The 53303-nt window shown below is 65.0% G+C and carries 50 protein-coding genes, 3 tRNA genes and 1 pseudogene; 47 read left to right on the forward strand and 7 right to left on the reverse strand.

Features of this window, described 5'->3' with window-relative positions; translation table 11 throughout:
* Positions 1-17: 17 nt before the first annotated feature.
* Complete coding sequence (gene ygfZ, locus ACTJJK_RS07625; protein ID WP_031371461.1) at positions 18-890, reverse strand: CAF17-like 4Fe-4S cluster assembly/insertion protein YgfZ; 873 nt, start codon at positions 888-890, stop codon at positions 18-20.
* A 30-nt stretch (positions 891-920) separates the two neighbouring features.
* Between ygfZ and ACTJJK_RS07630 the strand changes: the two genes are divergently transcribed.
* The 31 genes and pseudogenes from ACTJJK_RS07630 (at position 921) to ACTJJK_RS07780 (ending at position 31355) form a co-directional block, all read left to right on the forward strand.
* A complete protein-coding gene (locus ACTJJK_RS07630; protein ID WP_081930722.1) occupies positions 921-1109 on the forward strand; it encodes a DUF1674 domain-containing protein in 189 nt (62 codons plus the stop codon).
* A 96-nt stretch (positions 1110-1205) separates the two neighbouring features.
* Positions 1206-1601: a succinate dehydrogenase, cytochrome b556 subunit gene (gene sdhC / locus ACTJJK_RS07635; protein WP_031371460.1), complete on the forward strand. Its 396-nt coding sequence runs from the start codon at positions 1206-1208 to the stop codon at positions 1599-1601.
* Positions 1598-1993 carry a succinate dehydrogenase, hydrophobic membrane anchor protein gene (gene sdhD, locus ACTJJK_RS07640; protein WP_031371459.1) on the forward strand — a complete coding sequence of 132 codons (396 nt, stop codon included), beginning with the start codon at positions 1598-1600 and terminating at the stop codon, positions 1991-1993. The genes sdhC and sdhD overlap by 4 nt, the downstream gene beginning before the upstream one ends.
* 42 nt (positions 1994-2035) lie before the next feature.
* Positions 2036-3790 (forward strand): succinate dehydrogenase flavoprotein subunit, encoded by a 1755-nt coding sequence (gene sdhA, locus ACTJJK_RS07645; RefSeq protein ID WP_051884726.1) that lies wholly within the window; start codon positions 2036-2038, stop codon positions 3788-3790.
* An 81-nt stretch (positions 3791-3871) separates the two neighbouring features.
* Positions 3872-4654 carry a succinate dehydrogenase iron-sulfur subunit gene (locus ACTJJK_RS07650; RefSeq protein ID WP_031371457.1) on the forward strand — a complete coding sequence of 261 codons (783 nt, stop codon included), beginning with the start codon at positions 3872-3874 and terminating at the stop codon, positions 4652-4654.
* Between the two features lie 106 nt (positions 4655-4760).
* Complete coding sequence (locus ACTJJK_RS07655) at positions 4761-5183, forward strand: MAPEG family protein (RefSeq protein WP_440729913.1); 423 nt, start codon at positions 4761-4763, stop codon at positions 5181-5183.
* Positions 5180-5863 carry a hypothetical protein gene (locus ACTJJK_RS07660; protein ID WP_440729914.1) on the forward strand — a complete coding sequence of 228 codons (684 nt, stop codon included), beginning with the start codon at positions 5180-5182 and terminating at the stop codon, positions 5861-5863. The genes ACTJJK_RS07655 and ACTJJK_RS07660 overlap by 4 nt, the downstream gene beginning before the upstream one ends.
* A 25-nt stretch (positions 5864-5888) precedes the next feature.
* Complete coding sequence (locus ACTJJK_RS07665; protein WP_031371454.1) at positions 5889-6164, forward strand: FAD assembly factor SdhE; 276 nt, start codon at positions 5889-5891, stop codon at positions 6162-6164.
* Positions 6115-6561 carry a hypothetical protein gene (locus tag ACTJJK_RS07670; protein WP_031371453.1) on the forward strand — a complete coding sequence of 149 codons (447 nt, stop codon included), beginning with the start codon at positions 6115-6117 and terminating at the stop codon, positions 6559-6561. Before ACTJJK_RS07665 ends, ACTJJK_RS07670 begins: the two co-directional genes overlap by 50 nt.
* A gap of 165 nt (positions 6562-6726) precedes the next feature.
* Positions 6727-7971 (forward strand): lipoprotein-releasing ABC transporter permease subunit, encoded by a 1245-nt coding sequence (locus ACTJJK_RS07675; protein WP_031371452.1) that lies wholly within the window; start codon positions 6727-6729, stop codon positions 7969-7971.
* Positions 7964-8710 (forward strand): lipoprotein-releasing ABC transporter ATP-binding protein LolD, encoded by a 747-nt coding sequence (gene lolD / locus ACTJJK_RS07680; RefSeq protein WP_223619494.1) that lies wholly within the window; start codon positions 7964-7966, stop codon positions 8708-8710. Before ACTJJK_RS07675 ends, lolD begins: the two co-directional genes overlap by 8 nt.
* Before the next feature lie 2 nt (positions 8711-8712).
* The gene (locus ACTJJK_RS07685) at positions 8713-11097 is read left to right on the forward strand and encodes a DNA internalization-related competence protein ComEC/Rec2 (protein WP_440729915.1); all 2385 of its coding nucleotides are present in this window, start codon (positions 8713-8715) and stop codon (positions 11095-11097) included.
* Positions 11098-11124: 27 nt separating this feature from the next.
* Positions 11125-11790 carry a MotA/TolQ/ExbB proton channel family protein gene (locus ACTJJK_RS07690; RefSeq protein ID WP_036148319.1) on the forward strand — a complete coding sequence of 222 codons (666 nt, stop codon included), beginning with the start codon at positions 11125-11127 and terminating at the stop codon, positions 11788-11790.
* 11 nt (positions 11791-11801) lie between these two features.
* Positions 11802-12251 (forward strand): ExbD/TolR family protein, encoded by a 450-nt coding sequence (locus ACTJJK_RS07695; protein ID WP_031371449.1) that lies wholly within the window; start codon positions 11802-11804, stop codon positions 12249-12251.
* On the forward strand, positions 12248-13996 hold the full coding sequence (gene msbA, locus ACTJJK_RS07700) for a lipid A export permease/ATP-binding protein MsbA (protein ID WP_031371448.1): 1749 nt from the start codon (positions 12248-12250) through the stop codon (positions 13994-13996). Before ACTJJK_RS07695 ends, msbA begins: the two co-directional genes overlap by 4 nt.
* The gene (gene lpxK, locus ACTJJK_RS07705; RefSeq protein ID WP_440729916.1) at positions 13993-15036 is read left to right on the forward strand and encodes a tetraacyldisaccharide 4'-kinase; all 1044 of its coding nucleotides are present in this window, start codon (positions 13993-13995) and stop codon (positions 15034-15036) included. Before msbA ends, lpxK begins: the two co-directional genes overlap by 4 nt.
* Before the next feature lie 253 nt (positions 15037-15289).
* On the forward strand, positions 15290-16072 hold the full coding sequence (kdsB, locus tag ACTJJK_RS07710; RefSeq protein ID WP_440729917.1) for a 3-deoxy-manno-octulosonate cytidylyltransferase: 783 nt from the start codon (positions 15290-15292) through the stop codon (positions 16070-16072).
* A gap of 2 nt (positions 16073-16074) precedes the next feature.
* The gene (locus tag ACTJJK_RS07715) at positions 16075-16551 is read left to right on the forward strand and encodes a low molecular weight protein-tyrosine-phosphatase (RefSeq protein WP_440729918.1); all 477 of its coding nucleotides are present in this window, start codon (positions 16075-16077) and stop codon (positions 16549-16551) included.
* A 398-nt stretch (positions 16552-16949) separates the two neighbouring features.
* A pseudogene (gene uvrC / locus ACTJJK_RS07720) lies at positions 16950-18791 on the forward strand (excinuclease ABC subunit UvrC); the annotation flags it as partial.
* Positions 18792-18892: 101 nt separating this feature from the next.
* Positions 18893-19468, forward strand: coding sequence for a CDP-diacylglycerol--glycerol-3-phosphate 3-phosphatidyltransferase (gene pgsA / locus ACTJJK_RS07725; protein ID WP_031371443.1), 576 nt, complete (start codon positions 18893-18895; stop codon positions 19466-19468).
* A gap of 126 nt (positions 19469-19594) precedes the next feature.
* Positions 19595-19670: transfer RNA gene (locus tag ACTJJK_RS07730), tRNA-Gly, on the forward strand.
* Positions 19671-19803: 133 nt separating this feature from the next.
* Positions 19804-19877 (forward strand) — tRNA-Cys (locus tag ACTJJK_RS07735).
* Between the two features lie 466 nt (positions 19878-20343).
* A tRNA-Leu gene (locus ACTJJK_RS07740) sits at positions 20344-20430 on the forward strand.
* A gap of 182 nt (positions 20431-20612) precedes the next feature.
* The gene (locus tag ACTJJK_RS07745; protein WP_440729919.1) at positions 20613-21839 is read left to right on the forward strand and encodes a tyrosine-type recombinase/integrase; all 1227 of its coding nucleotides are present in this window, start codon (positions 20613-20615) and stop codon (positions 21837-21839) included.
* 334 nt (positions 21840-22173) lie between these two features.
* A complete protein-coding gene (locus ACTJJK_RS07750; protein ID WP_440729920.1) occupies positions 22174-22758 on the forward strand; it encodes a hypothetical protein in 585 nt (194 codons plus the stop codon).
* 320 nt (positions 22759-23078) lie between these two features.
* Complete coding sequence (locus ACTJJK_RS07755; RefSeq protein WP_440729921.1) at positions 23079-23678, forward strand: HNH endonuclease signature motif containing protein; 600 nt, start codon at positions 23079-23081, stop codon at positions 23676-23678.
* A gap of 1164 nt (positions 23679-24842) precedes the next feature.
* The gene (locus ACTJJK_RS07760) at positions 24843-25457 is read left to right on the forward strand and encodes a hypothetical protein (protein ID WP_440729922.1); all 615 of its coding nucleotides are present in this window, start codon (positions 24843-24845) and stop codon (positions 25455-25457) included.
* 402 nt (positions 25458-25859) lie between these two features.
* Positions 25860-26627: a hypothetical protein gene (locus tag ACTJJK_RS07765; RefSeq protein ID WP_440729923.1), complete on the forward strand. Its 768-nt coding sequence runs from the start codon at positions 25860-25862 to the stop codon at positions 26625-26627.
* Positions 26627-27484: a hypothetical protein gene (locus ACTJJK_RS07770; protein ID WP_440729924.1), complete on the forward strand. Its 858-nt coding sequence runs from the start codon at positions 26627-26629 to the stop codon at positions 27482-27484. Before ACTJJK_RS07765 ends, ACTJJK_RS07770 begins: the two co-directional genes overlap by 1 nt.
* 11 nt (positions 27485-27495) lie before the next feature.
* Positions 27496-29034, forward strand: a complete 1539-nt coding sequence (locus tag ACTJJK_RS07775; RefSeq protein ID WP_440729925.1) for a hypothetical protein — start codon at positions 27496-27498, stop codon at positions 29032-29034.
* Positions 29034-31355, forward strand: coding sequence for a hypothetical protein (locus ACTJJK_RS07780; RefSeq protein WP_440729926.1), 2322 nt, complete (start codon positions 29034-29036; stop codon positions 31353-31355). The genes ACTJJK_RS07775 and ACTJJK_RS07780 overlap by 1 nt, the downstream gene beginning before the upstream one ends.
* Positions 31356-32063: 708 nt before the next feature.
* Here ACTJJK_RS07780 and ACTJJK_RS07785 read toward each other — a convergent pair.
* Complete coding sequence (locus ACTJJK_RS07785; protein WP_440729927.1) at positions 32064-32804, reverse strand: hypothetical protein; 741 nt, start codon at positions 32802-32804, stop codon at positions 32064-32066.
* A 633-nt stretch (positions 32805-33437) separates the two neighbouring features.
* Between ACTJJK_RS07785 and ACTJJK_RS07790 the strand changes: the two genes are divergently transcribed.
* From ACTJJK_RS07790 to ACTJJK_RS07800, 3 genes are all read left to right on the forward strand, one after another.
* Positions 33438-33830 (forward strand): hypothetical protein, encoded by a 393-nt coding sequence (locus tag ACTJJK_RS07790; RefSeq protein WP_440729928.1) that lies wholly within the window; start codon positions 33438-33440, stop codon positions 33828-33830.
* Positions 33827-34078, forward strand: a complete 252-nt coding sequence (locus tag ACTJJK_RS07795; protein ID WP_440729929.1) for a hypothetical protein — start codon at positions 33827-33829, stop codon at positions 34076-34078. Before ACTJJK_RS07790 ends, ACTJJK_RS07795 begins: the two co-directional genes overlap by 4 nt.
* Positions 34079-34409: 331 nt before the next feature.
* Entirely contained in the window at positions 34410-34874 is a 465-nt protein-coding gene (locus ACTJJK_RS07800) for a hypothetical protein (RefSeq protein ID WP_440729930.1), read from the forward strand.
* A gap of 157 nt (positions 34875-35031) precedes the next feature.
* Here the strand turns inward: ACTJJK_RS07800 and ACTJJK_RS07805 are convergent, their stop codons facing one another.
* The 3 genes from ACTJJK_RS07805 to ACTJJK_RS07815 form a co-directional block, all read right to left on the reverse strand.
* A complete protein-coding gene (locus tag ACTJJK_RS07805; RefSeq protein WP_440729931.1) occupies positions 35032-35994 on the reverse strand; it encodes an SOS response-associated peptidase family protein in 963 nt (320 codons plus the stop codon).
* Positions 35995-36551: 557 nt separating this feature from the next.
* Entirely contained in the window at positions 36552-37097 is a 546-nt protein-coding gene (locus tag ACTJJK_RS07810) for a GNAT family N-acetyltransferase (RefSeq protein ID WP_440729932.1), read from the reverse strand.
* Positions 37098-37102: 5 nt separating this feature from the next.
* Positions 37103-37669, reverse strand: a complete 567-nt coding sequence (locus tag ACTJJK_RS07815) for a helix-turn-helix domain-containing protein (RefSeq protein WP_031371441.1) — start codon at positions 37667-37669, stop codon at positions 37103-37105.
* Between the two features lie 647 nt (positions 37670-38316).
* Between ACTJJK_RS07815 and ACTJJK_RS07820 the strand changes: the two genes are divergently transcribed.
* The 3 genes from ACTJJK_RS07820 to ACTJJK_RS07830 all read left to right on the forward strand — a co-directional run bounded on the left by ACTJJK_RS07820 (position 38317) and on the right by ACTJJK_RS07830 (position 40531).
* Positions 38317-38586 carry a hypothetical protein gene (locus ACTJJK_RS07820; RefSeq protein ID WP_031371440.1) on the forward strand — a complete coding sequence of 90 codons (270 nt, stop codon included), beginning with the start codon at positions 38317-38319 and terminating at the stop codon, positions 38584-38586.
* A gap of 7 nt (positions 38587-38593) precedes the next feature.
* Positions 38594-38971 carry a hypothetical protein gene (locus tag ACTJJK_RS07825; protein ID WP_152566162.1) on the forward strand — a complete coding sequence of 126 codons (378 nt, stop codon included), beginning with the start codon at positions 38594-38596 and terminating at the stop codon, positions 38969-38971.
* 195 nt (positions 38972-39166) lie between these two features.
* Entirely contained in the window at positions 39167-40531 is a 1365-nt protein-coding gene (locus ACTJJK_RS07830; protein WP_223619500.1) for a S8 family peptidase, read from the forward strand.
* A gap of 90 nt (positions 40532-40621) precedes the next feature.
* On the opposite strand, the gene ACTJJK_RS07835 is transcribed toward ACTJJK_RS07830, so the two are convergent.
* Positions 40622-41713, reverse strand: a complete 1092-nt coding sequence (locus tag ACTJJK_RS07835; RefSeq protein ID WP_031371437.1) for a M35 family metallo-endopeptidase — start codon at positions 41711-41713, stop codon at positions 40622-40624.
* Between the two features lie 137 nt (positions 41714-41850).
* On the opposite strand from ACTJJK_RS07835, the gene ACTJJK_RS07840 reads away from it, so the two are divergent.
* The 6 genes from ACTJJK_RS07840 to ACTJJK_RS07865 all read left to right on the forward strand — a co-directional run bounded on the left by ACTJJK_RS07840 (position 41851) and on the right by ACTJJK_RS07865 (position 47549).
* A complete protein-coding gene (locus tag ACTJJK_RS07840) occupies positions 41851-42615 on the forward strand; it encodes a hypothetical protein (RefSeq protein ID WP_440729933.1) in 765 nt (254 codons plus the stop codon).
* Positions 42616-43177: 562 nt separating this feature from the next.
* Positions 43178-43999: a right-handed parallel beta-helix repeat-containing protein gene (locus tag ACTJJK_RS07845; protein WP_031371435.1), complete on the forward strand. Its 822-nt coding sequence runs from the start codon at positions 43178-43180 to the stop codon at positions 43997-43999.
* Positions 44000-44218: 219 nt separating this feature from the next.
* Positions 44219-45202 carry an NAD-dependent epimerase/dehydratase family protein gene (locus ACTJJK_RS07850; RefSeq protein ID WP_031371434.1) on the forward strand — a complete coding sequence of 328 codons (984 nt, stop codon included), beginning with the start codon at positions 44219-44221 and terminating at the stop codon, positions 45200-45202.
* Between the two features lie 549 nt (positions 45203-45751).
* A complete protein-coding gene (locus ACTJJK_RS07855) occupies positions 45752-46318 on the forward strand; it encodes a 2-amino-4-hydroxy-6-hydroxymethyldihydropteridine diphosphokinase (protein ID WP_031371433.1) in 567 nt (188 codons plus the stop codon).
* Positions 46318-47019, forward strand: a complete 702-nt coding sequence (locus ACTJJK_RS07860) for an SDR family oxidoreductase (protein ID WP_031371432.1) — start codon at positions 46318-46320, stop codon at positions 47017-47019. Before ACTJJK_RS07855 ends, ACTJJK_RS07860 begins: the two co-directional genes overlap by 1 nt.
* 140 nt (positions 47020-47159) lie before the next feature.
* Entirely contained in the window at positions 47160-47549 is a 390-nt protein-coding gene (locus ACTJJK_RS07865; protein WP_031371431.1) for a nuclear transport factor 2 family protein, read from the forward strand.
* Between the two features lie 107 nt (positions 47550-47656).
* Here the strand turns inward: ACTJJK_RS07865 and ACTJJK_RS07870 are convergent, their stop codons facing one another.
* Positions 47657-48004: a hypothetical protein gene (locus ACTJJK_RS07870; protein ID WP_031371430.1), complete on the reverse strand. Its 348-nt coding sequence runs from the start codon at positions 48002-48004 to the stop codon at positions 47657-47659.
* Positions 48005-48309: 305 nt separating this feature from the next.
* On the opposite strand from ACTJJK_RS07870, the gene ACTJJK_RS07875 reads away from it, so the two are divergent.
* The 4 genes from ACTJJK_RS07875 to ACTJJK_RS07890 all read left to right on the forward strand — a co-directional run bounded on the left by ACTJJK_RS07875 (position 48310) and on the right by ACTJJK_RS07890 (position 52905).
* Positions 48310-49377 (forward strand): diguanylate cyclase, encoded by a 1068-nt coding sequence (locus ACTJJK_RS07875; RefSeq protein ID WP_152566161.1) that lies wholly within the window; start codon positions 48310-48312, stop codon positions 49375-49377.
* Position 49378: 1 nt separating this feature from the next.
* Positions 49379-49693 (forward strand): hypothetical protein, encoded by a 315-nt coding sequence (locus ACTJJK_RS07880; RefSeq protein ID WP_223619508.1) that lies wholly within the window; start codon positions 49379-49381, stop codon positions 49691-49693.
* Between the two features lie 152 nt (positions 49694-49845).
* Complete coding sequence (locus ACTJJK_RS07885) at positions 49846-51135, forward strand: nucleotide sugar dehydrogenase (protein ID WP_440729934.1); 1290 nt, start codon at positions 49846-49848, stop codon at positions 51133-51135.
* 147 nt (positions 51136-51282) lie between these two features.
* Positions 51283-52905, forward strand: coding sequence for an FMN-binding glutamate synthase family protein (locus ACTJJK_RS07890; RefSeq protein ID WP_440729935.1), 1623 nt, complete (start codon positions 51283-51285; stop codon positions 52903-52905).
* Positions 52906-53303 lie beyond the last annotated feature (398 nt).

Raw genomic sequence — 53303 nt, forward strand, 5'->3', positions numbered from 1 at the left:
CTCCTGGAAGCGCAACCTCAGCGCGCGAAACCTTCCAGCAGCGGCACTTCCTCGACCGCTTGGCCGCCGATGCTCAGCGCCTGTTCGGGGCGCTCCAGCGGCAGCACCGCCAGGGCGAGATGGGTCCCACCATCGCTCGCCGCGGCGACCACGGTGCCCAGTGCTGCGCTTTCGCCACGCACTTCCGTTCCGGCCTCGATCGGTGCGGCAGCGGCGAACGCCACCACGCCGCGCTTGGCCTTGCCGAGGAAATGGGTGCGGGCGACGATCTCCTGGCCCGGATAGCAGCCTTTCTTGACGCTGAAAGCGCGCAGGCGCTCCAGCGACAGCTGTTGCGGGGTCCATTGTTCGGCCTGCGACGCCGGCAGCCGCGGCAGGCCGTGGCGCAGATCGGCCAGCGCCCACTGCGCGATCGCTGCCGGGTCCTCCGGCGCACTCGCGTCCGCGACGATGCGCAGGCTGCGCGCACCGCCGTCGCCGCTGAAGTCCAGCTCCAGGCCTGTCTCTTCGTCGCCGCCGAGGGCGCCGCCGCGCGCCTGCGCCGGCTCGGCCCAGCGCCCTTCGGCGCTCAGGTCCTCGCGCAGGGCGATGACCACCTTGCTGCGGAAGACGAAGCGTTTCAACGCCTCGGCGATGGCCGCGGCGTCGGCGTCGGGGACCAGCAGCCAGACGCGTTGGTCGGACAGGCGGAGCAGGGCGAATAGCGCAATCAGGCGCCCTTTGGGCGTCAGCCAGCCGCTCCAGTGCCAATGTCGATCGGCGAGCGTCTTCACGTCGTTCATGAACTGAGACTGCGCAAAGGCTGCTGCGTCGCGGCCTTCGAGGGTTATGAGGCGTTGGCCGGGCAGGGCAAACGCCTGTCCGTGCAAGGGGTGCGGGTTGTCAGGCATGGGGGCCGGGAATTAATATTTAACGCTGTGATGATAGGCGAAACCACCCCGGAAGCACCTTCGGACCTTGCGTCCGAGACCCCGGCGACTCCCGTACCCGAGACGGGAGGCGATTCGTCTTCCGCCAAGGACGCTCGCAAAGAGCACGGTGGTCGCGAGGGTCCCGAACCGACCCGTTACGGCGACTGGGAAAAGAACGGCCGCTGCATCGATTTCTGATCCGACGTCCGACCGCTAGCCCCTCACGCCCCCCACACAGCGCTCCCACGCTCCCCCCGCCACGCGGCGCCGCCGCCCAGCTGAGATTGCCATCGCATGGCGAACCGCGAACGACCCCTGTCACCGCATCTGCAGGTTTACCGCTGGCAGATACAGATGGTGACCTCGATCCTGCACCGGGCCACCGGTGTCATCCTTTCCGTCGGCGCTTTGCTGATCGCCTGGGCGCTGGTATCGCTCGCGGCCGGTCCCGAAGCCTGGGCCCAGTTCACCGCCTGCGCCCGCTCGCCGCTCGGTTTCCTGATCCTGTTCGGCTGGACCTGGGCCTTCGCCTACCACCTGATCAACGGCATCCGCCATCTGGTCCAGGACGCGGGCTACGCCTACAAGGTCGATACCTTCGTGCGCAACGGCTGGATCAGCGTCATCGGCAGCCTGGTGCTGACCGCCCTGATCTGGATCGTCGCCATGATGTCGCGAGGTGGCGCATGAGCGCGAACAACAAGCATCTGCGCAACCCGCTCAAGACCGCGCGCGGCCTGGGCTCGGCGAAGGACGGCACCCACCACTTCGTGGTCCAGCGCGTCACCGCGGTCGCCCTGATCGTCCTGACCCTGTACGTGCTGGGCCTGATCGTGTCGTGGATCGGCGGCGATTACGCCTCGGTGCGCGCCTCGGTCGCCCATCCCTGCAACGCCGTGCTGCTGAGCGCGTTCGTCGTGGCGATGTTCTGGCACGCCAAGCTCGGCCTGCAGGTCGTCATCGAGGACTACGTCCACACCCCGGGGCTGGCGATCGCCTCGCAGCTCGCGGTCGTTTTCGTTTGCGTACTCGCGGCTCTCGCCAGCGTGCTCGCCATCATCCGCATCGCGTTGGGAGCCTGAGTCGTGGCCTCTGCCTACAAGATTCAAGAACACAAGTTCGACATGGTCGTGGTCGGCGCCGGCGGCGCCGGTCTGCGCGCCACCTTCGGTCTCGCCCAGAAGGGCCTGAAGACCGCCTGCATCACCAAGGTGTTCCCGACCCGCTCGCATACCGTCGCCGCCCAGGGCGGCATCTCGGCCGCGCTCGGCAACATGGGCGAGGACGATTGGCGCTACCACTTCTTCGACACCGTCAAGGGTTCGGACTGGCTGGGCGACCAGGACGCGATCGAGTACATGTGCAAGGAGGCCATCCCGGCCATCATCGAGCTCGAGCACCAGGGCGTGCCGTTCTCGCGCACCGACGAAGGCAAGATCTACCAGCGCCCGTTCGGCGGCATGACCACCAAGTACGGCGAAGGCCCGCCGGCGCAGCGCACCTGCGCCGCTGCCGACCGCACCGGCCACGCCATCCTGCACACCTTGTACCAGCAGTCGCTGGCGCACGACGCGCAGTTCTTCATCGAATACTTCGCCCTCGACCTGATCATGGACGAGACCGGCGCCTGCCGCGGCGTGCTCGCGCTCGACATGGCCGAAGGCACGCTGCATCTGTTCCGCGCCCAGGGCACGGTGCTGGCCACCGGCGGCTACGGCCGCGCCTATTTCTCGGCGACCTCGGCCCACACCTGCACCGGCGACGGCGGCGGCATGGCCCTGCGCGCCGGCCTCGGCCTGCAGGACATGGAATTCGTCCAGTTCCATCCGACCGGCATCTACGGCGCCGGCTGCCTGATCACCGAGGGCGTGCGAGGCGAGGGCGGCATCCTGCGCAACGCCAACGGCGAGCGCTTCATGGAGCGCTACGCGCCGAGCGTGAAGGACCTGGCGCCGCGCGACATGGTCAGCCGTTCGATGACCATCGAGATCCGCGAAGGCCGCGGCGTCGGCGAGCACAAGGATCACATCCTGCTCGACCTGACCCACCTCGGCCCCGAAGTCATCCACGAAAAACTCCCCGGCATCGCCGAATCGGCGCGCATCTTCGCCAACGTCGACGTCGAGAAGGAGCCGATCCCGGTCATCCCGACCGTGCACTACAACATGGGCGGCATCCCGACCAACTACCACGGCGAAGTCGTGCAGTTGAAGAACGGCGACCCCGATGCGGTCGTGCCGGGCCTGTATGCGATCGGCGAAGCGGCCTGCGTGTCGGTGCACGGCGCCAACCGCCTGGGCTCGAACTCGCTGCTCGACCTGGTGGTGTTCGGCCGCGCGGTGGCCAACCGCTGCGCCGAGACGGTCACGCCCGGCGGCGCCCACGCGCGCCTGGCCGGCGACGCCTGCGACGAAGCGCTGGCGCGCCTGGACAAGCTGCGCAACGCCACCGGCAGCACGCCGACCGCGGTCATCCGCGACAAGATGCAGCGCACCATGCAGGCCGACGCGGCGGTGTTCCGCACCGGCGAGACCCTCGCCGACGGCGTGCGCAAGATGCGCGAGATCCACGCTTCGTTCGCCGACGTCAAGGTCAGCGACCGTTCGCTGATCTGGAACTCGGACCTGATCGAGACCTACGAGCTGTCGAACCTGCTCGGCCAGGCCTTGGCCACCATCGTCTCGGCCGAGAACCGCACCGAGTCGCGCGGCGCCCACGCCCGCGAGGACTTCGCCACGCGCAACGATGAGCAGTGGCAGAAGCACACGCTGTGCTGGGTCGACGAGAAGGGTACGACGAGCATCGACTACCGTCCGGTGCACAACTACACCTTGACCGACGACGTCGCCTACGTCCCGCCCAAGGAACGCAAGTACTGATCGGCGCTACGGCGCGCAGTTCCGCTGCGCGCCATTCACGCAACCCACCGCAGTACTGCCGCAAGCCGAGAGATCGCCAGCATGGCCGAATTCGCTCTACCCAAGAACTCCCAGATCCAGAAGGGCCGTCACTGGCCGACGCAGGGCGCCAAGCAGCCGCGTACCTTCAAGGTCTATCGCTGGAACCCCGACGACGGCCTCAACCCGCGCGTGGACACTTATGAAGTGGACCTCGCGACCTGCGGCCCGATGGTTCTCGACGCGCTGATCAAGATCAAGAACGAGATCGACCCGACCCTGACCTTCCGCCGCTCCTGTCGCGAAGGCATCTGCGGTTCGTGCGCGATGAACATCGACGGCACCAACACCCTGGCCTGCACCCGCGCGATCACCGATTGCGACAAGCCCGAGGTGCCGATCTACCCGCTGCCGCACATGTCGGTGGTCAAGGACCTGGTGCCGGACCTGACCCACTTCTACGCCCAGTACGCCTCGATCCGCCCGTGGCTGCGCACCCAGAGCGCGACGCCGTCGGACCGCGAGCGTCTGCAGTCGCCGGAAGACCGCAAGAAGCTCGACGGCCTGTACGAGTGCATCCTGTGCGCGTGCTGCTCGACCAGCTGCCCGAGCTACTGGTGGAACGGCGACCGCTACCTCGGCCCGGCGATCCTGCTGCAGGCCTATCGCTGGATCATCGATTCGCGCGACGAGGACACCGGTGCGCGCCTGGACGATCTGGAAGATCCGTTCAAGCTCTATCGCTGCCATACCATCATGAACTGCGCCCGCACCTGTCCGAAGGGGCTGAACCCGGCGCAGGCGATCGGCGAGATCAAGAAGCTGATGCTGGCGCGCCGCGTCTAAGGCGAACGCGGCACCGCCCGGTTCCAACCCACGACGGCGCCTCGGGCGCCGTCGTGCCGTCCAGCCAGTCGCAGGCGGCGTATCCGCGCCGCGCCAGGGGTGAGCGATGCAGTCGAAGGCGATTTTCCTGCCCGCGGTGGCGATGGTCGCGTTGACCTGCGCGGTGTGGCTGCGCATGTACGCGGTGCGGATCGGACAGATGCGCCGCGAGCGCATCCACCCACAAGCGGTCGCGACCTCGGCGCAGGCCGTCGCCCGGCTCACCGACAGCGCCGCGGCCGACAATTTCCGCAATCTGTTCGAACTGCCGGTACTGTTCTATCTGGCGGTGGTCGTGGCTGCACTGGCCGGATTGGCCGATGGCGCGACTCTCGTCTTGGCCTGGTTGTTCGTCGCGCTGCGCATCGCCCACAGCGCGATCCACTGCAGCTATAACCGGGTCATGCACCGTTTTTTCGTCTACGCCGCCGGCGCGCTCGTGCTGTGGGCGTTGTGGCTCCATCTCGCAATCGGACTGCTGAGCTCATGAATAGTTTCTCCCGCGTCACCGCTTCGCGTTTCGCCCGTCGCACCTTGGCCGCGTTGATCGCCGCTGCGTTCTGCGTCGCACCAGCTTTCGCCGATACGGCCAAGGCCGCCGATGCTGCGCAGGGCGGCGCCCGTGTCGCCGATGCCCGCCAGTTGCTGGAGACGATGCGTTACGCCGAGATCCTCAAGCAGGGTTTGAGCCTGGTGTTCAGCCAGGCCATACCCGGCAGCGAGGCGCTTTCCGACGAGCACAACGGGGTCATGAAGCGCTTGTTCGACAGCATGCCGGCCGGGCCTTTCCTCGACGGCGCCTCCAAGCGTCTGGCGCAGAGCGCGACTCAGGCCGAAATCGACGAGGCCCTGGCGTACTTCCGCGGCGCGGCCGGACAGACCGAACTGGCTTGCGTGCGCGACACGCTTGGCACGCCGACCACGCTCGACTGCATCCGCGAGCGCGGCGGCGAAGCGCACTTGCAGGCGCATAGCGCCTTCGCCGAAAGCTCGATCGAGAACAAGCTCGGCGAGATCATGGCCGGCGACAGCGGCGATGCCGATTTCGCCGCCTCGGCCAAGCTCGCGCTTGAGCAGGATCCGACGCTGGCGAAGGACTTCGACGCCTATTGCGGAAGTCATCCGGGCGGCCTGTGCGATGTGCTGAAGCCGACCCAGGCGGCGCCCTGAGCGTTCGATGCGAGGAAGCGACGAGATGAGCGAAGCCGAAATCAGCCGCGAGGAGCGCGACGAGATCGAATTGCGTCGCTTGCGCTGGCGTTGCCGGCGCGGCATGCGCGAACTGGACCAGTTGTTCGGGCGTTATCTCGACCGTGTCTGGAAGCAGGCTTCCGACGCCGAGCGCGGGGTTTTCCTACGTTTGCTGGAAACCGAGGACGATAAGCTCTGGCACTGGTTCATGGGCCACGAGGCCGCCAGCGATGCCGAACTCGACCGTCTCGTCCAATCGATCCGGGCCTTGCCGCCTTGAGTGGCGGCCGTCGCGTCTGCTCGCGGCGGCGCTGATCGTTCTGGGGCTGGCGGCGGCGTTGTCGCTGTGGTTCAGCGAATGCCCGCGTGCCGTGGCCGGGCCGCTGGCGGTGCTGGCCCTGGCCTGGGCGCTGTATTCGGCGCGGCGCGAACTGCGCCGGCCGCCACAGCGTCTGGTCATCGCCGGCGAGCGCGCCAGCCTCGACGAATTGCCGATCACCGAGCTGCGCCTGCAGTGGCGCGGCTGGCTGGCCCGGCTCGATTTCACCGGCCCGGACGGGCAGGGGCGGCGCCTGCTGTGGTGGCCGGACCGCCTGGACGCCCGCGGCCGCCGTGAACTCAGGCTGGCCGTGGCGGTCTCAGCCCCTGCGCGCGATCCGCGTTCGATGGCACCATGAGGCCCGGATTTGAACGCGGCGATCAGGGAGCCGGGATTCGGGATGGGCAAGGCGGCCAGCGCCGAACCACCGAGCACCGCGCCTGTCCAAGCCGCCAGCACTAGAGAGACAGAGTTCACGATGAAAGCAATGTCCAGTCCCCAGCTTCCGGTCTCGGCCGCATAGATGTTCAAACCCATCTCCGTCGCCATCGGCCTGCGCTACCTGCGCGCCAAACGCCGCAACGGCTTCATCTCCTTCATCTCCCTGGCCTCGATCGGGGGCATCGCCCTCGGCGTGACTGCGCTGATCACCACTCTGGCGGTGATGAGCGGCTTCCAGCGCGAGATCCGCGACCGCATGCTGCAGATGGCCGCCCACGCCACTATCAGCGCCTACGGCGAACCGGTGACCGAATGGCGGCTCGCGATCGACAAGGCCGCCGCCGACCCGCGCGTCGCCGGCGCCGCGCCCTACATCGAAAAGGAAGCGCTGTTGTCGTCGACGCGGCAACAGCCGGCGATCATCCGCGGCGTCGACCCGGCTGAGGAGAGCAAGGTCTCGGTGCTCGCCGACAAGATGGTCGAAGGCAAACTCGGCTCGTTGACCCCGGGCAGCTTCAACATCGTCCTGGGCAAGGAACTGGCCCTGTGGATGGGCGCCCAGGTCGGCGACAGCGTGGTGGTGATGACCGCAGACGGCCGCAGCACGCCGATGGGGGCGATGCCGCAGCTCAAGCGCTTCACCGTCAGCGGCATCTTCGAAGCCGGCTACAGCGAATACGATAAGGGCCTGGCGGTGGTCAACATGAGCGACATCCAACGGGTGCTGCGCATGGGCGACGGCGTCACCGGCGTGCGCTTGAGGCTGCACGACATGGACAAGGCCTGGGACGTCGCCCGCGATCTCTCGGTGGCCCTCGGCGGCCCCTACCGGATCACCGATTGGAGCAGTGACAACGCCAACATGTTCCGCGCCCTGAAGATGGAAAAGGTCGTGATGGCGGTCCTGCTGTCGCTGATCATCGCCATGGGTGCGTTCAACCTGGTGTCTTCGCAGGTCATGCTGGTCACCGACAAGCAGGCCGATATCGCGATCCAGCGCACCCTCGGGCTGACCCCGATGAGCGTGATGCGGATCTTCGTCGTCCAGGGCACCCTGATCGGCATCGTCGGCACGGTGCTCGGCGTGGTCGGCGGTATCGTCTTAACCTTGAACCTCGAACACATCCTCAAGGCCATCGAGACCGTGCTCGGTGTGCAGTTGATGCCGGAAGACGTCTACTACATCACCGGCCTGCCGACCGACCTGCAGACCAGCGACGTCACCATCATCGCCTGCGTGGCGCTGGCGATGGCCTTCCTGGCCACGATCTATCCCGCCTGGCGCGCCGCGCGCACGGCGCCGGCGGAGGCGCTGCGCTATGAATAACCCTCAAAATGCCGACGTCCGCCGGACCGTCGCCGACGACATCGTGCTGCGTTGCGACGGCCTGGCGATGACTTATTCCGAAGGCAAGCTGCACACGCCGGTGTTCCAGGGGTTGGAACTGGCCGTGCGCAAGGGCGAGACCGTTGCGATTCTCGGTGCGTCCGGCGCCGGCAAGAGCACCTTGCTGCATCTGCTCGGCGGCCTCGACACGCCGACCGCGGGCGAGGTCTACGTCGCCGGCGAGCGCATGAGCGCGCTGTCCGATCGCGCGCGCGGCCTGCTGCGCAATCAGGCCTTGGGTTTCGTCTATCAGTTCCATCACCTGTTGCCCGAGTTCACCGCGCTCGAAAACGTGATGCTGCCGGTGCTGCTCGACGGCCGCAGCCGTTCGGCCACGACCAAGCAGGCGTCGGAGCGGGCCAGGGCATTGCTGGAATCGGTCGGCCTGGGCCATCGTCTCGATCACAAGCCCGGCGAACTGTCCGGCGGCGAGCGCCAGCGCGCCGCGGTCGCGCGCGCCCTGGTCAATCGCCCGGCCTGCGTGCTCGGCGACGAGCCGACCGGCAACCTCGACGAAAAAACCGCCGCGGTGGTGTTCGAGCTGATGCTCGCGCTCAATCGCGACCAGGGCACCAGCCTGGTGTTGGTGACCCACGACCGCCGCCTCGCGCGGCGCCTGGACCGCGTGCTGGAATTGCACGAAGGCAAACTGCGGCAACTGGACGCCGCCGAGGTGTAGACATGCACGACGCGGCAAGGACGCCGCCCTTCGGAAAACTCGTCGCCTGCGCATTGCTGACCAGCATCGGTGCCGGACTGGCCTTGCCGCATGCGTGCCCGTGGGGAGTTTCGTTACCCGCCCTGATCGCCGCCACCGTTGCGTGGTGGCGTTTGCCGCGCTGGCGCTGGCTCGCCGCGGCGGTGTTGGGGTTCGCGCTCGCCAGTCTGCATGCGGCCTATGCGCTGAGCCTGCAGTTGCCGCCGGACTGGGAGAAGCGCGAGATCGTCGTCAGCGGGCGCATCGTCGATCTTCCGCAGCACGAACCGCGCCGCAGCCGTTTTCTGTTTCGTATCGACGAGGACGCGCAACAGCCCGAGCCCTTGCGCGGCCGCTTGTTGCGATTGGCCTGGTACGACGATGAACTCGAACCGCGTCGCGTGCTGCGGGCCGGCCAGCGTTGGCGGTTCCAGGCGCGGGTGCGGGCGCCGCGCGGCCTGCGCAATCCGGGCGGTCCCGACGCCGAAAAATACGCCTTGATGCAGCGTTTGGCCGCGACCGGCTACCTGCGCGAGCCGGAGCGCGCACGGCTGTTGGCCAAGGCGAGCGGGCTCGATGCCTGGCGCGAATCGATCTCCGACCGCATCGCCGCGACGGTGCGGTCGCCGTCTTCGCGCTTCGTGCGTGCGCTCGCGCTCGGCGACACCCGCGGCTTGGACGAGCGCGACTGGAGCGTGCTGCGCGCCGACGGCCTGACTCATCTGATCGCGATCTCCGGCTTCCATGTCGGCTTGGTCGCGGGCTTCTTCGCCTTGTTCGCGGGCCGGTTATGGCGGGTATTCCCCGCGCTGGGGCGGCGCTGCCCCGGGGTGGTCGCGGCGGCGGTCGCAGCGATGCTCGGCGGTTTGGCCTATGCGGCCGCGGTCGGCTTCGCCCTGCCGACCGTGCGCACCTGGCTGATGATCGCGCTGGTCGCGGCGCTGCGCATGTCGCGCCGGCCTTTTCACGCCTTCGACGCCTTGGCGATGGCGGCGATCGCGATGGCCTTGGCCGATCCTTTGGCCTTGCTCGGTGCAGGGTTCTGGCTGAGCTTTCTCGGCGTCGCCTGGCTGCTGTGGTGCTTGCCGGATTCGATGGCGGCGACCGGCTGGCGCGATCGCTTGCGCGGGTTCCTGAGCGCGCAGGGCGTGGCGAGCCTGGGTTTGCTGCCGGTGTGCGTGCTGTTGTTCGGCCAGGCCTCCCTGGCCGGGCCGTTCGCCAATCTGATTGCGGTGCCGTGGTGGAGCCTGGTGGTGGTGCCCCTGGCCTTGCTCGGCACCGGCCTGGAGGCGCTCCACGCCGGCGCCGGCGAGTTCGCCTGGCGCGGCGCCGCGGCCTGCTTCGACGCGAGCTGGCCCGGGTTCGAGTCCCTGGCCGACAGCGGTCTGGCCTTGTGGTGGCTGCCGGAGCCGGCCTGGTTCGCCTTGCCGCTGGCGATGCTGGGCGCGTTCTGGCTGCTGCTGCCGCGCGGCGTGCCCGGTAAGGCGCTGGCGCTGCTGTTGTGGCTGCCTTTGCTGTGGCCGGATCGGCATCTGCCCGGGCCGGGCGAAGCCGAACTGATCGTGGTCGACGTGGGGCAGGGCTTGTCGGTGCTGGTGCGCACGGCGAACCACAGCCTGCTGTTCGACGCCGGGCCCTCGGTGCGCGACGGTTTCGACGCCGGCGAGCGCGCGGTGGTGCCGGCCCTGCATGCGCTCGGGGTGCGTCGCCTCGACCGTGTCGTCGCCAGCCACGGCGACAACGACCACGCCGGCGGTGTGGCCAGCGTACTGCGCGCGTTTCCGTCGCCGGTCGTGTTCGCGCCGCCCGAGGTCGACGGCGAGGCGCTCGAGGGCATCCGCACCCGTCCCTGCGAGGCCGGGCGCAGTTGGGAATGGGACGGCGTGCGCCTGCGTTTCCTGCACCCGCCCCGGCATTTTCCCTACCTGGGCAACGAATCGAGCTGCGTGCTGCGGGTCGAAAGCCAGCACGGCGCGGCGCTGTTGACCGGCGACATCGGCGAGGTGGTCGAGCGCGATCTGGTCCGCCGTGCCGGGCTTTCGGCGCAGGACCGCCTGCGCGCCGAGGTGGTGCTGGTCGCCCACCACGGCAGCGGCGGCTCCTCCGATCCGGAGTTCATCGCCGCGACCGGCGCCCGCCACGCCCTGGTATCCAGCGGCCATGGCAACCGCTTCGGCCACCCGCGCGCGGACGTGCTGGAACGCTGGCGCCGCGCCGGGGCGGGCACCCGCGATACCGCGGCAGATGGCGCCTTGCGGGTGGGGCTGCGCGCCGGCGGCATCGCCGTGGAAACGCGACGCCAGACACACCCGCGTCTGTGGGATGCGACCCGGCGTGCGGGCGCTGGGCTATCCTATCGGCCAGATTGATGTCGGCCACGGGCCGGGGGTTCGCGAGTGCTGGAACTGGTCAAGGCCGGCGGTTGGCCGATGATTCCGTTGTTGATCCTGTCGGCGGTAGCGCTGGCGATCATCATCGAACGCCTCTGGACCCTGCGTCGCAGGGCGGTGTTGCCGCCGCAGCTCGGCCAGGAAGTCCGCGCCTGGGCCGCGACCGGCAAGCTCGACCCGGCCCACATCGAGTCCTTGCGCGCGACCGCGCCGCTCGGCGAACTGCTCGCCGCCGCGCTCGACGTCCGCCATCGCCCGCGCGAGGAAATCCGCGAGCGCATCGAGGACGTCGGCCGCCACCTCGTGCACCGCATGGAGCGTTACCTGAACACGCTCGGCACCATTTCCGCCGCCGGCCCGCTGCTCGGGCTGTTCGGCACCGTGGTCGGCATGATCCAGATGTTCATGGTCATCAACGACCACGGCATCGGCGACGTCAACCAACTCGCCGGCGGCATCGGCAAGGCGCTGATCTGCACCGCGACCGGCATGATCGTCGCGATTCCGGCGCTGATGGCCCACCGCTGGTTCCGCGGCCGCATCGCCGAGTACATCGTCGCGATGGAGCACGAAGCGATCGCCCTGGTCGACGTGCTGACCCCGGGCACGGTCGAGTCGCGCCAGCAGCATGAGGCGCGCGCGCCGGTGCGCTTGGCCGGCCAGGCCGGCTGAGGCGCCGACGCATGCGCATCCGCGACCATCGCTCCGACGATGAGCCCGAGATCAACCTGGTGCCGTTGATCGACGTGATCCTGGTCCTGATCATCTTCTTCGTCGTCACCGCCACTTTCGACGCGCGCTCGGTGCTCAAGCTCGAACTGCCGCGCGCCACCGGCGAGCCCTCCGGCGACGCCAGCAAGGCCCTGATCGTGCTGGTGAATGCCGAAGGCCGTTATTTCGTCGGCGACCGCGAGGTGCTGCGCGACGATCTGGAATCGCTCAAGACCACGATAGCGGAGGTCGCCGGCAGCGACCGCGACCGCACCGTCATGCTGCGCGCCGATGCGCGCACGCCGTACCAGGCCGTGGTCACCGTCTACGACGCGCTCGGCCAGCTCGGTTTCCGCAGGATCATGAGCGCGACCGCGCCGCCGCAACCCGGTGCTCAGGCCGCCGCGGGGACGGTGCGGTGACAGCCACCGCATCGCCCTGGCAGACCTACCGCCGGTTGCTCGAATTCTCGCGGCCTTACCGCGGACTGCTCTGGATCGCCGCGCTCGGCATGGTGATCGAGGCCGCCGCCGGCGCCGGTTTCACCAAGATCATGGAACCGATCATCAACCAGACCTTCATCGCCAAGAACTCGGCGTTGGCGATTTGGCTGCCGGCGGCCATCGTCGCCTTGTTCGTGCTGCGCGGTCTCGCCGGTTACCTCACCGATTACTACATGGCCAAGTCCGGCCGCGGCGTCGCCCGCGACCTGCGAGTGAAGGTGCTCGGCAAGTACCTGCGCCTGCCGGGATCGCGCTTCGATACCGAGCCGGTGCCGTCAATGCTGGTGCGGCTGGGCTCCGACAGCGATCAGGTCGCGCAGGCCGCGGTCGACGCGCTCAAGGTCATGGTCCAGCAGTCGCTGCAGGCGCTCGCCCTGCTCGGCGTGATGATCTGGACGAGTTGGCAGGTCACCATCGCCGTCGCGGTGATGGCGCCGCCGCTGGCCTGGGTCATGGACAAGGTCGGCCGCCGTTATCGCCGCATCAGCCACAAGATCCAGGAAAGCGGTGCGCAGTTGCTGCTCGCGGCCGATCAGGCGCTGTCGAACCAGCAGGAAGTGAAGGTCTACGGCGCGCAGCCGACCGAGCTGACCCGCTACGGCGCCATCGCCGACGACTACCTGCGCCTCAGCCTCAAGGTCGAATCCACCCGCAGCATCGCCTCGGCCATGGTCCAGCTGATGGGCTCGATCGGCCTGGCCTTGCTGCTGCTGGTCGCCAGCCACGAAGCCTTCGCCGGGCGCCTCAGCGCCGGCGGTTTCGTCGCCTTGATGATGTCGATGATGGCGATGATTCCGGCGCTGCGTCAGCTCACCAACGTGCAGAACATGCTGCAGCGCGGCCTGGCCTCGGCCGAGCGCTTGTTTGACGTGCTGGATGCTCCCGACGAATTGGACGAAGGCACGCGCGAACTCGCGCGCAGCCAGGGCCTGGTCGAGTTCCGCGACGTCACTGCGCGTTATCCGGGCCAGGACCGTCCGGCGTTGTCGGACATCAGTTTCGTTGCGCGTCCCGGCACCGTCACCGCCATCGTCGGCCGCTCCGGCAGCGGCAAGTCGACCCTGATCAAGCTGATCCCGCGTTTCTACGACCCCGAGGCCGGGCAGATCCTGCTCGACGGCCATCCCGTGCAGGACTACCGCCTCGCCGACCTGCGTCGCCAGATCGCTCTGGTCGGCCAGCAGGTGATGCTGTTCGACGGCACGGTGGCGGCCAACGTTGCTTACGGCGAACTGCAGGACAGCGACGCCGAGGCCCTGCAACGCGCGGTCGGCGGCGCCAATGCCAGCGAGTTCATCGAACGCCTGCCGGAAGGCGTGAACACGCCGATCGGCGCCAAGGGCGGCAAACTTTCCGGTGGGCAGCGCCAACGCCTGGCGATCGCGCGCGCGATGCTCAAGGACGCACCGATCCTGATCCTCGACGAGGCCACCGCCGCGCTCGACACCGAATCCGAACGTCTGGTCCAGGACGCGCTCGAACGCCTGATGCCGGATCGCACCACCTTGGTCATCGCCCATCGTCTGTCGACGATCGAGCACGCCGACCAGGTGTTGGTGCTCGATCAGGGCCGTATCGTCGAGCGCGGCAGCCACGGCGAATTGCTCGCCCAGGGCGGTCTGTACGCGCATCTGCACCGCATGCAGTTCCGGGAAGCCGAATGAGCGGCGCCTCGGATCGGCAGCCGCATGTACCGGCGTATTGGTACGGCGACGTCCCAGTGCCCGCGCATGCGCGCCTGCTCTCGGGCCTGTACGGCGCGGTCACCGACCTGCGCCGCACCCTGTACCGCAAAGGCCTCAAGCGTCGTCGCCACCCCGGCGTGCCGGTGATCGTGGTCGGCAACATCACCGCCGGCGGCGCTGGCAAGACACCGCTGACGATCGCCCTGGTCCAGCGCTTGAAGCAGGAAGGCTGGAACCCGGGCGTGGCCAGCCGCGGCTACGGCCGCGACGACATCGCCACGCCGCTGTGGGTCGAGCGCGACACCGATCCGCGTATCGGCGGCGACGAGCCGGTGCTGATCGCGCGCCGCACCGGCGCCAGGCTGCGCGCCGACCGCGACCGCGCCGCCGCTGCGAAAGCCCTGGCCGACGCCGGCTGCGACATCGTCGTTTGCGACGATGGCCTGCAGCATTACCGCCTCGCCCGCGACATCGAGATCGAAGTCGTCGACGGCCGCCGTCGTTACGGCAACGGCCAATTGCTGCCGGCCGGACCGTTGCGCGAGCCGCCCGAACGCGGCGCCGAATGCGATTTCCGTGTGGTCAACATGCCCAACCTCGCCGGCGACGCCGCCGCCGCGACCACCGGTTTCGGCGAATGGCCGATGCGCCTGATCGCCGACCAGGCGCTGCCGCTGCTCGGCGGCCGCCCGCTCAAGCTCGACGCCTTCGTCGGCCAGCGCGTGCACGCGGTCGCCGGCATCGGCGACCCCGAGCGCTACTTCGGCATGCTGCGCAGCCTCGGCATCGCTATCGTGCCGCATGCCTTCGCCGATCATCATCGCTACAGCGCCGCCGATTTCGAGTTCGGCAGCCGCCTGCCGGTGCTGATGACCGAGAAGGACGCGGTCAAGATTCCGCTGGCGGGCGAGGGCGCGTTCGCCTCGGACCTGCACTACAGCGTGCCGGTGCGTGCCGAATTGCCGGAAGCATTCTGGGTTTCGCTGCTCGACAAACTGCCGTCGCGCGGCGCGCGCTGACGTTGCACCGCGGCGCGCCGGCGGCGTCCATCGATCCGCCCGAGGCGCCATCGTGCGCCCCCGGCTCGCCGGAGTTCCAAGGGTGACAGCGGCGCAAGCCGCGACCCTTCCGTCTATCGCTTCGCCAGCACCCAACCCGAGCTAGCCGGCCTGATCCAAGCCGGCCCGACCTAAGCCGGCCTGACGTAAGCTTGTCCTGCGCCGCACGCGCGCATCGAATTTCTCGCGGCCAGCCGCGACCGTTGGAGCGAACATGTCCCAGGATTTCGTCGTCGCCATTCCCGCCCGCTACGCGGCTTCGCGTCTGCCGGGCAAACCCCTGCGCGAGCTGGCAGGCGAGCCGCTGGTCCTGCACGTCGCCCGCCGCGCCCTCGCGGCCGGCGCGCGCGAGGTCTGGGTCGCGGCCGACGACGAACGCATCGCGCGTGCGCTGGAAGGCAGTGGCGTGCAGGTGGCGATGACTTCGACCGAACACGCCTCGGGCACCGACCGCCTCGCCGAATGCGCCGACATCGCCGGCTGGCGCGACGACACCGTGATCGTCAACCTGCAGGGCGACGAACCCTTCGCGCCGGCCTCGGGCATCGTCGCCACCGCGACCGCCTTGCGCGACAGCGGCGCCGAGATGTCGACCCTGGCCGCGCCGATTACCGAAGTCGAGGTCTTGTTCGATCCGAACGCGGTCAAGCTGGTGCGCGCCGGCAACGGCGATGCGCTGTACTTCAGCCGCGCGCCGATTCCGTGGCCGCGCGACGCTTTCGCCAACGACCGCGAGCGCATGCCCGGCGGCGGCGAATGGCTGCGCCATATCGGCATCTACGGCTATCGCGCCGGTTTCCTGCGCAAGTTCGCCAAGCTGCGGCCGGGCCGGCTCGAACAGATCGAATCGTTGGAGCAATTGCGCGCGCTCGAAGCCGGCTACCGCATCGCGGTCGGCATCACCCCGGAGCCGTTCCCGCCCGGCGTCGACACCCCCGAAGACCTCGCCCGCGCCGAAGCGCATCTGGCCGGCCGCGCGGCGGGAGAGGGCGCCTGAGCATGCGCCTGCTGATCGTCTGCCTCGGCAATATCTGCCGCTCGCCGGTCGCCGAGGGCGTGCTGCGCGCACGCATCGAGACCTCGTCGGTGGCCGGGCGGGTCGAGCTCGATTCGGCCGGCACCGGCGACTGGCACGTCGGCGAGCCGCCGGACCGGCGTTCGATCGCCAACGCCGCCGAGCACGGCGTCGACATCTCCGGCCTGCGCGCGCGCCAACTCGCCGCGTCGGACTACACCCACTTCGACTGGCTGCTGTGCGCCGACCGCGCCAACCTGCGCGATGTCCGTGCCCGCGCGCCGCGCGGCGCCAGGGCGCGCACCGCGCTGTTGCTGGATTGGTGCGGTTTGGAAACCGAAGGCGAAGTGCCCGATCCCTACACCGGCGGGCCGGCCCAGTTCGAGCACGTGTTCCAGTTGCTCGACCGCGCCGCCGACGGCGCGATCGCACGCCTGCGCGAAGAACTGCATCTGCGTTGATCGCCCGATGAGGCGACAGGCTCCGGCACCGCGCCGGCGCTGGTCGATGCGGATGGGGCGGGGCGACGGTAACGAACCAAGCGCCGCAGACTCGCCGGGCCGGGCCACCGCCATGGCGCACACGGATTTGCCGTTCGCGGCACGACCGCCTTGCCGTCCGGGCCGTTCCCCGATGCATTCGGCCCCAAGGCCCGGTTCGGGCCCTTGCGCTCGCGCATAATCAACCCAATCCAGAACCCGGTCCTCCGTTTCCGGTTCCCCGATCTGCCGATGCCCGCCACCGCGCCCGCCTGTCCGAACGCTCACCTCCGCGCCATCGCCGGCACGTGGGCGATGCCTGCCTGTGCCGCGCCCGGCCTCGTCGCGAGCGTTCGCGCTTACTCGCAAGCGAGGGCCTCGTGACGACCGCCTCCCAGCCCGCAGCGTTCGACGGCAAGGCCTTCGTCAAGCATCTGAGCACCGCGCCGGGCGTGTATCGCATGATCGGCGCCGACGACAACGTGCTCTATGTCGGCAAGGCCGGGGCGCTGCGCAACCGCGTATCGAGTTATTTCAACGCCACGCCGAAGTCCACGCGCATCATGTCGATGCTGTCGCAGACGGTACGCATGGAGGTCACGGTCACCCGCACCGAGGCCGAGGCGCTGATCCTCGAGAACCAGCTGATCAAGTCGCTCAAGCCGCGCTACAACGTGCTGCTGCGCGACGACAAGAGTTACCCCTACGTATTGATGACCCAGGAAGCCTGGCCGCGCATCGCCATGCACCGCGGGCCGCGCGCGATCCCGGGCCGCTACTTCGGTCCTTACGCCAGCGTCGGCGCGGTGCGCGACACGCTCAACCTGATGCACAAGCTGTTCCGCCTGCGCAGCTGCGAGGACAGCGTGTTCCGCAATCGCTCGCGGCCTTGTCTGCAGCACCAGATCGGCCGTTGCAGTGCGCCCTGTGTCGGCCTGGTGCCGGCGCGCGACTATGCCGAGAGCGTGCGTCGCGCCGGGCTGCTGCTCGACGGACGCAGCGACGAGCTCACCGACGAACTCGGCCGGAGCATGGAAGAGGCGAGCATGCGCCTGGATTTCGAGGACGCCGCACGCCTGCGCGACCTCATCACCGGCATCCGCACGCTGCAGGCGCGCCAATACGTCGACGGCCGCGCCGCCGACCTCGACGTGCTCGCGGTGGCGATGCAGGGCGTCTCGGCCTGCGTGCTGCTGCTGGCGTTCCGCGATGGCCGTAACCTCGGCACGCGCGCGTTCTTTCCCAAGACCAACGGCAGCGACAACCCCGAGGAAGTGCTGGCCGCGTTCGTCTCGCAGTACTACGCCGAGCAACCGCCGCCGCGCGAGATCGTGCTCGATCGCGACCTGCCCGATCGCGAACTGCTCGAGCATGCGCTGTCGAGTTCGGGCGAGCGCCGGGTGCAGATCAAATGCAACGTGCGCGGCGAACGCGCCGGTTATCTCGACATGGCGCGGCGCAATGCCGAGCTCGCGCTCGGCACCGAACTGACCAGCCACGCCGCCCAGCTCGCACGCGCCGAGGCACTGCGCGACCTGCTCGGCATGCCGTCGCTGCCGGCCCGGATCGAGTGTTTCGACATCAGCCACACCATGGGCGAGGCCACCGTGGCCTCGTGCGTGGTGTTCGATGCCGAGGGGCCGGTACGCGGCCAGTACCGCCGCTACAACATCGCCGGCATCGTCGAGGGCGACGACTACGCCGCCATGAACCAGGCGATTTCGCGCCGGTTCCGGCGCGCGGTCGAGGAAAACGGGGTGGTGCCGGACGTCCTGCTGATCGACGGTGGCGCCGGACAGGTGGCCCAGGCCCGGTCTGCCCTGGACGAGCTGGGGGTCGAGGGGCTGATCCTGGTGGGCGTGGCCAAGGGCCCGGCCCGCCGTCCCGGCGATGAAGAACTGCTGCTCCCGGACGGCCGGGTGGTCCGCCCGGGCGCCGAATCGCCGGCCCTGCAGCTGGTCCAGCAGGTTCGCGACGAGGCGCACCGTTTCGCCATCACCGGCCATCGGGGGCGTCGCCAGAAGGCCCGCAACAGCAGTAGGCTGGAAGACATTCCCGGTATCGGACCGCGTCGGCGCGCTAATCTGTTGCGGCATTTCGGCGGTCTGGGCGGCCTGAAGGCCGCCGGGATCGAGGAAATTTCCCGGGTCGAGGGGGTCAACGAGGCCCTGGCCGAGCGCATCTACGCCGCCTTGCACGGGCTGGACGCGCCCGCCGAGGCCGCGGTTACGGGCACTATCCAAAAGGGCGCCGCTGCGGCGGCGACGGGCGGCAAGAAGCAGGGGGCCGCGGCTGCGGCACCCGATCGCAAGCGGAGTGAAGGATGAAGTTGACCATACCCACCATGCTGACTCTGGCCCGGATCGTGCTGATCCCGGTGCTGGTGGTGGTGTTTTTCCTGGACTATCCGTGGACCAACTTCGCCGCCGCGTTCATTTTCGCCTTCGCCTCGATCACCGACTGGCTCGACGGCTGGATCGCGCGCCGTTACGACCAGTACTCGGCATTCGGCGCATTCCTCGACCCGGTGGCCGACAAGCTGATGGTCGCGGTGGCGCTGCTGCTGATCGTGCAGAAGCATCCGACGGTGTGGATGACCTTGTGGGCGGCGGTCATCGTCGGCCGCGAAATCGCCGTTTCCGCGCTGCGCGAATGGATGGCCGAGCTCGGTCAGCGCGCCGCGGTGAAAGTCGCCTCGATCGGCAAGATCAAGACCATCGTGCAGATGGTCGCGCTGGTTTGCCTGCTTTATCAGGAGCGCGTGTGGGGTTTGCCGATCTTCGGCATCGGCGAATGGTTGCTTGCTGCAGCGGCCTTGCTAACTTTGTGGTCGGGACTAGCGTATTTACGCGCGGCATGGCCTATAATGCGCGAGGACGCCAACAAGCCCACGAACTGATCGCATCGGTTCGGCGCGAACGAAGCCTTGGCAGGCAACGAACGCATCGGGGACTGAATCGTTTCCAGGCATCGAAAAAAAGTAGTTGACACTTTTCTTTCGATCCCTAAAATATCGCTTCCTTCAGCGGGAATAGCTCAGTTGGTAGAGCACGACCTTGCCAAGGTCGGGGTCGCGAGTTCGAGTCTCGTTTCCCGCTCCAAATTAGAGGACCTCCGGTAACGGAGTCATCCTCAGAAACAAAACCCCGCCCGCGGGGTTTTGTTTTTTCAGGCGAAGGCTTGCAGCGATTGCAAGCCGACGCAGCCGCAGGCAGTATGCTGTGGCAAGTCACCGGCCGGGTGGCAGAGTGGTTATGCAGCGGACTGCAAATCCGCGTACGCCGGTTCAATTCCGACCTCGGCCTCCAATTCGAAAAACGACCAGGGCAACCTGGTCGTTTTTTTTGCGCCATCGTTTCGTGCGAATCGACCGAAGCGAGAGGGTTGCGCGGCACCCGGTTCGAGGTTGCGCCGTGCTCCGTGCGCATTCGGGGTCGGTTCGATCCATTCGGGCAGTTGTGCAGGCGTGCATGCCGAGTTTGCCCGCAGGCTGCCCCGGGACCCGCGCGCATCGACCATCGCGAGTATCCGCAGTGGGCCGTTTCGCCGCGACCGCTTCGCGGATTCGACAGTCGGAGCGTCGGGATCGGATCGGGCACGCAAGCCGTCGCGACCCGATCCGCAAGCGCATTGACGACCCGTCCTCACGGCACAGTCGAGTGCGTCGCATCGCCGTTGTCCGGAGCAAGCGAAACCGTCCCCGGATGGTTCGGACAACGCTCTTGGTGTCGTGTCGCGCACGGCTGTCGTAAGCTATCGCGGTCACCGCATCCTGCCCGGATGGCGAAATCGGTAGACGCAGCAGACTTAAAATCTGCCGGGGGCAACTCCGTGCCGGTTCGATTCCGGCTCCGGGCACCACGACAGCGTTCGCAGCGATTCGCGATGATTTGCCGAGTAAGCAAGAGCCCCTGCTTTCAGGGGCTTTTTTGTTGCCCGCCGTTCGTCCGAGACCGCGTTGTGTCGCTTGCAGCCGGGGGCATATGGGGGCAGGATTGGGGGCATAAGGGGCATCAGGACGCCTCTGCAGGGTCGATGCCCCCATGGCCGCGAACACCGGAAAACTCACCGCAGTAGCTATCAAGAACGCAAAAGCGGGTGCGAAGCCGGTACGTCTGTTTGACGGCGGCGGGCTCTACATGGAATTGATGCCGAACGGATCGCGCTATTGGCGCATGAAGTACCGGTATGCAGGAAAAGAGAAGCGCCTTGCTTTCGGTGTGTTTCCCGAAGTGTCCCTAGCCGCTGCTCGTCAGAGGCGCGACGAAGCCCGCGGCGTCATCCGCAACGGGGAAGACCCCTCCGCCAAGCGTCAGGCCGAACGCCGGCTGGCAAGGCTCTCGAACGCGACGATCTTCCAAGCGATTGCCCAGGAGTGGCTAGAGAAGCAAAGCAAGAAGCTGGCCCCGGTGACGTATAGGAAGTCCGAGTGGCTGTTGGGTATGGCATCAGACGATCTGGGACGTCGTCCTATCGCGGAAATCAGCTCCCCCGAGATGCTGGCAGTCCTACGGAGGATCGAGTCGACCGGGCGCCACGAGACGGCATACAGGGTCAAACAGAAGGCTAGCCAGGTGTTCCGCTACGCGATTGCCACAGGAAGGGCCGAGCGGGACCCCACCATAGACCTCCGCGGCGCTTTGGCGCCCGTCGTGAGCCGTCCTAGGGCGGCCCTGACCAGCCCAAACGATGTCGCGGGATTGCTGCGAGCCACTTATGGGTACGAGGGGCAGCCGACGACGGCGGCCGCCCTCAAGCTGGGGCCACTCCTTTTTGCTCGCCCAGGCAATCTAAGGGCCATGGAATGGTCCGAGCTGAACCTGAACGAAGCTGAATGGCGGATTCCGGGCGGCAAGATGAAGATGCGGGAAGAACATGTCGTGCCTTTGGCCCCCCAAGCGGTTGCCATTCTTCGTGATCTAGAGCCGATCACCGGGCGAAATCGATTCGTATTCCCCAGCATCCGCACTCCTGATCGGTCGATGAGTGAGAACACGATAAATGCGGCCCTGCGCCGCCTTGGCTACGACAAAGACACGATGACCGGCCACGGCTTCCGTGCGTTAGCCAGCACGCGTCTCAATGAGATGGGGTGGGCCCCGGACGTGATCGAACGGCAATTGGCCCATGCAGAGCGAAACAAGGTCAGGGCGGTCTATAACCGAGCCCAATACATGGCCGAACGCAAAAAGATGATGACGGCTTGGGCCGACTATCTCGACAGGCTACGGACGGGCCACGAAAAAGTGGTCGAGTTCAAGAAACGCTGAAACGGGGGTGGATGATGAGCTGCGTGGTTCTGCAATTTCCCTTGCCTGGGCAACGGGCGCCCTCGTCTGCTATCAGTAGCAGCTATCCGCTAGGGGATTTGGTCCCATTCCGAATGCGAAACGAAAACGAACTTCTAGAAAGCGAAGCCTGCCTACGTACTGACCAGCTCAGGCCTGCCGGGACGGCATTCATGGAGAGGTTGGCAGAGCGGCTCCGGTATGACCCGGACCCAGAATTCGTGCGGATAGCAACGAGGACAGCAAGACTGATCGACGCCAAGACTTACGGCGAGAATCAGGAATAGCGGATGCCTGCAAACCGGAGCGGCTTGCAATGAATTTTGTTGAGTTTGAGGTACTGCTAGGACTTCAGCCAACTGGCAATGACAGTGATGCTGCGAGCATTACTGCGATAGCAGACGCATGGGAGCGGAAAATTGACGAGCTGGAAAGTCTTAGTCCATTAAAGCTTGTGCATCATAAAAGCCTGGTTTTCAGTCTTTGTGACGCATTCGATGGCGCGTCAATGTTCTCGCCAGTTTACGCGGCAATCTACAACGATGACCCGCCACCAAGGCCTTGCATAAACTGGGAGGAGCGAGTGCTCGTGGCGCTATCGCCTGGCGTACTTAAGCGCACTTCTAATTTGTCAAGCTTACTTTGCAAGGCCCTGATGGCGCAGGAGTTAATCTCCGGCGCAAATGAGCGTGCGGGTCGCTCCAGGTGGTCGAGGCTCGATGCAGTAAAAGAGTTGGCATTCAGGCGCCGCAAGGAAATGTTGAGCGTGTCGCGGGCTGAGGCAATCCGCAGAATGCTCCCAGAGGTTTTGGAGGCCGCCAAGGCGCAGGGCGAGCCGCTTACAGGTCAAACGCCCGAAGCCACCGTCACTAAGTGGTTCCGCGACGCAGGGGTTAAGTGACATGTGTATGCACGCATACATACTATCCGTGCACGCATAAGGGCTTATGACGTCCCCAGATGATCTATAGCTTGCCTAACCGAAGCCGCACAAGTTCGTGCGGTATCGGAGCAGCAAGTGAGCACGATTTCAAATCCAGCCTATCGGCCTCTCGTCGAGGCCTGTGGTGAGCACGGAATTAGCCGCACCATCGCGTTCGAGCTGGCGGCATCAGGCTACCTAGATACATTCAAAATTGGCACCAGGCGGTATGTCTGGATGCGAAGTCTTGAGACGCTTCCGGAGCGGGTCGCAGAGCGACGTGATTTGGGCGGTGCCGAATGATTGGCATCCTCAATGCAGTTCCCGTGCACGGGGTGATCTTCAACTTTCGATACGGCCGCCTTGTCGATCCGTCTCGCGGCCTGGTCTTTGGGGTCTTGGGGGAGCCTTGCAAGGCCAGCCGCGATGGATACGTTCGGGTTAAGCCCCGCGGCAATCAAAATGGCTGCCTCTACGCCCATAGAGTGATCTGGGAAACCGTCAACGGCCCCATCCCGAGTGGGCATTACATCGACCACAAGAACGGCCGCAAAGCTGACAATCGCATTGACAACCTTGAGCCCGTCCTGCCTAGGGAAAACAGCCTACGCGCGATACGGGCAGGCCTAGCTAGAACAGGCGAACAGCGAAGGGATTCCAAGCTTACCGCAGTGCAAGTTTGCGAGATTCGGCGAACTGGAGCGACGATCAGCTGTGGGGAGTGGGCGCGCGAGCTGGGCGTCGACCGCGCAACAGTTCGCAGCGCGCGTCGCCGACGGTCATGGCGACATATCGTATGCCACCGGGACGGCACCGCATCGGTGCGTCCGTCATGCCGTATGTCTACTCAGAAGCGGCCACGTCGAAAACGTGAAGCTGCCACTGGAGTAGGCGAATGATCGGGATAAAAGATCATTTGGCGAAGCAACTCCCCGATATCGGGGCTCGCTTACAGGAGCAGTTGGAGGCGCTTACCGGCGATCCGACGGCAACCGCTACTGAGGTCGCTCTCATACAAGCCCGAGGTTTGGTGACGCATCTGGAGCGCCTCAGTGACGAGTTGCGCTACATCAGATCCAAATGAAGAAGCCCCAAGCGTTGGCGCGCTCGGGGCTTCGTGAACAGGCAATCGGCTAGGACTGCGGGGCCAGCATAGTGCTGGTCCGTTCGAGGTGCAAGGGTGGGCAAGAGAACGAAGAAGCCGAACAAGTGGGACGAGATTCATGGAGGGATGGCCTTCGTCATTCCTGTGTCAATGCTGAGGCACCAGAACTTTAAGCGACTGAGCCCTTGGGGGCTAAAGCTGCTGCTAGACCTTGGCCGCCAGTACACCGGGTTCAACAACGGATACCTCTGCGCTTCTAGGTCACTCATGACCAAGGAAACCGGGTGGAACTCGACCCACACGCTGCACAACGCCGTGCGAGAGCTAGAGCATTACGGCCTAATCGTGTGCACCCGACACGGGGGCAGGAACAAAGCCGCGTTACATGCTCTTACGTGGCGTTCTGTCGATGGCAAGACCGATAACCCTCTGGAGGTGCCCTCCACGGGTAAGCCAAGCGACGCATGGCTGATAGAAGTCGGCCCTTTCGAGAGGAATGCAAATCGACTTCCGCGTGGGTCGAGGACCATCCGGAGGGCGGCATGAAAACGCAATCGCTGGTGCAGGTATTGCACCGCCCCCGTGCACCTACTGCACCAATGACCAGAAATACGGTGCACCTACTGCACCAAGAAAGACAGACTAGTGCACGTAGTGCATTAGTCATGGAGTTTTTAGGCCCGCTTACGGTGCACCTACTGCACACCTTAAAAGATTACCAGGAGGGTGCGACTGTTTGCAGGGCGCTCCGGGCTGCTCATGGTCTGCTCCAAAAGCCCTTAGCGCTACGGCGGCCGTTCTTCGTAAAGGATTGCGAGTCGGCGCTCCAGTCGCGCGGGGTTGTGTTACCCAATGGTCGACCTAAGTGGTTGAGCGCAAACAAAGTGACCCGTGCCGAGGCAGTGCTCCGGGCATGCCGGGTGCATACGTTCGCAATGCGTTCGCATCGGAGGCTGTGGTGACCAACTTCGATGTTACAAAAAGGCCCAAAGAACTGCGCCCGGAAGAATTGGCCCTGAGGCCGCGGCGTGCCCGGCCGCTTTCTACTCCTGGGGACGAGACCGAGAATCCGAACGAGTATTGGCTTGCAGATCGGGCCCGCTGTGATCTCACGGGCCTTGGCCTGATGGAGGCGTTCACAGATGCGTCGGCCGGGCCGAGTAAGCGCGAACTCGACTCAAACGCCGTGGACATCTTCGCTGGAGAGAACAGTGGGTTCGGCGTAGTGCAACTACCGGCCGACCTATTCGATGCAGATGTACGTCATTTGGCTTATCGGATCGTTCGCAGCGTCTATCTCATGGAGCCGCCAAAGAACCCACTGATGAGCGCCGTTTATCGAATGCTCGCCAAGCTTGCGGACCAGGGCATACAGACAAATATGGAGGCCGTAACGATCGGGCTCCTGTTGGGAGCGGCCAGGGTCCACGGACTCAAGATATCGACCCATCCCCGCCACTTGGCCAAGGAGGTCAAGTGCCGATACGGAGTGCTGTTGAAGATCAGAAAGGCTGCTCACATTGAGCTTTCCCGCCTATCACCGGCCCAACTGGGAGGCGGGAACCTACTCTAGTGGTGATGATGGTAAAGCCCTAACCGGGCTGCCCTTGGCGGGGCTAGAAAGAGGCTAAATGCCTATCCGAATTCGGCCGGCCCACCCCGGTCAATCGCGAGTCTGCCGCGTCATTGCAGACAACCCCGCCAGCCCTTGTCAGGCCAAAGACAACCGCTCGCCCCCCGGTCAAAGGGGGCGGTTCCAAATCTGGGATCGCCCTTAGCGAAGGCCATTGTTCTGCTCTGTTAGCAGTGGAGGACGGGTTCGTCCTGATAAACAATCAAAGAAATTCAATCAATGCCTTAGAAATTCACTCCCTGAGTAGATAGCTCGTTTGTCGCTACGTAAAGGCGGCACCTCCACCAGACAGGTGGGCACCCGTCGCAAGGATTGCGACCAAGTCAAACATGGACGTTAAAAATGGCATCTAAGACAACGTTAGTCCGGCCCGATGGCCAAGGCTGGTGCGACTTTCGCATCAGCGAGAGTCCCGATTTCTTCAACCAGGTGGCGAATCACCCGGCAGTGTTTCCTGCCGTCAGTTACGCGGGTCAAGAGCGAATTGACCTATCTGAAGCATGGGGCAGGCTAATCGGCCTTGAGTTCGAGGGAGGCGGCTTTCTCCTGGAACAACTGGGGCCCGGCTATCTGGAGGTGCACACGTTGTTCCTGCCCGGTGCTGAGGACATCCGCGCTAAGGCTTGGCTTGCGCTGACCTTCATTTTCACGCATACCGACGCTGTGGAACTGGTCACAAAGGTTCCGGTGGACAACGTAAAGGCGTTGGGACTTGCTAAAGCAGTTGGTTTCAATCAGCGCTTCAGGCGTACGAAGGCATGGGATAGATGGAGTGGTGCGGTTGATGTCGACTACCTAGGTATGACTCTGGATGAGTGGATCCGAACTGATCCTACGCTTGAGCCGGTTGGAGAAAGTCTCCATGAGATGCTGCAGGCTGAGCACGAGGTTAAGCACGAAGATGACCCCGCACATAACGCGTATGTGGGCGCCGCAGTCTTCTGCGCTTGTGCGGGAAACTTGACTAAGGGCGTAGCGATCTACAACCGATGGGCACGGTTTGCCGGGTATGAATTGGTCGAACAGGTCAGTGACACGGCTGTCAGCTTTGACGGCGTCAAGGTGGAGCTTGCTGCGGAAGGCTTTCGCATTGCCAAGGAGGCCGTCTAATGCCTGTCGGAGCAGTTACCGCGGCTGTTGGTGTCTACAGCGCCAATCAGGCCAAGAAGAGTTCAAAGAACGCCGCAAATGCAATGACTGGCGCGGCCGACGCTAGCAATCAGCTGCAATGGGATGCTTTGCAGCAGGCTCGATCCGATCAGGCGCCGTTTCGGGGAGCAGGTCTTGCGGGCCTTTACGAATACATGGCCATGCTCGGGTTGCCCCAGGGAGCAGGGAGCACAGCCCTCGCTGCCTCGGACCCGGCCTCGGCCTATTTGCAGGCAAATCCGGACGTGGCGGCGGATGACTATTTCGGCCAGAACCCGCTGAAGCACTACCAGCAATACGGCCAGAAAGAGGGCCGTGTGTGGGGTGCTGCGCCCAGTACGGGCCAGGGCTCAGGCACCGGCTATAGCTCCCAGACCCAGCAGCAGGCGTTTGACAGGTTTCGTAGCACGCCTGGGTACCAATTCGGGCTTAACGAGGGTCAAAAGAACGTTGAGACTTCGGCCGCGGCTCGTGGCGGCTTGTTCTCCGGCGCGACTGGCAAGGCGTTGCAGCGTTTCGGTAACGACTACGCCGACCAACAGGGGTACAGACCCTATATGAATTCTCTGGCGTCCCTTGCTGGCATTGGTCAGACGGCATCCGCTCAATCCGGCCAGTGGGGTCAACAGACCGGTTTCAACATGGGACAGAACTTGCTGACTGCAGGCCAAAATCGCGCCTCAGGCTTGTTAGCTTCGGGCGCATCGAACAATGCCGGCCTAACAGCGTTGGCGGGTGGATTCAACGACTGGTGGGGTAGTCGAGACAAGTCGCTCAACGGTGGTTGGTATCTCGGCAACAACCCGGGGAGGGGCTAATGGGAAGCATCTTGGATTTCATCACTGGAACTTCGCTCAATCCGTTGGCTAACGTCGAGTACGTGCGTCAGCGCGGTATAGAAGGTGAACAGAAGGGACGGCAGTCGCGCCTTGCGGATCTAGCAAGTAGGGCCTATCAATCGTCCGTAGGTGAAGGGCAGGACTATATCGCCCGGATGATCAAGACGGACCCTGCCGCGGGATTACAGTACGGCGATAAATTGCAAGGAATGGAAGACGCCCGGATGCGCAAGCTAGTGGGTGCTGCTCGCGCAATGCGCACCGCGATTGACACGCGGAACCCGACGCAGATCGAGTCAACCTGGCAGACGGTCCGCCCTTTCGTACAGCGAGAATTCCCGGGCCAGTACGATGAACGTTGGAATGCGAACTACGCAGCAACGGTAGACAAGGTTTTGAGCCTCGAACCGATGTTCCAAGGTGCTAGCTCAATGCCGACCGATGTTCGTTCGTTTGAGTTCTTTACGAAGGGATTGAACCCGGAGGAGCGCGATCGCGCGCGGCGCGTGGAGCTGGGTATCGAGGGAAGGGCGCCAACAGGCGGATTTGGGTTCAAAGAGATCACGGGGATTGATGGTCGTGCTCGCATGGCGCGCACTAACCCGCGCACGGGCGTGCTTGAGGTTTATGACGAAACCTCGGGCGAATTTAGCCCGCTGGGCGGCGCGGGACAGCTTAATCCCGGAGGTGTGTCCGTGCCGGCCGCGATGCCGCAGGTCGCGCCCCAGGAAGCTAACGGCATGCAGGTCGTGTTCGACGACCAGGGCCAGGCCGGCATACCTCCCCAGGTGCGAGCGGCGATCGAGGCTAATCCGAATGCATGGGCCGCGGCCAACGACGGCAGCCAGGCGCGCATTGGCCCGCAGCAGCCGTCGTCTCCGGCGGCGCGGCAACAGGTCAATCCCGCACTTGGCGTTAGCATGTCGCCGGCCGAGAAGGCATTCGCAGAGCAGAACGCGAAGAACGCTGCGGAAATTGCCGCATACCGCCAGAAGATCCCGCTTGAGGCCGAACTCGCTGGCGCGGTCGAGGGAGCGAAGGCTAGCGCCAAGACCCAGGCCGAGGTAAGCGCACAGCAGGGCACTCGATCCCGTGACGCGGGGCAGGTTCTGTCGCTGTTGGCCCAGGCAGAGAAGCTGTTGCCCAGGGCTACCGGCAGCGGCGGCGGCGCGCTGCTCGACACTATCGCCAGTGCCGGCGGCTACGCAACCGAGGGCGCGAAGGCGACAGCGCAGCTGAAGACCATCGCCGGGCAACTCATCTCCAAGATGCCACGCATGGAAGGGCCGCAATCGAATGCCGACGTGAAGTTGTACCAGGACATGGCGGGCGACCTCGCCAATCCGACCACGCCGCGCGAGCAGCGCCTTGCCGCGCTTCAGACTATCCGACACCTCAACCAGAAGTACGCCGGCCAGAACAGCCAGGCTTCTCCGCGCCGTGCCGCGCCCGTACCTGGCACCGTGCAAGGCGGCTATCGCTTCCGCGGTGGGAACCCTGCTGACCCCAACTCCTGGGAGCGCATGTAATGGGCGGCCCCTGGGAGGAGTACCAAGACGTCGGCGCGGCACCGGCTGCTGCCGCGAACGCCGAGGCCGGCCCCTGGACGCAGTATCAGCAGCCTGCGGACTTCAGCGACGTCACCGCTACGTCGTCGACCACGGCGAAGCCCCCGAAACAGCGGACGACGGCGCAAAAGCTAGCGCGTGAGGTCGGCGGCCTGGGGCTGCGCAATGTGGTTGAAGGTGCCGCTGACCTTGCCGGCATAGTGACCGACCCAGTCCTCGACGTTATCAACTGGGCCGGCGAGAAGGGGCCAACGACCAATAGCCTCATCACCGGCAAGCCGGAACGTCGATGGCCCGAGCAGCAGAGTACGCGGGCTTCGTGGTCGGGCCTGCTGGATCTCTTGGGTGTGCCTAAACCTGAAAATGATCGCGAGCGCGTCGCTGGGGACATAGGACGCGCATTGACGGGCACAGCGTTGACTATGGGCGCTGGCGGTCTGCTTAACGCTGGCCGAGCGTCAATCACCACTCCGACAATCGGGGGACGAATCGGAGATCTGCTAACTGCTCAGCCCGGTTGGCAACTTGCGTCAGCTGTGGGAGGTGCTGGCGCTTCTGGAGCAACTCGTGAAGCGGGAGGCGACGAAGGGGCCCAGGCGCTGGCTGGCTTGCTTGGTGGTTTCGCTCCACAAGCGACAGGCGCCCTCGGTGCCGGCAGTTTGCGGACGCTTGCAAGAGGTCGGAATGGTGAGCAAATGCAAAAGACCATTCGTGATTTTGCGACGATGGGAGCAACGCCCTCTGTTGGGCAAGCGACAGGCAGTAGAGCTATTCAAGGCGTTGAAAGCTTGTTGGCCGGTGGTCCGACCAGTTCGGGTGTGATGGCTCGCTTTGCAGAACGACAGGCCGAACGCATTGGGGACGGGCTTCAAGCAACTGCAAACAAGCTCTCTCCCAGGTCTAGCGCAGAGCAGGCTGGTCGAGCCATAAAGCATGGCGTCTTGGGCGAGGGCGGATTCAAGGAAACCGCACGTAACCTGCAGAGCCGACTGTACGATGATCTGGATAAACAGATCGACCCGAGCACGCGTGTTGAGGTCTCAGGTGCCGAACAGGCCTTGAAGAACTTGAACCCGGCTATTCCCGGTGCGCCGAATCTATCTCCGCTGTTCCAGAACGCACGGATCCACGGGATCGAGAGAGCCCTGAAGCGTGACGCGTGGGGTCCTGAAGCTGTGGCCTCCCGCCCGGGCATGGCGGATCAGATCCAGCAGACTGCGGACATGCTTAAGAGCCGTGGGGCGGCCGTCGATCAACTGAATTCAGCAGCCGCGGCCGCGATTGAGCGGCAAAACGTCATGCGTACATCTTTGGGGCAGAAGCCGATTGAGTTCGTGCCATATCCGACCATCGGGAAGGCCGACGTCGATCAAGAAATCTCAAAGCTTCTGGCCGAAAAGGCGGACGGAAAGCTGCCCTATGAAGCCCTGAAGAAGCTACGGACTGTCGTTGGCCAAGAGATTGAAGATGCGGGGCTAATGTCCGATGTGCCGCGTAGCAAATGGCGCGCGTTGTATAGCGCGCTGTCCAACGACATGCGGATGGCAGCAGAGGCAAAGGGGCCTGAAGCGGTGCGCGCCTGGAGTCGCGCGAACAAGTACACGAACTTCCTGATGAAACGTATGGACGCGATCCAGCACGTCATTGACAAGAACGGGGGGCCGGAACGTGTATTTGAGTCGGCCATGAGTGGAACACGAGATGGCGGCACGACCCTGCGGGCAGTTATGCAATCGCTGCCCCTGGATGCACAGAAGACCGTAACCGCTGCGACCATCAAGCGGATGGGGCTGGCGACACCTAATGGTCAGAACACCTCGGGGGACGTATTCAGCGCTGGGACGTTCATGACGAACTGGAATCGTCTTAGTCCAGAGGCAAAGCGGTCGCTATTCGATCGGTACGGCAGCGATTTCAGCAAAAACATGGATCGAATCGCGAGGGTGGCTGACAACATCAAGAGGGGTAGCAAGGTTTACGCGAATCCTTCTGGATCGGGTGATCGGGTGGCCGCGTATAGCTACGGGGTCGCTTTAGTGGGATCGCTGCTGTCCGGCCGTTTGCCTACTGCAGGTCTGTTGGCGGCGGGCGGCGTGGGTGCAAACGCCTCGGCACGAATTCTCACTAGTCCGCGCGCCGTTGCATGGCTGGCGAGGTCAACAGATCTCCCGAAAGCGGCCGCTTTAGCATCTATACGACAGCTCGCTACAGGCTCGGATGACCCTGGGGTTTTAGCTCTACAGCAAGCGATAAATAGTTATGAAGGCGTAGAACAGCCCTAGGCAGACCAAAGCGATTGAACCCAGTACAAGAATGGGCGTAATGAGACCGAAAAGCACGTCGTCATACCAATGCGGCGGATTTTTGCGCTCCCATTCTTTGTGTTGGATTTCAGCCCACGCCCGATCTGGGTCGTAGCCTGATCCTTGCCATTTATCGTCCATCGACCGTCCTCCTCGGGCGTGGCTTGATCTTACGGGGATGCGAGCGGACGGATCTAGCCGCTTGTCAGCTGTAAGGGCGCGGACTCAGGGGCCTAAAGTAGGCCGAAATAGACCTCTTAGGCCTTGCTTGGGCGTAGTAGGGGGGCTTTCGGTCCTGAAAGGACGGTCGCCTGAGGCGGGGCGGCTCAATTGCCGGAGGTGTTGGGGCGGCGGCGTGTCCATTTCGTCCATGGGTGGGCGCGCCGTCGCTGCCTTTGGCTGGGAGTTTTTGGACGTGTCAACGCGCGCGAGGGCATGGGAAATCGAGACAGGCCGTGGCAGCCGATTTGGCCAGCCACGACGGCTGAAGTAGCAGCGGGAAGCCGTAGTACTGCCCCGGGGCCGATGGCCGTTCGCGTTCGGAAGTCCTCGCCCATGGGGGGGCTAGGTCGATTGCAGAGGGGCTATCGGCTTAGCACGCCCTGGGCCGGCGGCTTCTCCCTCTAATTGTCAATCAAGACAATCAAAAAGTACGAAGCGGAGCTTCGCGAAGACAATCTATGTAGTTCAATGTCCATCTGGGTCGTTCACGGGTACCTCTGTCGCATCACTATCAGGTATGGAGGCACTTGCAGCGGCCTCCGCTGAAGTGGCTGCGACATCCGCTACGCTAGCCGCAGTATCAGCTGAAGCAGTCGCGGTGGCAGAAATCGAATCTTGAAGTGAGCCACGATTTAGAGCGTCGGCAATCCATTTCGCATCTTCGCTGCGCTGTTTTTCCGATTCATCTAAACGAGCTGTGGCTACCGAGATTGCCCGATCGTGTTTGGAAATTTCCGCCAGTTGAGCAGCGGTCAAGGCCTCAAGAGCTTGGAGGCGCTTTTTGCTTAGCTCAAGATCTTTTGCTGTCCCCGTGGGCTCCATGGAGACACGGGCACGAGCATAGTTCTCTGCCATTCGTGATTCGAGTTTTTCAAGTTTGCTGAGGACTATCTCAGCGGCTTCCTTATTTTCCTCACGGGATGCAATCACCCGAGTTCCAACGTTTCCTGCAACATTGCTGTACTCAAGCTTTGGCTTGATTACTACCCCAGCAATCACCCAAATAGCGGAAGTTGCGATCATCAAGGAGGCGAGTGAGCCAGAACCCAGATGTATCTCGCGATCTCCCCACTTTCCTTTGAACTCGGTGGGGGTAGTGGCGACCTTTCCGCGGGCGTGCACAAGGCGATAGCCAATCACGATGCAAGCAAAGGCGCCAAAGAAGAGAAGTCCACACAAGGCATAAGCCACTGCTACCAGTTCCATATGGCCCCCTGAACTTAGGTCGAGGATTTCGACGTCCTGTTCCTCTTTAACGCAGGTGAAGCACGTTCCGGGACAGGGGGCATCTGGCGCGCGCCTGGGAAGTGCCTCGGCCCTGTGTGGTCGGCATTACTATTCGGCGGCTCTCGATCTGATTAGGGCTGCTTGCGGCGCTGACGAACGAGGGGCTGGGAGGTCGGTGCCAGAACCAGGGCCGGGAGAAGTGGCTTTAATTCTTCCTGGGAGGCGATCTGGGGCCCGTCGGGGTTTTCCGCTAGGGAGGGGGCTGGGCGGGGGATCTTGCGCCGTCATGCCGCTCCTAGGGGCATGCGTGCCAGCGAAGCTAATTCGTCGCGCCTTTCGTACCGCTAAAAAGACCGTTCACGACAATTGCTGTCGGACGCTCCTATTGCATGCCCATATCGGTTTGCCCTCGACGCCAGGTTTCTTGTAAGTAATTGAATTTAGATGTTTTTTATCTGGAAGTCCGGTTTCGGAACTAAATTGCGTCAACTATGGTCAAGAACACCGTGAATAGCTTCCCGCCCAATTGCGACTATTGTTCACATGGCGTGTCAATAGCTTTGCTAATGTTCGCGCCGAATCAACCAATTGGAGCCTCCGGGGGGAGGAACCATGTCCAAGCCAGTTATGGCTCACGTACAGAACGGAGTTGCAGAAGCCGTGGCCGCTGAGCTGCACGTTTTGCTGTGCCCGGCCGCTGAAGGCGGCTACTTGGCGCAGGGTGTCGAAGTCGACTACACCGCGACAGGACGCACTGAAGAAGAGGCGAAAGAGCACTTCGCCGAAGGCTTTACCCGTACTGTGTTGGCCTACTTGAAGCGGAGTCGCTCACTCGACGGCCTTTTCAGGTCAAGAACACCTCAGGAATATGTGGCGCAGTATTACGCCAATGCTGTCCAGCCAGAGCTGTGTTGCGTTGTGTCGCGGAGTCGTGTTGACGTTCCCGCTGACACTCCTGTTCCGCACGAGATCACATTTCTGCGTCAAAACCATATCGGTGCATGAAGCTCAAGCGAGGCGCCTGGGATGGCGCGCAGCAAAGAACGCATGTCCTCAAGGTATTGCGTGAAAGCGGTGTGTCTGTTCAGCCAGAGAACGATGATTACTATCTTCTGGTAGACCCAGAAGGTGATCCGCTTGTTATGCATGTTCCAAACCCTGTGCCAAGTGAAATCATCGAAGCTCTCTATCGGCATTTCGGACATCTCGGATTTAAGATCACTGACCTTAGATCCCCACATGGCGGGCACTGAGCGCCACAAAAGACTTTTTTGCGCAATCGGTGGATGCTATCGATCCACTGTTGAAGCAGGCGTGGTAGACCGAAGTTTTAGTAGGTTTTCCCTGACAAGATTTTGCGCTGCTCACTGACTAACTTCGCCAAGGCCGTTTGGCAGTCTATTGCTGCTGGCAGCGTGGTGCCGAACGGAAGAGTGGTTAGCGACTTCCGGGGGCAGCTCGACCACGCGGCATGAAGGGCTCTTGAGCCGAGGCCTTCGCCAGCCCCCTTCGGATCGCTGAATCATTCAGTGGCCGCGACAGCCGGTCGCATCCCGTGAGAACTCCGGGAGCAAAATGCGGCACATGGTCACAAAACTGCCGCCCCTCGGCTCCCGAGGGTTCACTCCCCGCGATCTGTCGACGTTGCCGGCACTGCCAGATGGTTTCGACTGGTCGCACCCAAATTACGGCAACCGTCTTAGGACGGACGACCGGGTGGAAATCCTGCTCGACGGCCGGAGAGTCGCGATAGTCGAGCCGCTTGCCAATGGCGCCGGCTGGGTCGCCTTCACTGGGTGCTACCGGGACGACCGAGAGCAACGGCATCACATCTGGGTCACTGAGTTCGATCGCGGCGTCGACTACGTCGTCCATTGGGTTGAGCGGTATGGCTCGGCGATTGCCGACCAAGCCCGCGCCATCTTTCAAACCCTTGTCAGCCGCCACGGGCATCGCATCCCCTATGAACGAACAGACGCTCCAGGCACTTCACAGCAGCATTCAGGCCCTCGGGCATCAGGTCCCGAGACTTTTGGAGCAACACCCTGAAGAGGGCGACTTTTGCTCAGCCTTTGCTGAACTAGCGGACCCCATCATGGAGTTCGCCGATCGCGCGGGCGAGGACGCCAGCGAATACGCGCTGCAGGCGATCGACGAGCTCCTGATCAAGGCCGGCATGATCGACCCCGCGCACCGGCAGACCTGATTACGCCGCCATGCGGTGCTCGTAATAGGGCCGCTCGCGGTCGTCGAGAATCGCGTACATGTCCGCAAGGTTCTTCGGGTCCGGGTTCAGCCAGGCGTCGATGTTCTCGGGCTTGATCGGGATGATGCAGCGGTCGTGCCCGGCCGCCGCCACTTCAGGCGGCGGGTCATCTGTGATCGCAGCAAACGACAGCAAGTCGGGCTCGCCGCGGCCCTGCCAGTGCGACCACAGGCAGGCGACGACCATCCGCTTGCCCGTGTTGGGCTTGAACTCAAGGATGACGTCTTCCTCTTCCTCGCCGGCGCCCAGCGGCCGGCCCTCCATGTCGTGCCGCTTGACGTGCTCGTAGAAGGCGTCGGCGAGCATCACGCCGTGGGTGAACCCGAACTGGCCCTTCCAGAACTTCTCCAGATTGTCGCGGCGGGCGTTGTAGGTGCCGGGGTACTGGCGGTCGTAGGAGGCCGGCTTGCCGCAGGGGCGGCACTGGTAGCGCATGAACTTGACCACGCGCCGGCCGCCTTCCGAGACGATCACCGGGGCCAACGAAGCGGGGTAGATGCGGGAGTCCCGGTCCTTCAGTTCGGTGCGCTGCAGGTCTTCGAGCTTCGCTTTGAACTGGCCGATCTTGTTGGTCGCGACCCGGACATCGTTCTCGGCCTTCTTGGTCACCTTGGTCTTCAGCGATCGCTCGGCGTCGGCCAGGCGCTTCGCCTGGGTGAAGAGATCCTGCTGCGTCTTTGTGGTCGCCTGAGCTTCCCAGGCTGCGATCTCGGCCCTGATGCGGGCCTCCTCGGGCGTTTGCGCCTCGTTGAACCAGGCGCGGAAGGCCTTCGGCAGCTTCTTGACCCATTCGTCGCCCATCTGTTCCCAGTATTCGGCGACGTAGGCGTCGAGGCTGAGGGTCGCCCCGAACTCCTTCACGTATTCGCGGTACTCGGCTCGAACCTTGGCGGAATAGCACATGAGAGTGCTCGGGCTAGGCTGGTCTATAAATCCTAGCGACTTCTCGGAATGAATGTGAAATGTGTCGCATTAAGCGGGGTGGTGATGAGCGGAGTCACTTCGAGAAGTCCTAGATGCGTCGATCCAGGCGCGTCCGTGGCAACGATCTACCCAAGAGGCGGAACCTGGTACATCAATTTCCGACAGGGTGATCGGCAGGTCCGCGTCTCTCTCGGAACGACTGACCGGAAAGAGGCAGAGGCCTTACAAGCCTCGGAAGAAGGTCCAGGTCACGTAGAAGGCGGGGGCATTTTTGGGGGCATGGAAGGAAAATCTGTAATTTAATAACGTATAAAAACAGTGACTTATGGCTAGTATTGGGAGCCGGCTCCGGCACCATCGCGCGGTTCTGGGAAAACGTTTGGATTTGCGCTTCGGGTCCAGCGCCCCCAGCGCAGCACGCGGCCTGCCGAAAACCGCTTTCCCAGCAGGTTTTTCCCACGCCGCATCGGATATCGCGCTCGGCTCGTTCGGGCGCCGCGTGCGCGCCGATAACGGGGCGGCCGCGCCGGCCCGCCTCAAACCTTCTTCCAGAAAATGATCGTTCCGGTCAGCCCGCCGTGCGGTTTCAGGGCGTAATCGGGGATTTCGCCGGCGCGTACGTAGCCCAGCTTTTCGTAAAAGGCCGATGCGCCTTCGTCGCTGGCGGTATCGAGCACGAGCAACGAGCGTCGGTGCTCGACTGCGAGTGTTTCGACGGCGCGTATCAGCGATGAAGCCACGCCCCGGCCGCGATAGTCGCGGCACGTCATCAGTTTCGCGATCTCGCCGCGATGCGGTTGATTGGGCGGGCAATCGAGCAACAAGGTCACGGTGCCCACCAACGTGTCTTCATCGAAGGCGCCGAGCACGATGCGCGCGCCGATATCGGCCGCCGCCAGGGAGTTGCGCCAGAACGCCTGCGCCTGCGGCGGCGGCAGGGGATGCATGAAGCCGACCGAGCCGCCGTGGGCGACGACGTCGACCAGCAGTTCGCTCAGCATCGAGAGGATTTCGGCCGAGGACGACAGCGCTCTGATCTCCAAGGCGGGCATATCGATGGAGTGCATATCGATGGAAAGCATGCGGCTCAGCTCCTGGCCAGGACGACGAGGTAGACGCAAGGTCTCGGTGTGTCGTTGGCGAGCGTGACGTCCGACGGCGCGCCGAAGCCGAGGCAATCGCCGGCCTGCAATCGGTGGCTTTCGCCACCTTCGACGATGCTGAGCTCGCCCTTGATCACCCGGATCGCCTGGCGGATGCGGGCGTAGGACGAGGCGGGCAGGCAGACGCGCCGTCCCGCGGGCATCTCGACCTCGACGATCTCGATCGGATGGTCGGGGCGGACGAACACCTGTTTGCGCCGATAGCCGGTTTCCGGATCGCGCCAAACCGGTTGCGCGTCGGCTCGCGACAGCCGGCCGGCATCGCCTTCGGCGCGCAGCAGCAGCCCGGCCAGGGTCAGGTCGAACGCGCCGGCCAGGCGGACCAGCAAGGCCGCGGTCGGGCTGGTCTCGCCGCGCTCGATCTTGCTGATCGCAGCCTTCGACACCTCCGAACGCGCCGCCAGGTCGGCCAGGGACCAGCCGCGGGTTTCGCGCTCCAGGCGTATCCGGCGGGCCAGTTGCAGGCTCGATTCGTCCAGTAAAGTGGTCATTCGTATCTTTTACTGGACGTTCCCGTCCGGCGTCAATTGCGCTCGGCGAGAGAGGGGAGACGCGGGCCTGGCGCGCGTGGAAGTCGCCGAGAAGGCCGTGCAGCAAGGCGCTCGGCCGGTCCGGGCGGCGCCCCGACCCGGCCGCGCCGATGCGATGCGGCCGGCCGAGACCGTCGTCGCCTGGGTCAGACTCAGGATCGATTCACGTGCGGCTAACGCTTGCGGGCGCAGGCTGGCCCGTCACCACGACGCAATGTCGTATTCAGCCATTCAGGCGCAGAAGATTCTTTTCCTTCCGCATCAGCTTCGCACTCCCACGTCCGGCGAGTGCACGGTCTTGGTCGTTTATCGCGTCGCTGGAGACGGTTATGAACGATCGGCGTGACTAGCGTTTGCGGGTTCCGCATCCGGTTTTGGTGCGGCTTCGGCTGCAGCGCCGGCGCGGCACGAGCGGATCGCCGGCGCGCCGAATCGAAGAGTCAACGATCCATCAGGAAAAGCGAGGCGGCGAGGAAAATCTTCGCCGTCGTTTAGGTGCGAGCCAAGGAGTCGACGGTGCGGGACTCTAGGTCCGGCACTGCCGCAGCGGCTCGCGATGGAATCAGCCGGGCGCAACGCAACCCGTTCGCCGTGTGCCGGAGAGACCGATGCAAGAGAACGTCGAATGGTTCTATTTCACGCTGGGAAACGGCCAGAGCATCGGGCCGCTGCAACTGCGGCGAATCTGGATGGAAGCCTGCAGCTCCACCAATGTGAGCGTTCACCGCACGCATCGTCTGTTGTTGGGAAAACAGACGGCGATCTATTCCTTGCGCGCTTCGCCCAGGCTCGGCGATCTGCGCATCGTCGAGTCGCGTCTTCGCCGGCTGCTGGACGATTCCAGGCTCAGCAGTGTCTTAACTTTCGTGTCGCATTGAGGTTTTCATGCAGCTTATGTTCGATATCGCCGTTGGCAAATGCGAATCCATCGACCAATCGTCGGTGACGGTTCGCCTCGACAGCGCCATCGTCAGTCGTCTTATCCCCGGCCGTGCCTGGAGCCGCTCCGGCACCAGCATCCTTAAAATCAGCCTGCGCCTGTGCAGCGAGCGCAGGCCGCCCAAGGTCGGCAGCGAGACCTTCCTGCAGCGCGAGGCCTTGTTGCGCAATCCGCTCGCCAGCCTCGATTTGCTCGGCGACGGCGAGTTCACCCCGGTCAGGCTGCGCGCGCTCGGCACCGATACCGATCCGCAGTTGCCCGAGGCGGCGCCCGTCCGCGGCAAGGCCGACCGCGCACCCTCGCGTCCGCGCAAGGATTCCTGACCCGGCACGGCATGGCATAGCCCTTCTGTGGGCGGCTCAGGGCGCTGGTCTCAAGCGTGGCTGCGCCCGAATTCAGTCAATTCAGCGTTTGCTGCGACGCAGCATGTATGTGACCGATTTGGCACATACGCTCGTGAAGCGACCGGTCGGGTCGCCAGCCAATACCTGAAGCCAAAACCTGAAGGGCATGAGCCAATGAAGTCGTCATTTCGTATCGCCTTGCTGTGCGGCGCGGTGCTTTCCGCGCTCGGTGTTTCCTCCGCCGCGGTCGCCGGCGGCAGGCCGGACCTCGTCCTGGCCGGGCTGAAGGCCGGCCGTGCGCACCAACCGGGAGAGCTCCTGGTGAAATACCGCGACGGCAGCAATGCCGTACAGCAAGCTTCGGCCCGTCAGGCGTTCGGACTGCAAAAGCTCGACACCCTGCGTGGCGGCAATTCCTCGCGCGGTGAGCTCGCCCTGATGCGGGTGCCGGCCGGGCGCGATCTGGCCGCGACCCTGTACGAACTCGGCAAGAACCCGAGCGTCGAATACGCGGAACCGAACTGGCAGTACGAACATCAGGCCAGCTCGAACGACACCTATTACACCAACGGTTCCCTGTGGGGCATGTACGGCTCCGGATCGAGCCCGGCGAACCCATACGGCTCGCAGGCCGCGGTGGCCTGGGCCGGCGGCCACACCGATTGCAGCAACGTCGTCGTCGGCATCATCGACGAAGGCTATATGTATTCGCATCCGGACTTGGCCGCCAACGCCTGGACCAACCCCTACGATCCGGTCGACGGCGTCGACAACGACGGCAACGGCTATATCGACGACGTGCGCGGCTGGGACTTCGAAGGCAACGACAATCAGGTCTTCGACGGCGCGGGCGACGATCACGGCACCCATGTGGCCGGCACCATCGCCGGTGCGGGCGGCAACGGCCAGGGCGTGGCCGGCGTGTGCTGGAGCGGCGTCAAGCTGATCAGCGGCAAGTTCCTCGGCCGCCGCAGCGGCACCACCGCGAATGCGATCAAGGCCATCGACTACTTCAACGACCTGAAGTCGCGTCATGGCCTGAACATCGTCGCGACCAACAACTCCTGGGGTGGCGGGCCGTTCTCGCAGGCGCTTCAGGATGCGATCGGCCGCGCCAACACCGCCGGCATCCTGTTCGTGGTCGCCGCCGGCAATGCCGGCGTCAATTGCGAAACCTCCGATTGTTATCCGGCCGAGTACCCGAACCCGAACGTGTTGTCGGTAACGGCGTTGCGTTCGAACGGCACGCAGATCTACAGCTACGGCTCGACCACGATCGATATCGGCGCGCCGGGCTACGGCATCTGGTCGACCGTGCCGGTGTCGTCGAAGGGCAACGTCATACCCAGCTATGCGAGCTACAACGGCACCTCGATGGCGACGCCGCACGTGACCGGTGCGGTGGCCTTGTATGCGTCCTCGCATCCGGGCGCGACCGCGGCCGACATCAAGAGCGCGATCATGAGTTCGGCGATCGCCACGCCCTCGCTGAGCGGCAAGACGGTGAGCGGCGGGCGTCTCAACGCCAGCGGCTTCTGAGGCCGCGCTAAAGACCGATCGTAAAAGACCGGCCGTAAAAGAACAGGCCCCGGGAAACCGGGGCCTGTTCGTTGTTGCGCCGGGTGAGGGTCAGTTTTGCGCCGGCGTGTTCTCGGCGAAGTACTCGTGGCTGTCGGCGTTGTCGAGCGCGTTGGTCGGGTTGCTGATCGCGAGGTTCTTCGCGCCGGCCTGGCCGTAGACGTGATCGTCGGTGCCGGCGACGGCATCGAAGTGGCTCATCTCGTGGATCAGGGTGCCGGCCTTGGAGTCGGTGCCGGTCAGCGACGCGGACCAGAATGCGCGGCAGACGTAGATCTCGTAAGGCTGGTTCGGATAGACGTAGGCGTAGTACTTCTGGTTGCAGCCGCAGTTGACGGTGATGGCGCCGTTGCTCTGGTCCATGGCGGCGTCGATGGCGACGAAGTGCTGGCTGGCGGTGCCGTAGCGTTGCGAGGTGTAGGCGCCGAACCAGGTGGTGTAGCGCGGGCCCACGGTGCCGGCGCCGAGATAGCTCTTGGCATTTTCCGAGTAACCGCGCGCGGCGGTGATGGCGCTGCCGATGGTGTCGATCTGGGTCGCGCTGCAGCTCTTGTAGGACACGCCGTTGACGACGCTGCTGCCGCCGCCACCGGGCTTGCCCTGACCGCTGACCTCGCCCTTGCCGTTGACCCACAGGCTCAGCGGAGCGCTCTTGGCGACCAGCGGCAGGCCGTTGTCCTGGCGCAGCAGTTTGCCGTCGGATAGCGAAGCGAATTGCAGCGGCGAATCCAGGGCGACCACGTATTGGCCGCTTTGCGAGAAGTCGTAGGCCTTGGACAGGTCGACGACGCTGCGCAGGGTTTCGCCGGCGCGCAGGATCGTGAAGTCGGCTGCATCGGGCAGGCCGCGCTTGATCATGGGGCCGTTATAGGAAACCGCTACGCCGTCGCGGCTGATCTCGAACAACTTGGATTCGGCGAGATTCGAAGGCAGTTGCCATGTGGGCACGCGAGCGGTGTGACGGCTGGTGTTGGTGACGGTGACTTCGACCTGGCCGCCGAAGTGTCCGTTCTGATCGGCGAGCGCCATCAAACCGATGCGCAAAGGATTGTTCTTTTCGTGTGGCGGGGCGGCGGTGACGGAGGCGATCGCGCCGGCGAGAACGACGCTGCCCGCGACTGCGGACATGAGACTGATTTTCATTCAAAAATCCCCGAGAAAATGAACGGCAAAGTCCGCGAGGGCGGACACGTCCACGTAACCAGAATGTCGCCCTGAATGCATTGTGCGACGCATCACGCTTTAATCGGTCGAGGTTAAGGCGTGCGGCGGATACTGCGGTGGAAGAGCCGGCAAAAACGTATGCTCGGCGCCTTCATCCGGACTTCACGCACGATCACGACGAGGTGTTTGCCATGCGGTACATGAAGCGAGCGGGTATGGCCCTGTTGCTGGGTTTGAGCCTGGCGGGGGCCGCGCAAGCACAGACGGTCGGTTACAACATCCGCACCGGCGACGTCTGGGTCGATACGCGGCTCGGTGAGATCAACGACTACGGTCGTCGCTATCGCGAGCCCTTCATCCACGAGATCAGCGGTTATTACGGCGCACCGCGTTCGCTGATCGACGAGTTGCTCGATCGCCGCGGCTGGGCCCCCGGCGATGTTTACTACGCATGCGCGATCGCGCGTGCGCTCGGCGTGCCGTGTCTGAACGTCGTGCGCGAATACGATCGCAACCCCGGCCAGGGTTGGGGGGCGGTGGCCAAGCGGATGGGCATCAAGCCCGGTTCGCCGGCCTTCCATGCGCTCAAGCGCGGCGCCATCGGTACCTACGACCGCTGGGGCTATCCGATCACCGTCAATCAGTCGGTGCACGTGGATTGGGCCCAGCACGGGCCGGGCAAGGGCAAAGGCAAGAGCAACGGCCATCCCGGCGGCAAGAAGAGCGGAGCCGGCCCCTCGCATTACGACCACCCGAGTTCGAAAGGAAACGGACGCGGCAACTCCGACAAGGGCGGTGGCCATGGCAAGGGGCAGGGTGGCGACAAAGGCCACGGCGGCGGCAAGGGCCAGGGCAAAGGAAAGGACAAGGGTCACGGCTGAGTCGGGCCGGTAAGAAACGGACCCGAGGCGTCAGCCTCGGGTTTCGTTCAATGCAACCGGCAAAGACCAGTCGCTGAGATTTTTCGGGTTTAAGGCTCGGCTCGCGAGCCAGGCGCGAGCCGAAGCGCCGCGCCGAGGTCATCGCCGCGATACGCGATCGCAGTTCCCGATTGATCGAACGCAGACGCAGCCGCAACGGCATGCGCGTCCGAACGCAGCGCGATATCTCCCCGCTTCTTGCAAATAGACGCCGACGGCCCGCGCCGTCGCGGCGCCTGCGACGCCGACCGGCGATTCTGTCCCGGTCGCGATGCAGGCAGGCCGGGGAAGCTGCTTCATTCGCGGTCGACGCCAGGAATCTCGCATTCGACAGGGAAGTCGGCATCGAATGCGGTGCTTCCGGCGCGCCGCAGGTCCAGGGACGACCGTCGGGATCGCCGGTCTGCTTCATCACGACATTCCACCCAACGCAGGATGCGGCATGTCGCCGCGTGTTCCTGTGCGGCACGACGGGCGCGTCTCGCGCAGCCGTCGTTTCATCGGCGCTCTTAAAAGGATATTCATGCGCTCCATTCTGCTTTCCAGCCTGGCCCTGTCGGCCGCGATGTTCAGTGCCAGCTCGCTGGCTTGCGACACCGTCGTCACCTCGGCCAATCCGCATATCACCGCGCCCGGAAAATACTGCCTGGCCGGGAATCTTGGCGTCCCCATCGTCATCACCGGCGAAGACATCGAGTTCGATTGCAAGGGACGCACTCTGGCCAATCCCGACCCGAACCCCAACGGCGCCGCCGCCATTACCGTCGACTCCTGGTCCAGGGTGACGGTACGCAACTGCCGCATCGAGGGCTATTCGCTCGGCATCCACCTGCGCACGCGATCGGGCGATCAACTGCTCAATAACACCGTGGTGCGTCCCTACGATGCGGGCATCGTGATCTTCGGCGACAGCCCGCCGGACGGTACAGGGGCGCGTGTGGTCGGCAATCGCGTCATCGATTACGGCAACCCGAACATCTCGCCGTGGCGCGAGGCCATCCAGATCACGATGGCGCCGCGCACCGTCGTCACCAACAACGTGATCGCCGGCTACAGCGGCGGCGGCCTGCTCGTCGACCGCTCGGCCGACGTGCAGGCGACCGGCAACCAGTTCCTCGATTTCCCGGACAATACGCAGCGGATCATCGAACTGCGCCAGTCGCCGCGGGCGCGGTTGGTGCACAACTCGATCATGCTGCGGACGCGTTCGGGCGTGCAGGGGCTGATCGGCGGCAGCAGTGCGACCTGCATCGAGAACGTCGCCATCAACACCGCGCATTCGGGCTTCTCCGAGTGCGCGGTCACCCGCTACAACGTCGAAGAGCCATCGCCGTTCATGCCGTAAGCCCGTGCTGAAACGCCGGCGCTGCGAACGCAGCGCCGGCGTTCTTGCGCATGCGGCCCGCTTTCTCCAGAAGCGCACCAGCCAGCCATCGCAGCGGCGGGTTTCAGCGCTCCGCACATGGCGTCGCCATCGCAGCCTTGCTAGGCTTTGCGCATCCATCCAAGCCCAGGCCGCTGTCGCTGCGGCAGCGGGCGTGCGCGTCGCCAGGAGTCCGTCTCGATGTCCATCCTCGTTACCGGCAGTGCCGGCCATCTCGGTGAAGGCCTGATGCGCCGTCTGCGCGCGCAATCGCGCGACGCCGTCGGCATCGACATCAAGGCCTCCGCGTTCACCGGCCAGGTCGGTTCGATCGCCGATCGCGGTTTCGTCCGGCGCGCCATGCAAGGCGTGCGCGCGGTGGTGCACACCGCGACCCTGCACAAGCCGCACGTCGCCACCCACCGCTACCAGGATTTCGTCGACACCAACGTCACCGGCACCCTGGTGCTGCTCGAGGAGGCGGTCGCGGCCGGCGTCGAATCCTTCGTTTTCACCAGTACCACCAGCGCGTTCGGCGCGGCCTTGAAGCCGGTGCCCGGCGGCCCGGCCACCTGGATCACCGAAGCGGTGACGCCGGTGCCCAAGAACATCTACGGCACCACCAAGATCGCCGCCGAAGGCCTGTGCGAGCTGTTTCATCGCAAGCACGAGTTGCCGGTGCTGGTGTTGCGGACCTCGCGCTTCTTTCCCGAGGACGACGACGATGCCTCGGTGCGCGACGTCTACGCGCCGGCCAACGTCCAGGCCAACGAATTGCTGTATCGCCGCGCCGACATCGAGGACATCGTCGACGCGCATCTGCGGGCGGTCGAACGCGCGCCGGCCCTGGGCTTCGGCCGTTACATCGTGTCGGCGACTGCGCCGTTCGGTCGCGACGATCTGCTCGCCTTGCGTCAGGACGCCGCCGCGGTGGTGGAGCGGCTGTTCCCGGATTGCCGCGAGTTGTACGCGGCCAAGGGCTGGCGGCTGTTTCCGCAGCTCGACCGGGTCTACGTCAACGAACTGGCCCGCCGCGACCTGGGGTGGGAACCGCGTTACGGTTTCGCCTACGTGCTCGATTGCCTGCGCGCCGGCATGGATTTCCGCAGCGCGCTCGCCCACGAGGTCGGCGTGAAGGGCTATCACGACCGCGTGTTCGAGGGCATGCCGTATCCGGTGGCTTGAAGCGGAGCGGACCGCGCTGAGGTGGCCGCAAGCGCGGGGTAGCAGCGGCGCGAGCGGTGAGAGCGGCATTGCGCGCGGCCGCGGAGGTACCTGGGCCGGAAGTTCACGGTCGCGACTTGCCTCGCTCCTACTCAAAAGCAGGGGCGGATCGTGGACGCAGAGCAGGGCTGGAGCGGTGTCGGCACGCGGCGATGACTGCTGCATCCGTTCTCGCAGCGCAGCAAGATGCGTCGCGGCCATCGTCTTTCGCCGCCTAACCGGTCTCGTTTCCGCGCCGTGTCGGGCCTGGAATAGGGAAAACCGCCGTCAGCTGGCTAGAATGCGGATCATCGCGATCGGAGCTTTGCGGCGGGTACGTCCGGTCGCCGACGCTCCGGCCGCCGTCGATTGGACGCAGCGCCGAGGAGTAGACGAGATGGCGATCGATTCTGGCCGGCCCCTGCCGCACCCGCCTGTAACCCGCCGCACCGCTGCGGCCCCGCGCCTGCGATCGCAGGCCGCCTCATCCATGCCGCGCCCGGCGTCGCCGGCCGGGACCGTTTGCGCTTTATGAGCTGGACCGCACTGATCTGCCTGGGGGCCAGCGACGGCCCGCGTGTCGAGAATCTGCTGTTGTCGGCGGCGCAGCTGCTGACCGAGTTCGACGATGCCGCCGATGCAACCGCCTTGTGCGCATGCTCGGAACTGTACGGCGACCGCCATCGCGTCCATCGCGGCGGCGCCACGGTCAACCTGATGCTGGCGATGAAGGTCGCGCCGCGCTGGTCGATCGAAATCATGGAGCGTCGTTTCAAACAGATCGAGGCGGCGTTCGGACGCGAGCGCGATCCGCAACGCGCCCTGCCGGTGCCCTTGGATATCGACCTGGTCGGCAGGATCGACGGCGAGGTGCAGTGGCAGGATCGCTACGACCCGGCCCGGCCGTATCTGTTCCATGGCCTGCATCAGTTGGCGTTGCCATCGTTGCGCAAGGCGCTGGATGCCGTCGCCTTGCAGCGCGGCTTCCGCCCCGAACACAATGCGATGGGTTTCTATTCCTTGGCCGGAGCGGATTTCGTCGAACGTTTCCTGCACGCCCAGGCCGAGCCAGCCACCGCCGCCAAGGAGGCCAGCTGATGTCCGAACGCATCACTCTCGTTACCGGCGCTTCGCAACGCATCGGCCGGGCCATCGTCGAGGCCTGCCTGCAACGCGGCGAGCAGGTCGTCGCCCATCGCCGCCGCGCCGCTTCGACGCCGGCGCCGTACTCGGCGCCGGTGCACGAATGGAGCTGGGACATGACCGAGCCGCTGCAGGTCTTGCCGCCGGTGGAGGTGACCGACCTGGTCCTCAATGCCTCCCTGTTCGAGCGCGGCCATGCCTGGGGCGACCTCGGCGCCGGCGATACCGACGAGGAGCGCGAGCGCCTGGAGCGGCATCTGCGGGTCAACCTGATCGCGCCCTGGGAACTGGTGATCGGTCTGCACCAGCGGCATCCGCTGCGCTCGGTGGTGGTGATGCTCGACACCTATCTCGATCGCTCCTTCGCCGGTCATGCGGCCTATCAGGTCAGCCGCGCGGCCGGTGCCGGCATGGTGCGTGCGCTCGCCGCCGAGCTCGCGCCAACCCGTGTCAATGCGGTCGCCCCGGGCACCGTGCTGCCGTCGGCGCGCGACCCGGCCGAACGCGCCGAACAGGAAGACGCGATCGCCGCGCGCACCGTGCTCGGTCGCATCGGCACGGTCGAGGCCGTGGTCGAGGCGGTGTTGTATCTGCGCGATGCCAGCTACAGCACCGGCGAAATCCTGCGCATCGACGGCGGCCGCTTCAAACTCTGAGCGCGGCGAACGCCGAGTGCGGCCTGCGCCGGTCGGCGTTGCAAGGGCGCGACAGGCCGGTCCATGGATGGGCTCGTGGCGGCGGCGGGCGCTGCCCATAATCGGCGCATTGCCATCGCCAACTCGCCAGGGAAGACCGCATGAGCGCCACCCACAGCCACGACTACGACGCGGTCATCGCGACCCTGGCGGATTATTTCGACGGTCTGTACTACAGCGACACCGCCCGATTACGTCGCGCCATGCATCCGCAGGCGCATTACGTCTGTGCGACCGACGGCAGTTTGTTGAAGCTCGACATGGAGGCGTATTGGGCGGTCGTCGAGCAACGCGCATCGCCGGCCAGCCAGGGCGCCGCACGCGAGGATAAAATCGTCTCGATCGAATTCGCCGGCCCGGTGACCGCGTTCGCGCGGGTCGAATGCGCGATCCCGCCGAAGCGCTTCACCGATCTGCTGACCCTGATCAAGCTCGACGGCCGCTGGCAGATCATCTCGAAGGTGTTTCACTACGAACTCGACGCCGCCTGATCGGGCGGCAGCGCCGCGGCCTCGCTGTGGCGACGCGCGTCGGATGCGCTCGCGGATGCCCGGAGCGCGCAACGCGCTCCGGGGATGGGTTTCGAGTAGCGTTTGGCTCAGGAATGTGCGGCCAGTTGCGCCACGCGGCGCCCGATCTGCGCCTGCGCGGCCTCGGCGTTCTCTTTCGCGCGCTGCCACGCCGATCGCGCCGCGTCTTCGGCCTGTTCCCAGTTCAATACCGAGCCGAGACGGATGCGTTGATAGCGGGCCCTCAAGTCCAGGCGGGGATCGTCGAAGTCGCGGTCCGGATGTTCGAGGTGGGCGGCGATGCCGACGTAGAACGCAGGTGCGTAATCGCTGAAACGCAGGCCGTCGCGATAGAAGCCGGCGCTGCGGAACTGACTCGCCCAGTAGCTCAAGCCGGGCGTGGTCGGGGCGGGGCGGCCTTGCAGGGTGCTCGTCATCACACAGGCTCCGCTCTGGGAACCCCCTGTGGGGCGAATCTTGCCCGATCCCGGCGTTAGTCTTTCGTGTACGGAACGTTCAATCCCCGCTGTCGGAGGCGGGGCGGCCGGGTTCGAGCCGGGGTGGGCCGGGTCCCGTACCCCGGGCCCCGACCCCGAGGCTGGCCACTGCCCTGGCGCCGGTCATCGGAAGCCGCCTGCGGCGGCCCGCTTGCGCATTCAGGGCCGGGCGAGCAGGGTATGCTGGTAGCCGCCGCACCCCCGGGCGGTACTCGTCTCGATGATCCAGGCCGCTGGGAGCGTGCGTGACTGGAATTGCCGACACCTCATTCGACCCGGTTCGAGCGACCGAGCATCTGCGGTTCGTGCGCCGCATCTACCAGATGCGCACCCTCGGCCTGGGGACGGGGTTCTTCGCCGTCGCGGGGGTCTTGTACGAACACGATGCCAGCGCCTGGGTCTGGGCGCTGCTGTTCGCCAACGGTTATCTGTGGCCGCCGCTGGCCTACCTGGTCGCCTCGCGCAGCGTCGACCCCGAATACGCCGAGTACCGTAACTTGGTGATCGATTCGGCCCTCGGCGGGATCTGGATCGCGGTCATGCATTTCAACGTCGTGCCGAGCGCGCTGCTGGCCGTGATGCTGTCGGCCGACAAGATCAGCGTCGGCGGCTGGCGTTTCTTCGTGCGCACCGCGACCGCGCAGCTGTTCACCTGCGCCACGGTGTGGGCGCTGCTGGGCTTTCCGTTCGCGCCGGACAGCTCGATGCCGGTGATCCTGGCCAGCCTGCCTTTCATGTTCGTCTATCCCATGGCGATCAGCAGCGCGGCCTACGGCCTGGCGCGTAAGGTCGTGCGCCAGAACAAGCAACTCGACCAGCTCAGCCGTACCGATCCGCTGACCGGCCTGCAAAACCGCCTGCATTGGGACGATTCGGCCACCGCGACCATGACCTACTGCGCGCGCTCCTCGAAGGGCGCGGCCTTGATCCTGATCGACATCGACCGCTTCAAGGAGATCAACGACTTCCACGGCCACCTGGTCGGCGATGCGGTGTTGCGGCGCGTCGCCGGCACCTTGCACGAGGTGGTGCGCCTGACCGACACCGCCAGCCGCATCGGCGGCGACGAGTTCGCCCTCATCCTCATGGACACCGGCCTCGATGCGGCGGTGGCGATCGCCGAACGCATCCGCAATGCGGTCGAGGACGCGCGCTTCGACGAAGCGCCGGCCTTGCGCTGCACGGTCAGCGTCGGTGTCGCGACGACCGGGCCGAAGACCATCAGCGCGGCCATGTGGATGCGCCATACCGACAGCGCGCTGTATCGCGCCAAGGAGCTCGGGCGCAATGCGGTGGTGGTCGCCGAGGATTGAGATGAGCGGGGAACGCGCGCCGGTGATGTGGACACGCTGGACGCCGGGCCCGGGCTGGGCCGGCTTCGACGCGCACCGGGCGCTGTCGGACGCGATCTGGAGCGGGCTGTCCGAGGCCGACGGCGTTTGGCAGTACATGAACTTCAGCCAGGACCACTCGATCTGGGAACACCGCGCCGACGGCAGCGAGATCGTGATCCAGTACCGCGGCGAGCGCATCGACAGCCTGCATTCCAGCGCGGGCGAGGCGCAGGCTTACCTGCGCGCGGCGTTGGCGCCGTTCGGCCTGATCGCGCAGGAAGGCCCGGCGCCTTAGCCGAAGTCGCCCAGGGCCCCGTGGGCGGAGCGATCCGGGTGTTTTACCGGCGCCCGGGAATGCGACCGAGCGCACCGGTTTGCCAGTCCGGAAAGCGGGTCTCTAGAATCCAGGACCGGACCGCCACCACGGCGGTGAACCTAGGGCAGGGCATGACGCAGTACGAAGGCAGCATCGCGCAAACGCGCATCGGCGTGATCGGTCTGGGCTACGTCGGCCTGCCGCTGGCCCTGGAGTTCGGCAAGCGCTACGACACCATCGGTTACGACACCAATGCCGTGCGCGTGGCCCAGCTCAGCGTCGGCGAAGACCACCATCGCGAGAACGACGCCGACGAGATCGCCGCATCGACGCATCTGCGCTTCACCGCCAGCGCCGCCGACCTGAGCGATCGCGACGTCTACGTGGTCACGGTGCCGACCCCGATCGACGAGCACAAGCGCCCGGACTTCACGCCGCTGATCGAGGCCAGCCGCGTCATCGGCGGCCTGCTCAAGCCCGGCGACACGGTGATCTACGAGTCGACGGTCTACCCCGGCGCGACCGAGGAGATCTGCGTTCCCGAGCTCGAACGCGCCTCGTCGCTGCGCTTCAATGTCGACTTCTTCGTCGGCTACAGCCCCGAGCGCATCAACCCCGGCGACCGTAAGCGCCGCCTGGTCGATATTCCCAAGGTAACCTCGGGCTCGACGCCGCAGACCGCCGAGCGCGTCGACGCGTTGTACCGCAGCATCATCCCGGCCGGCACCCACCTGGCCTCCAGCCTGCGCGTGGCCGAGGCCGCCAAGGTCATCGAGAACACCCAGCGCGATGCCAACATCGCCCTGATCAACGAGTTCGCGCTGATCTTCCAGAAGCTCGGCATCGACACCACCGAGGTGCTGGAAGCGGCCGGCAGCAAGTGGAATTTCCTGCCGTTCCGGCCCGGTCTGGTCGGCGGCCACTGCATCGGCGTCGACCCCTATTACCTGATCCAGAAGGCGCAAAGCGCGGGCTACTACCCCGACATCCTGCTGGCCTGCCGACGCATCAACGACGCCATGGGCAGCCACATCGCCTCCGACATCGTCAAGCTGATGATCCAGCGCGGCGTGGCCCTGGCCGGTTCGCGCATCCTGATCCTCGGCATCACCTTCAAGGAGAACTGCGCCGACCTGCGCAACACCCGCGTGGTCGATCTGGCGCGCGAGCTCGGCGAGTACCGGGCCCAGGTGCAGATCCACGACCCCTGGGCCAACGCCGAGGAGGCGCGGCGCGAGTACGGCGTAGAAATGATCGACACGCCGGAGGCCGGGGCCTTCGATGCGGTCGTCGTCGCGGTCGCCCACGAGGAGTTCCGCGCCCTTGGCTCGGCTGGCGCGCGCGCCTATGGCCGCCCGGGCGCCTTGCTGTACGACATCAAGAGCCTGTATCCGCGCATCGAGGTCGATGCACGGCTTTGATCGGTCGCCGGCCGCGCCTGCCCGCGGGTCTGGGGGCCGGTAGTGGCGCGGCGTGTTAGGCCGAGCGCTCATCCGCCCGGCCTCGTACAGCGATTGCACACGCGCAGGGTTATGCTCGCCCTCAGCTCGTGAACTGATCCGATCGCCATGCGCTATGCCGCTTATGTCGCCAGCCTGCTCCTGACCCTGATCTCGGTGGTGTTGGTGTTCCTGCACCAGGCCGATTGGTTGTGGGGTGTCGGCCTGTTCGGCGCGCTCGCCGCGCTCGGCACCTGGGACTTGTTGCAGACCCGCAGCACCTTGCGTCGCAACTATCCGGTGCTGGCGCATTTTCGCTACGGCCTGGAATCGATCGGCCCGGAGATGCGCCAGTACTTCATCGAGGCCGACACCGCCGAGGTGCCGTTCTCGCGCCAGCAGCGGGCCCTGGTCTACCAGCGCGCCAAGTCGGTCAACGACGTGCGCCCGTTCGGCAGCCAGCAGGACGTCTACGGCCCGGACTACGAATGGATCAACCATTCGATGGCGCCCACCGCGCACGTCTCGCACGACTTCCGCATCGTCATCGGCGAGAACACCGCGCATCCGTACTCGGCCAGCGTGTTCAACATCTCGGCGATGAGCTTCGGCTCGCTGTCGGCGAACGCGATCCGCGCTCTGAACCGCGGCGCCAAGCTCGGCGGCTTCTATCACGACACCGGCGAAGGCTCGATCTCGCCGTATCACCGCGAGAACGGCGGCGACCTGGTCTGGGAGATCGGCTCGGGTTACTTCGGCTGCCGCGACGAACGCGGGTTGTTCAACGAAGAACGCTTCGCCAGCAACGCCGGCGACCCGCAGGTCAAGATGATCGAGATCAAGCTCTCGCAAGGCGCCAAGCCGGGCCACGGCGGTGTGCTGCCGGCGGCCAAGGTCAGCGCCGAGATCTCGGCCACGCGCGGCGTGCCGATGGGGCAGGACTGCGTGTCGCCGGCCGCGCACACCGCCTTCGACTCGCCACAGGGCCTGCTGCATTTCGTCGCCCGCCTGCGCGAACTGTCGGGCGGCAAGCCGACCGGCTTCAAGCTGGCGATCGGCCATCCCTGGGAGTGGTTCGGCATCGCCAAGGCCATGCACGAGACCGGGGTGTTGCCGGACTTCATCGTCGTCGACGGCGCCGAGGGCGGCACCGGCGCGGCGCCGGCGGAATTCATCGATCACGTCGGCGTGCCGATGCACGAGGCCTTGATGCTGGTCCACAACACCCTGGTCGGCCTGGAGCTGCGCGACAAGATCCGCATCGGCGCGGCCGGCCGCATCACCAGCGCCTTCGACATCGCCCGCACCCTGGCGATGGGCGCGGACTGGTGCAACGCCGGGCGCGGCTATATGTTCGCCCTGGGCTGCATCCAGGCGCAGAGTTGCCACACCGACCGTTGCCCGACCGGCGTCGCGACCCAGGACCCGAGCCGTTGGCGCAAGCTCGACGTGCCGGACAAGGCCACTCGGGTATTCCACTTCCACGACAACACCCTCAAGGCCTTGCGCGATTTGCTGTGCGCAGCGGGCTTGAGCCATCCGGCCGAGATCGGGCCCGAACACATCCTGCGTCGCGTCTCGCCGACCGAAGTGCGTTCGCTCGGTGCGCTGTACAACTTCCTTGCGCCCGGCGACTTGTTGGGCAAGATTCCTGCGCATGCGGTGTTCCAGTCGTTCTGGGCGAACGCGCGCAGCGATTCGTTCGCGGCGCCGGATCGGTTGTTGGCGATGCGGGGCAGCAAGTCGTTTTGAGAGGCGGTGCGGATTTCCCGACTGTAGGAGCGGCGTGAGCCGCGACCAGGGGATGCGCTGAGGCAGCAAGGCTGATGCTCTCTATCGAAGGGGCGTCCTGCCGCGAGGGTAGGAGCGGCGCAAGCCGCGACCGCGCTGCGATGGTCTTGCGCCGCATCGATCAATCGAGCGAGCTCAGGGGCAGACGCTAAGAGCTTCTGGCAACAAAGCGACTGGTCACCTTTTTTGTCTGACAGATCTGCGAGCGAAGTCGTTGCTGTTGCCGTTGTCGTGAAAGCTTGGCGCAGCAATGAGCTCGCGAGACCGATAGAGACCCGTAGGGCGGCGCACAGGACGTGCGCCGTTTTTCGATAGGACAAGGATGTCCTATCGAAAAATCCCGGCGCTAGCTGCGCACT

Source organism: Lysobacter sp. 22409 (assembly GCF_052045105.1).
GTDB lineage: Bacteria > Pseudomonadota > Gammaproteobacteria > Xanthomonadales > Xanthomonadaceae > Lysobacter > Lysobacter antibioticus_B.

Bases quoted from the DNA above. Each gene is read 5' to 3' on its own strand.
- sdhD (WP_031371459.1), top strand. From the start codon at position 1,598: ATGAGCGCGAACAACAAGCATCTGCGCAACCCGCTCAAGACCGCGCGC.
- ACTJJK_RS07655 (WP_440729913.1), top strand. From the start codon at position 4,761: ATGCAGTCGAAGGCGATTTTCCTGCCCGCGGTGGCGATGGTCGCGTTG.
- ACTJJK_RS07820 (WP_031371440.1), top strand. From the start codon at position 38,317: ATGCAAGAGAACGTCGAATGGTTCTATTTCACGCTGGGAAACGGCCAG.
- ACTJJK_RS07795 (WP_440729929.1), top strand. From the start codon at position 33,827: ATGAAGCTCAAGCGAGGCGCCTGGGATGGCGCGCAGCAAAGAACGCAT.
- ACTJJK_RS07810 (WP_440729932.1), bottom strand. From the start codon at position 37,097: ATGCTTTCCATCGATATGCACTCCATCGATATGCCCGCCTTGGAGATC.
- ACTJJK_RS07790 (WP_440729928.1), top strand. From the start codon at position 33,438: ATGTCCAAGCCAGTTATGGCTCACGTACAGAACGGAGTTGCAGAAGCC.
- ygfZ (WP_031371461.1), bottom strand. From the start codon at position 890: ATGCCTGACAACCCGCACCCCTTGCACGGACAGGCGTTTGCCCTGCCC.
- lolD (WP_223619494.1), top strand. From the start codon at position 7,964: ATGAATAACCCTCAAAATGCCGACGTCCGCCGGACCGTCGCCGACGAC.
- pgsA (WP_031371443.1), top strand. From the start codon at position 18,893: ATGAAGTTGACCATACCCACCATGCTGACTCTGGCCCGGATCGTGCTG.
- ACTJJK_RS07755 (WP_440729921.1), top strand. From the start codon at position 23,079: ATGATTGGCATCCTCAATGCAGTTCCCGTGCACGGGGTGATCTTCAAC.
- kdsB (WP_440729917.1), top strand. From the start codon at position 15,290: ATGTCCCAGGATTTCGTCGTCGCCATTCCCGCCCGCTACGCGGCTTCG.
- ACTJJK_RS07860 (WP_031371432.1), top strand. From the start codon at position 46,318: ATGTCCGAACGCATCACTCTCGTTACCGGCGCTTCGCAACGCATCGGC.
- ACTJJK_RS07695 (WP_031371449.1), top strand. From the start codon at position 11,802: ATGCGCATCCGCGACCATCGCTCCGACGATGAGCCCGAGATCAACCTG.
- ACTJJK_RS07745 (WP_440729919.1), top strand. From the start codon at position 20,613: ATGGCCGCGAACACCGGAAAACTCACCGCAGTAGCTATCAAGAACGCA.
- ACTJJK_RS07845 (WP_031371435.1), top strand. From the start codon at position 43,178: ATGCGCTCCATTCTGCTTTCCAGCCTGGCCCTGTCGGCCGCGATGTTC.
- ACTJJK_RS07805 (WP_440729931.1), bottom strand. From the start codon at position 35,994: ATGTGCTATTCCGCCAAGGTTCGAGCCGAGTACCGCGAATACGTGAAG.
- ACTJJK_RS07800 (WP_440729930.1), top strand. From the start codon at position 34,410: ATGGTCACAAAACTGCCGCCCCTCGGCTCCCGAGGGTTCACTCCCCGC.
- ACTJJK_RS07890 (WP_440729935.1), top strand. From the start codon at position 51,283: ATGCGCTATGCCGCTTATGTCGCCAGCCTGCTCCTGACCCTGATCTCG.
- ACTJJK_RS07870 (WP_031371430.1), bottom strand. From the start codon at position 48,004: ATGACGAGCACCCTGCAAGGCCGCCCCGCCCCGACCACGCCCGGCTTG.
- ACTJJK_RS07750 (WP_440729920.1), top strand. From the start codon at position 22,174: ATGAATTTTGTTGAGTTTGAGGTACTGCTAGGACTTCAGCCAACTGGC.
- ACTJJK_RS07660 (WP_440729914.1), top strand. From the start codon at position 5,180: ATGAATAGTTTCTCCCGCGTCACCGCTTCGCGTTTCGCCCGTCGCACC.
- ACTJJK_RS07765 (WP_440729923.1), top strand. From the start codon at position 25,860: ATGGCATCTAAGACAACGTTAGTCCGGCCCGATGGCCAAGGCTGGTGC.
- lpxK (WP_440729916.1), top strand. From the start codon at position 13,993: ATGAGCGGCGCCTCGGATCGGCAGCCGCATGTACCGGCGTATTGGTAC.
- ACTJJK_RS07685 (WP_440729915.1), top strand. From the start codon at position 8,713: ATGCACGACGCGGCAAGGACGCCGCCCTTCGGAAAACTCGTCGCCTGC.
- ACTJJK_RS07630 (WP_081930722.1), top strand. From the start codon at position 921: ATGATAGGCGAAACCACCCCGGAAGCACCTTCGGACCTTGCGTCCGAG.
- ACTJJK_RS07825 (WP_152566162.1), top strand. From the start codon at position 38,594: ATGCAGCTTATGTTCGATATCGCCGTTGGCAAATGCGAATCCATCGAC.
- ACTJJK_RS07770 (WP_440729924.1), top strand. From the start codon at position 26,627: ATGCCTGTCGGAGCAGTTACCGCGGCTGTTGGTGTCTACAGCGCCAAT.
- ACTJJK_RS07855 (WP_031371433.1), top strand. From the start codon at position 45,752: ATGAGCTGGACCGCACTGATCTGCCTGGGGGCCAGCGACGGCCCGCGT.
- ACTJJK_RS07675 (WP_031371452.1), top strand. From the start codon at position 6,727: ATGTTCAAACCCATCTCCGTCGCCATCGGCCTGCGCTACCTGCGCGCC.
- ACTJJK_RS07670 (WP_031371453.1), top strand. From the start codon at position 6,115: ATGCCGAACTCGACCGTCTCGTCCAATCGATCCGGGCCTTGCCGCCTT.
- sdhA (WP_051884726.1), top strand. From the start codon at position 2,036: ATGGTCGTGGTCGGCGCCGGCGGCGCCGGTCTGCGCGCCACCTTCGGT.
- ACTJJK_RS07650 (WP_031371457.1), top strand. From the start codon at position 3,872: ATGGCCGAATTCGCTCTACCCAAGAACTCCCAGATCCAGAAGGGCCGT.
- ACTJJK_RS07665 (WP_031371454.1), top strand. From the start codon at position 5,889: ATGAGCGAAGCCGAAATCAGCCGCGAGGAGCGCGACGAGATCGAATTG.
- ACTJJK_RS07885 (WP_440729934.1), top strand. From the start codon at position 49,846: ATGACGCAGTACGAAGGCAGCATCGCGCAAACGCGCATCGGCGTGATC.
- ACTJJK_RS07880 (WP_223619508.1), top strand. From the start codon at position 49,379: ATGAGCGGGGAACGCGCGCCGGTGATGTGGACACGCTGGACGCCGGGC.
- sdhC (WP_031371460.1), top strand. From the start codon at position 1,206: ATGGCGAACCGCGAACGACCCCTGTCACCGCATCTGCAGGTTTACCGC.
- ACTJJK_RS07865 (WP_031371431.1), top strand. From the start codon at position 47,160: ATGAGCGCCACCCACAGCCACGACTACGACGCGGTCATCGCGACCCTG.
- ACTJJK_RS07815 (WP_031371441.1), bottom strand. From the start codon at position 37,669: ATGACCACTTTACTGGACGAATCGAGCCTGCAACTGGCCCGCCGGATA.
- ACTJJK_RS07835 (WP_031371437.1), bottom strand. From the start codon at position 41,713: ATGAAAATCAGTCTCATGTCCGCAGTCGCGGGCAGCGTCGTTCTCGCC.
- ACTJJK_RS07830 (WP_223619500.1), top strand. From the start codon at position 39,167: ATGAAGTCGTCATTTCGTATCGCCTTGCTGTGCGGCGCGGTGCTTTCC.
- ACTJJK_RS07780 (WP_440729926.1), top strand. From the start codon at position 29,034: ATGGGCGGCCCCTGGGAGGAGTACCAAGACGTCGGCGCGGCACCGGCT.
- ACTJJK_RS07850 (WP_031371434.1), top strand. From the start codon at position 44,219: ATGTCCATCCTCGTTACCGGCAGTGCCGGCCATCTCGGTGAAGGCCTG.
- ACTJJK_RS07785 (WP_440729927.1), bottom strand. From the start codon at position 32,804: ATGGAACTGGTAGCAGTGGCTTATGCCTTGTGTGGACTTCTCTTCTTT.
- ACTJJK_RS07715 (WP_440729918.1), top strand. From the start codon at position 16,075: ATGCGCCTGCTGATCGTCTGCCTCGGCAATATCTGCCGCTCGCCGGTC.